Origin of the sequence: Rossellomorea vietnamensis NBRC 101237, assembly GCF_001591825.1 — a bacterium.
GTDB lineage: Bacteria > Bacillota > Bacilli > Bacillales > Bacillaceae_B > Rossellomorea > Rossellomorea vietnamensis.
In genome coordinates, this window is sequence record NZ_BCVQ01000011.1 from 1 (window position 1) to 57671 (window position 57671).

Annotated in this window: 60 protein-coding genes and 1 other RNA gene (1 of these 61 running past the window's edge); 12 read left to right on the plus strand and 49 right to left on the minus strand. The window is 43.8% G+C overall.

Going from position 1 to position 57671, the window contains the following annotated elements; translation table 11 throughout:
- Positions 1-81: 81 nt before the first annotated feature.
- From BVI01S_RS08020 to BVI01S_RS08055, 8 genes are all read right to left on the minus strand, one after another.
- The gene (locus tag BVI01S_RS08020) at positions 82-516 is read right to left on the minus strand and encodes a BrxA/BrxB family bacilliredoxin (RefSeq protein WP_034758566.1); all 435 of its coding nucleotides are present in this window, start codon (positions 514-516) and stop codon (positions 82-84) included.
- 21 nt (positions 517-537) lie between these two features.
- Positions 538-1665 (minus strand): conserved virulence factor C family protein, encoded by a 1128-nt coding sequence (locus tag BVI01S_RS08025; protein WP_061809874.1) that lies wholly within the window; start codon positions 1663-1665, stop codon positions 538-540.
- A gap of 73 nt (positions 1666-1738) precedes the next feature.
- Entirely contained in the window at positions 1739-3625 is a 1887-nt protein-coding gene (locus BVI01S_RS08030; RefSeq protein WP_061809844.1) for an ABC-F family ATP-binding cassette domain-containing protein, read from the minus strand.
- Positions 3622-4266, minus strand: a complete 645-nt coding sequence (locus BVI01S_RS08035) for an HD domain-containing protein (RefSeq protein ID WP_061809845.1) — start codon at positions 4264-4266, stop codon at positions 3622-3624. The genes BVI01S_RS08030 and BVI01S_RS08035 overlap by 4 nt, the downstream gene beginning before the upstream one ends.
- Before the next feature lie 98 nt (positions 4267-4364).
- Positions 4365-5222 (minus strand): DegV family protein, encoded by an 858-nt coding sequence (locus BVI01S_RS08040; protein ID WP_034758557.1) that lies wholly within the window; start codon positions 5220-5222, stop codon positions 4365-4367.
- A gap of 43 nt (positions 5223-5265) precedes the next feature.
- Positions 5266-5763: a hypothetical protein gene (locus BVI01S_RS08045; protein WP_061809846.1), complete on the minus strand. Its 498-nt coding sequence runs from the start codon at positions 5761-5763 to the stop codon at positions 5266-5268.
- Positions 5764-5790: 27 nt separating this feature from the next.
- On the minus strand, positions 5791-7482 hold the full coding sequence (locus tag BVI01S_RS08050; protein WP_061809847.1) for a formate--tetrahydrofolate ligase: 1692 nt from the start codon (positions 7480-7482) through the stop codon (positions 5791-5793).
- A 172-nt stretch (positions 7483-7654) separates the two neighbouring features.
- Entirely contained in the window at positions 7655-8329 is a 675-nt protein-coding gene (locus BVI01S_RS08055) for a class I SAM-dependent methyltransferase (RefSeq protein WP_061809848.1), read from the minus strand.
- Positions 8330-8525: 196 nt separating this feature from the next.
- Between BVI01S_RS08055 and BVI01S_RS08060 the strand changes: the two genes are divergently transcribed.
- The gene (locus BVI01S_RS08060) at positions 8526-8744 is read left to right on the plus strand and encodes a DUF3892 domain-containing protein (protein WP_051758240.1); all 219 of its coding nucleotides are present in this window, start codon (positions 8526-8528) and stop codon (positions 8742-8744) included.
- 93 nt (positions 8745-8837) lie between these two features.
- On the opposite strand, the gene mntR is transcribed toward BVI01S_RS08060, so the two are convergent.
- A complete protein-coding gene (gene mntR, locus BVI01S_RS08065) occupies positions 8838-9254 on the minus strand; it encodes a transcriptional regulator MntR (protein WP_034758545.1) in 417 nt (138 codons plus the stop codon).
- Positions 9255-9552: 298 nt separating this feature from the next.
- Between mntR and cspD the strand changes: the two genes are divergently transcribed.
- Positions 9553-9753: a cold-shock protein CspD gene (gene cspD / locus BVI01S_RS08070; protein ID WP_034758543.1), complete on the plus strand. Its 201-nt coding sequence runs from the start codon at positions 9553-9555 to the stop codon at positions 9751-9753.
- Positions 9754-9808: 55 nt separating this feature from the next.
- Here cspD and BVI01S_RS08075 read toward each other — a convergent pair whose 3' ends face one another.
- Positions 9809-10006 (minus strand): zinc-finger domain-containing protein, encoded by a 198-nt coding sequence (locus BVI01S_RS08075; RefSeq protein ID WP_034758540.1) that lies wholly within the window; start codon positions 10004-10006, stop codon positions 9809-9811.
- Positions 10007-10076: 70 nt separating this feature from the next.
- A complete protein-coding gene (locus tag BVI01S_RS08080; RefSeq protein WP_061809849.1) occupies positions 10077-10733 on the minus strand; it encodes a reverse transcriptase-like protein in 657 nt (218 codons plus the stop codon).
- A gap of 103 nt (positions 10734-10836) precedes the next feature.
- On the opposite strand from BVI01S_RS08080, the gene BVI01S_RS08085 reads away from it, so the two are divergent.
- The gene (locus BVI01S_RS08085; RefSeq protein ID WP_034758535.1) at positions 10837-11517 is read left to right on the plus strand and encodes a queuosine precursor transporter; all 681 of its coding nucleotides are present in this window, start codon (positions 10837-10839) and stop codon (positions 11515-11517) included.
- Between the two features lie 141 nt (positions 11518-11658).
- Positions 11659-12045: a reverse transcriptase-like protein gene (locus BVI01S_RS08090; protein WP_034758532.1), complete on the plus strand. Its 387-nt coding sequence runs from the start codon at positions 11659-11661 to the stop codon at positions 12043-12045.
- Positions 12046-12155: 110 nt separating this feature from the next.
- On the opposite strand, the gene BVI01S_RS08095 is transcribed toward BVI01S_RS08090, so the two are convergent.
- The gene (locus tag BVI01S_RS08095) at positions 12156-12422 is read right to left on the minus strand and encodes a DUF6123 family protein (protein WP_034758529.1); all 267 of its coding nucleotides are present in this window, start codon (positions 12420-12422) and stop codon (positions 12156-12158) included.
- 34 nt (positions 12423-12456) lie between these two features.
- Positions 12457-12945: a divergent PAP2 family protein gene (locus BVI01S_RS08100; protein WP_034758527.1), complete on the minus strand. Its 489-nt coding sequence runs from the start codon at positions 12943-12945 to the stop codon at positions 12457-12459.
- A 107-nt stretch (positions 12946-13052) separates the two neighbouring features.
- Between BVI01S_RS08100 and BVI01S_RS08105 the strand changes: the two genes are divergently transcribed.
- Positions 13053-13190, plus strand: coding sequence for a hypothetical protein (locus BVI01S_RS08105; protein WP_034758524.1), 138 nt, complete (start codon positions 13053-13055; stop codon positions 13188-13190).
- A 48-nt stretch (positions 13191-13238) separates the two neighbouring features.
- On the opposite strand, the gene BVI01S_RS08110 is transcribed toward BVI01S_RS08105, so the two are convergent.
- The 6 genes from BVI01S_RS08110 to BVI01S_RS08140 form a co-directional block, all read right to left on the minus strand.
- Entirely contained in the window at positions 13239-14171 is a 933-nt protein-coding gene (locus BVI01S_RS08110) for a 5'-3' exonuclease (RefSeq protein ID WP_051758239.1), read from the minus strand.
- A gap of 77 nt (positions 14172-14248) precedes the next feature.
- Positions 14249-15079, minus strand: a complete 831-nt coding sequence (locus tag BVI01S_RS08115; RefSeq protein WP_321177493.1) for a sulfurtransferase — start codon at positions 15077-15079, stop codon at positions 14249-14251.
- Positions 15076-15255: a hypothetical protein gene (locus BVI01S_RS08120; RefSeq protein WP_034758519.1), complete on the minus strand. Its 180-nt coding sequence runs from the start codon at positions 15253-15255 to the stop codon at positions 15076-15078. Before BVI01S_RS08120 ends, BVI01S_RS08115 begins: the two co-directional genes overlap by 4 nt.
- Before the next feature lie 23 nt (positions 15256-15278).
- Positions 15279-18890, minus strand: a complete 3612-nt coding sequence (locus tag BVI01S_RS08125) for a dynamin family protein (RefSeq protein ID WP_061809850.1) — start codon at positions 18888-18890, stop codon at positions 15279-15281.
- Between the two features lie 1121 nt (positions 18891-20011).
- Positions 20012-20575 (minus strand): isoprenylcysteine carboxyl methyltransferase family protein, encoded by a 564-nt coding sequence (locus tag BVI01S_RS08135; RefSeq protein WP_034760608.1) that lies wholly within the window; start codon positions 20573-20575, stop codon positions 20012-20014.
- A gap of 2 nt (positions 20576-20577) precedes the next feature.
- Positions 20578-21648, minus strand: a complete 1071-nt coding sequence (locus BVI01S_RS08140; RefSeq protein ID WP_034758512.1) for a type III polyketide synthase — start codon at positions 21646-21648, stop codon at positions 20578-20580.
- Positions 21649-21840: 192 nt separating this feature from the next.
- Here BVI01S_RS08140 and BVI01S_RS08145 point away from each other — a divergent pair, with 192 nt between their 5' ends.
- Entirely contained in the window at positions 21841-22290 is a 450-nt protein-coding gene (locus tag BVI01S_RS08145) for a chemotaxis protein CheX (RefSeq protein WP_034758509.1), read from the plus strand.
- A gap of 52 nt (positions 22291-22342) precedes the next feature.
- Here BVI01S_RS08145 and BVI01S_RS08150 read toward each other — a convergent pair whose 3' ends face one another.
- Both BVI01S_RS08150 and BVI01S_RS23120 read right to left on the minus strand, forming a co-directional pair.
- Positions 22343-23113 (minus strand): SDR family NAD(P)-dependent oxidoreductase, encoded by a 771-nt coding sequence (locus tag BVI01S_RS08150; protein WP_034758496.1) that lies wholly within the window; start codon positions 23111-23113, stop codon positions 22343-22345.
- Positions 23114-23168: 55 nt separating this feature from the next.
- Positions 23169-23303: a hypothetical protein gene (locus tag BVI01S_RS23120; RefSeq protein ID WP_269146688.1), complete on the minus strand. Its 135-nt coding sequence runs from the start codon at positions 23301-23303 to the stop codon at positions 23169-23171.
- 371 nt (positions 23304-23674) lie between these two features.
- Between BVI01S_RS23120 and BVI01S_RS08165 the strand changes: the two genes are divergently transcribed.
- Positions 23675-24151 carry a cytochrome c oxidase subunit II gene (locus BVI01S_RS08165; RefSeq protein WP_034758488.1) on the plus strand — a complete coding sequence of 159 codons (477 nt, stop codon included), beginning with the start codon at positions 23675-23677 and terminating at the stop codon, positions 24149-24151.
- The gene (locus BVI01S_RS08170) at positions 24152-25798 is read left to right on the plus strand and encodes a b(o/a)3-type cytochrome-c oxidase subunit 1 (RefSeq protein ID WP_061809851.1); all 1647 of its coding nucleotides are present in this window, start codon (positions 24152-24154) and stop codon (positions 25796-25798) included. It abuts the gene before it with no gap.
- A 292-nt stretch (positions 25799-26090) separates the two neighbouring features.
- Here BVI01S_RS08170 and BVI01S_RS08175 read toward each other — a convergent pair whose 3' ends face one another.
- The 11 genes from BVI01S_RS08175 to BVI01S_RS08215 form a co-directional block, all read right to left on the minus strand.
- The gene (locus BVI01S_RS08175) at positions 26091-26558 is read right to left on the minus strand and encodes a GyrI-like domain-containing protein (protein WP_034758483.1); all 468 of its coding nucleotides are present in this window, start codon (positions 26556-26558) and stop codon (positions 26091-26093) included.
- Between the two features lie 18 nt (positions 26559-26576).
- Positions 26577-28091 (minus strand): carboxypeptidase M32, encoded by a 1515-nt coding sequence (locus tag BVI01S_RS08180; protein WP_034758480.1) that lies wholly within the window; start codon positions 28089-28091, stop codon positions 26577-26579.
- 111 nt (positions 28092-28202) lie between these two features.
- Entirely contained in the window at positions 28203-30128 is a 1926-nt protein-coding gene (locus BVI01S_RS08185; protein WP_034758477.1) for an ATP-dependent DNA helicase, read from the minus strand.
- A gap of 191 nt (positions 30129-30319) precedes the next feature.
- Positions 30320-30490, minus strand: coding sequence for a hypothetical protein (locus BVI01S_RS22515; RefSeq protein ID WP_156029993.1), 171 nt, complete (start codon positions 30488-30490; stop codon positions 30320-30322).
- A 97-nt stretch (positions 30491-30587) separates the two neighbouring features.
- On the minus strand, positions 30588-31724 hold the full coding sequence (locus tag BVI01S_RS08190; protein ID WP_061809875.1) for a THUMP domain-containing class I SAM-dependent RNA methyltransferase: 1137 nt from the start codon (positions 31722-31724) through the stop codon (positions 30588-30590).
- A 152-nt stretch (positions 31725-31876) separates the two neighbouring features.
- An RNA gene (gene rnpB / locus BVI01S_RS08195) (RNase P RNA component class B) lies at positions 31877-32261 on the minus strand.
- Positions 32262-32321: 60 nt separating this feature from the next.
- Positions 32322-32633 (minus strand): cell division regulator GpsB, encoded by a 312-nt coding sequence (gpsB, locus tag BVI01S_RS08200; protein WP_034758475.1) that lies wholly within the window; start codon positions 32631-32633, stop codon positions 32322-32324.
- A 117-nt stretch (positions 32634-32750) separates the two neighbouring features.
- On the minus strand, positions 32751-33308 hold the full coding sequence (locus tag BVI01S_RS08205; RefSeq protein WP_034758472.1) for an SLOG family protein: 558 nt from the start codon (positions 33306-33308) through the stop codon (positions 32751-32753).
- 251 nt (positions 33309-33559) lie between these two features.
- A complete protein-coding gene (locus tag BVI01S_RS22155; protein ID WP_079534565.1) occupies positions 33560-33871 on the minus strand; it encodes a CotD family spore coat protein in 312 nt (103 codons plus the stop codon).
- Between the two features lie 309 nt (positions 33872-34180).
- A complete protein-coding gene (locus tag BVI01S_RS08210; RefSeq protein WP_082804697.1) occupies positions 34181-35473 on the minus strand; it encodes a ribonuclease H-like domain-containing protein in 1293 nt (430 codons plus the stop codon).
- A gap of 22 nt (positions 35474-35495) precedes the next feature.
- Positions 35496-37760, minus strand: coding sequence for a DEAD/DEAH box helicase (locus BVI01S_RS08215; RefSeq protein ID WP_061809852.1), 2265 nt, complete (start codon positions 37758-37760; stop codon positions 35496-35498).
- Positions 37761-37971: 211 nt separating this feature from the next.
- Between BVI01S_RS08215 and BVI01S_RS08220 the strand changes: the two genes are divergently transcribed.
- Positions 37972-38421: an Hsp20/alpha crystallin family protein gene (locus BVI01S_RS08220; protein WP_061809853.1), complete on the plus strand. Its 450-nt coding sequence runs from the start codon at positions 37972-37974 to the stop codon at positions 38419-38421.
- 37 nt (positions 38422-38458) lie between these two features.
- Here the strand turns inward: BVI01S_RS08220 and BVI01S_RS08225 are convergent, their stop codons facing one another.
- A complete protein-coding gene (locus BVI01S_RS08225) occupies positions 38459-38956 on the minus strand; it encodes a YppG family protein (RefSeq protein WP_051758238.1) in 498 nt (165 codons plus the stop codon).
- 209 nt (positions 38957-39165) lie between these two features.
- Between BVI01S_RS08225 and yppF the strand changes: the two genes are divergently transcribed.
- On the plus strand, positions 39166-39348 hold the full coding sequence (gene yppF, locus BVI01S_RS08230) for a YppF family protein (RefSeq protein WP_034758464.1): 183 nt from the start codon (positions 39166-39168) through the stop codon (positions 39346-39348).
- Between the two features lie 27 nt (positions 39349-39375).
- Here the strand turns inward: yppF and BVI01S_RS08235 are convergent, their stop codons facing one another.
- The 3 genes from BVI01S_RS08235 to BVI01S_RS08245 form a co-directional block, all read right to left on the minus strand.
- Positions 39376-39732: a YppE family protein gene (locus BVI01S_RS08235; protein WP_034758461.1), complete on the minus strand. Its 357-nt coding sequence runs from the start codon at positions 39730-39732 to the stop codon at positions 39376-39378.
- Between the two features lie 70 nt (positions 39733-39802).
- Complete coding sequence (locus BVI01S_RS08240) at positions 39803-40057, minus strand: hypothetical protein (protein ID WP_034758458.1); 255 nt, start codon at positions 40055-40057, stop codon at positions 39803-39805.
- A gap of 327 nt (positions 40058-40384) precedes the next feature.
- Positions 40385-41422: a DUF2515 family protein gene (locus BVI01S_RS08245; protein ID WP_079534573.1), complete on the minus strand. Its 1038-nt coding sequence runs from the start codon at positions 41420-41422 to the stop codon at positions 40385-40387.
- 115 nt (positions 41423-41537) lie between these two features.
- Here BVI01S_RS08245 and recU point away from each other — a divergent pair, with 115 nt between their 5' ends.
- Both recU and BVI01S_RS08255 read left to right on the plus strand, forming a co-directional pair.
- Entirely contained in the window at positions 41538-42146 is a 609-nt protein-coding gene (recU, locus tag BVI01S_RS08250) for a Holliday junction resolvase RecU (RefSeq protein ID WP_061809854.1), read from the plus strand.
- A gap of 104 nt (positions 42147-42250) precedes the next feature.
- Positions 42251-44989: a transglycosylase domain-containing protein gene (locus BVI01S_RS08255; RefSeq protein ID WP_061809855.1), complete on the plus strand. Its 2739-nt coding sequence runs from the start codon at positions 42251-42253 to the stop codon at positions 44987-44989.
- A gap of 33 nt (positions 44990-45022) precedes the next feature.
- Here BVI01S_RS08255 and BVI01S_RS08260 read toward each other — a convergent pair whose 3' ends face one another.
- The 13 genes from BVI01S_RS08260 to BVI01S_RS08315 all read right to left on the minus strand — a co-directional run.
- Positions 45023-45538: a YpoC family protein gene (locus BVI01S_RS08260; protein WP_061809856.1), complete on the minus strand. Its 516-nt coding sequence runs from the start codon at positions 45536-45538 to the stop codon at positions 45023-45025.
- Positions 45535-46191 (minus strand): endonuclease III, encoded by a 657-nt coding sequence (gene nth / locus BVI01S_RS08265; protein ID WP_034758449.1) that lies wholly within the window; start codon positions 46189-46191, stop codon positions 45535-45537. The genes BVI01S_RS08260 and nth overlap by 4 nt, the downstream gene beginning before the upstream one ends.
- A gap of 88 nt (positions 46192-46279) precedes the next feature.
- Positions 46280-46990 carry a DnaD domain-containing protein gene (locus tag BVI01S_RS08270; RefSeq protein ID WP_034758446.1) on the minus strand — a complete coding sequence of 237 codons (711 nt, stop codon included), beginning with the start codon at positions 46988-46990 and terminating at the stop codon, positions 46280-46282.
- Positions 46991-47128: 138 nt separating this feature from the next.
- Complete coding sequence (gene asnS / locus BVI01S_RS08275; RefSeq protein ID WP_142396221.1) at positions 47129-48421, minus strand: asparagine--tRNA ligase; 1293 nt, start codon at positions 48419-48421, stop codon at positions 47129-47131.
- A 142-nt stretch (positions 48422-48563) separates the two neighbouring features.
- Positions 48564-49754, minus strand: a complete 1191-nt coding sequence (locus tag BVI01S_RS08280; protein ID WP_061809857.1) for a pyridoxal phosphate-dependent aminotransferase — start codon at positions 49752-49754, stop codon at positions 48564-48566.
- A gap of 18 nt (positions 49755-49772) precedes the next feature.
- The gene (locus BVI01S_RS08285; RefSeq protein ID WP_034758435.1) at positions 49773-50249 is read right to left on the minus strand and encodes a cell wall elongation regulator TseB-like domain-containing protein; all 477 of its coding nucleotides are present in this window, start codon (positions 50247-50249) and stop codon (positions 49773-49775) included.
- 12 nt (positions 50250-50261) lie between these two features.
- On the minus strand, positions 50262-50432 hold the full coding sequence (locus BVI01S_RS22160) for a YpmA family protein (RefSeq protein WP_079533122.1): 171 nt from the start codon (positions 50430-50432) through the stop codon (positions 50262-50264).
- Between the two features lie 133 nt (positions 50433-50565).
- On the minus strand, positions 50566-51402 hold the full coding sequence (locus BVI01S_RS08290; protein ID WP_061809858.1) for a hypothetical protein: 837 nt from the start codon (positions 51400-51402) through the stop codon (positions 50566-50568).
- A 77-nt stretch (positions 51403-51479) separates the two neighbouring features.
- Positions 51480-54269 carry an ATP-dependent DNA helicase DinG gene (dinG, locus tag BVI01S_RS08295; protein WP_061809859.1) on the minus strand — a complete coding sequence of 930 codons (2790 nt, stop codon included), beginning with the start codon at positions 54267-54269 and terminating at the stop codon, positions 51480-51482.
- A gap of 108 nt (positions 54270-54377) precedes the next feature.
- A complete protein-coding gene (panD, locus tag BVI01S_RS08300; RefSeq protein ID WP_034758425.1) occupies positions 54378-54761 on the minus strand; it encodes an aspartate 1-decarboxylase in 384 nt (127 codons plus the stop codon).
- Positions 54754-55623: a pantoate--beta-alanine ligase gene (gene panC / locus BVI01S_RS08305; RefSeq protein ID WP_034758422.1), complete on the minus strand. Its 870-nt coding sequence runs from the start codon at positions 55621-55623 to the stop codon at positions 54754-54756. The genes panD and panC overlap by 8 nt, the downstream gene beginning before the upstream one ends.
- Entirely contained in the window at positions 55620-56459 is an 840-nt protein-coding gene (panB, locus tag BVI01S_RS08310; RefSeq protein WP_034758419.1) for a 3-methyl-2-oxobutanoate hydroxymethyltransferase, read from the minus strand. The genes panC and panB overlap by 4 nt, the downstream gene beginning before the upstream one ends.
- A gap of 275 nt (positions 56460-56734) precedes the next feature.
- A protein-coding gene (locus BVI01S_RS08315) for a biotin--[acetyl-CoA-carboxylase] ligase (protein ID WP_034758416.1) crosses the window boundary here: on the minus strand, positions 56735-57671 show its 3' portion. Its footprint extends 47 nt past the window's final position; the window shows 937 of its 984 coding nt (coding positions 48-984); its start codon lies off the right edge, out of view; it ends in the stop codon at positions 56735-56737.

Here is a 57671-nt window from a genome sequence, read left to right on the forward strand (position 1 = left end):
CGGTGTAACAAGTGATCCTACTTTGTTCGTCTTTTGAGAAAATGGACCTAGTTATGTCCCAACCTCTTTTTTGATGGTCTGTTAACAGTTTTCGTTAAATGCAGTCACCAGATTTGAAATAATGGAAGAAATGTCGTGATCTTCAATTTCTTCCCTGGGGATAAAGTGCACGACCTTTTTTCCTTTTAGTAGAGCCATGGACGGAGAAGAAGGTTCGTAACCGTCGAAGTATTCTCTCATCTTGGCAGTCGCTTCTTTGTCCTGTCCTGCAAATACCGTGACAAGTTGGTCAGGGGTCTTTTCGTTATTCATGACGGATTGAGTGGCAGCGGGACGTGCAAGTCCAGCTGCACATCCGCAAACAGAGTTAACGACGACAAGGGTCGTTCCTTCTGTGTTTTCCATGTAATTCTCGACTTCTTCTTCTGTACCAAGCTCTTTAAAGCCTGCTTGTGTCAATTCCTGCCTCATCGGCGTAACCAACTGTCTCATATATTCTTCATATGCCATAGACATGCATAATCAACCCTTTCCTGTTTATTGGTGACGTGCTTCTGTCATCTGTTTCCAAACCGATCCTTTTGCCTCTTCGCCGCCTTCGATTCGTTCAATGGCCATTTTCACCTGAAGTTTCACTTCAAATTCAGGGTCGTTTTCCGCCTCTTTTAAACCAGGGAGGGCAGATTCATCACCGACTTCATAAAGGAACATGGCCGCGCGCCATCTAACCAGTTTACTCTTATCCTTCAAAGCTGCAACCATTTCAGGAATGGCCGCTTGAAAGCCCAAATCAGAAAGACAGTCACCCGCCGTCCTTCTCACTGTTACGGACCTATCATGCAATCCTTTGTACAGCAATGGAAGGACTCTTTCATCTTCAATCATTCCAAGGTACACAACGGCTAATCTGCGGATCGATACTTTCTCGTCCTCGAGGGCTTTTTGAAGGAGAGGTAAGTCCCCCAATGTAGGATCCTCCATCGCATCCAGTTTCTGATACCTGGTTTCCCATTCCGGAGCTTCAAAATCTTCGACGGTCACCTTTTGCTTTTTCTTATAAATGAGTGGTCCCTTGGCATCTGTTGTTTCCTCTGCTTCCGCGATAAGACCGGAAAGTCTTTCAGAAGGATAGGCTGCCACTAATTCTTCACTCACGTCGCTGCCGATCTCATCCAGATCACCGTACCGGATGCCGTAATCTTTCCACTTTCTAAGAAGGACGACATTATCCCCCTCTTTTTGGGCCTGACCGATCGCTTCAATGAATGAAGAAGGCAGGGAAAAACGCTTTTCTTGTTCCCCATCTGTCACCTTTACTTGCATCGGAATTCCTTTGAACATCTGCACACTGACATTCACTTCACCGAAATGTTCCTCCATGGGGGATTCCGTTTTCTCATCGGCTGCATCTTCACCGAAAGCCTTTCTCACCTGTGGCAAAAGCTCTTGCCAATCGAATTTAGCATTCCGTTCGACGGCCAGGAAATCGGCAACATGGTATACCCCTTTCACACCTTCGATGGCCAGGATCTCTTTGATGACGGGAGGAGCCCCCTCCGCTTCATCTTTTTTATAGTTGTTGCTCTTCCCGGCCTTCATTTCCTGATTGAGAAGAACTTTCATCGTATTCGGACTTGGAGTAGGTTCAATTGATAAAATCCTCAAGACTGTTACCCCTTTCTTTAAACTGTTCGTTTCCATCTTAACACAGTATCCTTGTTGCCTTAAAGAAAGAGACTTACTCGGCAAATTCAGAGAGATAGGTCCACCTCTCAATGAGTCTTTCCAGTTCTTCGTTGAGCTGTTCGCTTTCCTTCATCAACTCTTGTGCCCGCTCGAAGTTGCTGCCGACTTTTTGGAGCTCGGCATCCGCTTCTTCTATTTTTGCTTCAATGCCTGCCATCTTATCTTCAATTTCATCCCACTCTCTTTTTTCCATATAAGAGAGCCTTTTTTTCTCTTTCTCCCTCACTTCTTTAACAGGGACGGATTCTTTCGTTGAATCTGTCGGCTGCTTCTTATTTACAGCTTCACTCTTCTCCAGATACTCAGTATATTCCCCGTAATAGAAATCGATCTGTCCATCACCATTGAATATTAACAACTGATCTGCTGTCTTATCCAGGAAGTAGCGGTCATGGGAAACCGTGATTACGACACCGGAAAATTCATTGATATAATCTTCAAGCACTGTCAGGGTTTCTGTGTCTAAATCGTTGGTAGGCTCATCCAGTAGCAGGACGTTGGGTTTTGACATTAATAGTTTTAACAGGAAGAGCCTTCGTTTTTCACCGCCAGACAGCTTGCGGATCAACGTTCCATGGGTGCTCATTGGAAAAAGGAATCTCTCGAGCATGGATGTAACGGAAACTTGTTCCCCCTTATCTGTCGTTATATACTCTCCCGCTTCTCTTATATATTCAATCATTCTCATATTTTCATCCAGTTCTTCATGACCCTGGGTATAGTAGGCGATCTTAACGGTCTGTCCTTTGATCAATTCTCCTTTTGTCAGCTCATCGGTTCCTGCAAGGAGATTGAGGAAGGTTGATTTTCCGCTTCCGTTTTTTCCTACTATCCCGATCCGGTCTTTAGGCTTGATCAGAAAAGAGAATTCATTTAAAATCCGCTTGTCTTCAAATTGTTTTGAAGCGCCTTTGAACTCATACACCTGCTTGCCTAAACGATTTCCTCCAATCGCCATATCGACTTGTCCATTGGACGGACCGGATGACATGGTATCTTCGAGGTGTTCAAATCGCTGGATACGGGCCTTTTGTTTCGTGGTCCGGGCTTTTGCTCCCCTTCTCATCCATGCAAGCTCTCTCCGGTAAAGATTTTGCTGTTTTTCGGATAATTGGCGTTCCACTTCTTCACGTGAAGCTTTGGCTTCAATAAAGGAAGCATAATTCCCTTTATAGGCATAGAGGCTGCCTCCATCCAATTCAAAGATTCGATTTGTCACTTTATCAAGGAAGTACCGGTCATGTGTAACGAGTAAAACCGATCCATTATATTTCCCCAAATAGTCCTCCAGCCACTTGATGGACTGGTAATCCAAATGGTTGGTCGGTTCATCCAATATAAGCAGGTCCGGAGTTTCAATGAGGACCCCTGCCAGGGCAACCCGCTTCTTTTGGCCACCGGATAATTCATTCATTTTCTTCCCGAAATCATGGATGCCGAGTTTCGTTAAGATGGCTTTTGCATTGGCACTTGCATCCCAGGCATTGAGAAGATCCATTTGTTTTTGTGCTTCAAATAATTGATCTTGGACACTTGGACTTTCCGGGTTCTTCTCCATCACCATGAGCACCGTTTCATAGTTTCTCATAGCCTGGATGATCTTCGCTTCTCCGCTGAATACTTGTTGAAGCACGGTTAATTCCCCATCAAATGCGGGTTCCTGTTGAAGGTAGGCAATATGATAGTCGTTTGGCTTTGAAATCTCACCGGTATCATAATCCTCCATTCCGGCTATCAGTTTCAACAGACTTGATTTCCCTGTACCGTTCACTCCGATCAGTCCGACTCTTTCCTTCTCCGTAATGGAAAAGGATATTTCTTTAAACAGAGTCTTCTCCCCATATGTTTTGGAAAGATTCTCAGCTGTTAACATTCTCATTCTTGACCAGTCCATTCTTTATTGAATTGCTCTAGAAACCTAAGCATGAATTCATGGCGTTCTTCTGCCAAAATCCTGCCGGTTTCTGTACACATTAAATCTTTCAACTTCAGTAATTTCTCGTGAAAATGATGGATGCTGGAGCTATCCCCATTTCTATATTCCTCTACGGTCATATGTTCCCTCACTTGAAAACCCGGATTATACATCTCTCTGCCTTTCCTGCCCCCATAAGCAAATGTCCTGGCGATGCCGATCGCCCCGATGGCATCAAGGCGATCGGCGTCCCTGACGATTTTCGCTTCGATCGCAGTCAATTCCGCTTCATGACCACCTTTATATGAGATGGAATAAATGATCGATTTCAGTAACGTCATGTCTTCTTCATTGAGTGTGAGATTCATTAGGATATCATCCAGCTTCTTTTTTCCTTCTTCTTCACCTACGAATTTCTCGTCCGGCACATCATGAAGCAGTGCCGCAAGCTCAATGATATATGTATGGGAAACCTGCTCTTCCCTCGCGATTCTAAGAGCCTGTTTTCTCACACGATCTAAATGATACCAATCATGTCCGGTTGATTCACCTATGTACTCTTGTTTTAAATAGTCTATTACTCTGTCCAGCTCTTTACGCTCCACATTTCCACCTTCTCTTCCATTGTACCAAATGATGTTCTACTTTCAGAATAAAAAGGAGTGGATGCCCGACTCTACACATCACTCCTTCTTTGATTTTTTCATTTACTTTCTGAAAACCAGCTTATACCAATTGTGTTTTCACCAGCATGTACACCGATCACTGCCCCGAGGGGATAGGCCCCGAATTCTATTTCCGGATAAGCTTGCCTCAGCTGTTCCATCCATTCCAAAGCATCTTCCCGATTTAAACCGTGTAATACAGATACTTTCCCTATTCTCCTATTTGCAAGAGCTAGATCCAACTGGTGGCTCATGCTGCTTAAGCCTTTTTTTATGCTTCTTACCTTGTCTTCCACTTTAAGCTTACCATCTTCAATGGAAAGCATGGGCTTTATCTTCAGGACGCTCCCCAGGAAGAATGATAGGCCGCCCATCCTTCCGCTTTTATGCAGCTGCTCGAGGCTCCCTACCATCACATACGTCTCACAAGAGTTGATTCTTTCTTCAATCGCCTCTTTTATCCCAAGGGGATCTTTACCTTCCTCCGATAAACGTTTACCGTACTGAATCAATTCTGTCAACGGGTTGGAAAGAATTTTCGAATCAATGCAGCTAATATTTGGAGTGGTGTCCTTCAGTAGTTCCGCTGCCTGATAAGCAGACGAAAAGGTACCGCTGAAATGAGACGAAACATGGATGGAGAAGATATAGTCATAGTCCCTTGACAGTTGTTCAAATAATTCCTTAAACCTGCCGATTGAAGGCTGAGAGGTTTTCACTTCCACCTTTTCGTTCCTTAATTTAGAGAACAATTCTTCAGGGGACAGGTCAATGCCGTCCATATACTCCTTCTCCCCGAACAGGATGCTCATCGGAACTACATAGATGTCGTTTTCCCCACTCTCCGATTGATTTGGAACAAATGCAGTACTATCCGTTACCCATGCTATTCTCATGAAAAATTCCCCTTTTTTCTATTTATATGAGCTCAACTTAGGACTAGAAGTCCTTTCCCTTCAGTTGTTTCAGTGTATCTACAGAGAACGATATCATCTGTAACACATCATCGACCATTTCCTCCGTAATCACCCGGTTGAAGGTTAAAATCCCTTTATATGAGATCGGTTTAATGGAGGACTTCACTTCTTGCCACTCCCAATGTTTATCCTTCCCCCAGGCTTCTTCCAGAATCTCCATATGACGATGAAGTTTTTCATCACCTTTATAGACGATGAGAATGTCCGCTCCAGCCGTATTCTTTTCGGTCATCATCTTTCTTTCTGCCAGGAAATGCCCCATATCCGCCTTCAAATGAAACTCGATTGAAAGCGATTTTTCGTATGGGAGTGAATACTGGATTTGATAACACCGCTCATAATGAGCAAAATCAAACAAATCCTTCCGATCAAGTATCTGAATATCCCCTGTCAAGTCAAGATCGTAGACTGCTCCTTCAAAGATCACCTTTAAGTTATCAAATGCTGTAGGGTCAAACATCTTCGCCCTCCTTTCCATTCTTCATTGTTAAAACAATCCGATCGCCCTGCCGTCTTCATCTACATCCATCCCGAACGCAGCAGGTTTTTTCGGAAGTCCCGGCATCGTCATGACTTCTCCCGTCAAAGCAACGATGAAGCCTGCACCGATCTTTGGTTTCAATTCGCGTATCGTGATGGTGAAATTCTCCGGACGGCCGAGTTTTGCCGGGTCATCTGAGAGGGAGTACTGCGTCTTGGCCATACAGATCGGAAGAATGCCCCAGCCTCGTGATTCGAACTCTTCCAACTGTTTTCTCGCTTTGACTGTGTACTCGACTCCACTTGCCCCGTATACTTTTTTGGCTATAGTATCGATTTTCACCTGCAGGGAATCTGACAGTTCATATAGGGGGGAGAATTCCTTCTTATTCCCTTCGATCTCCTCTAAGACTTTCTGTGCTAAATCGATACCACCTTCTCCGCCTTTAGCCCATACATCCGTTAATGAAACCTTTTTATTCTGGTTTTCACACCACTTGATCAAGGCATCGATTTCATTGTCACTGTCTGCTCTGAACTTGTTGATGGCAATGACAAATGGCACATTGAAATGCTCCAGTGTCTCCATATGCTTCTTCAGATTGGTCAATCCTTTTTCCAGGGCCGGTAGGTTTTCTGTTTGAAGGTCCTCTTTCGACTGGCCACCATGCATTTTCAACGCACGGATGGTGGCAACCAGTACAACGGCATCTGGAGATTTACCTGCAGCACGGGACTTGATATTCAGGAATTTTTCCGCCCCTAAATCTGCACCGAACCCGGATTCTGTCACCACATAATCAGCAAGCTTCAAAGCTGTTTTCGTTGCCATGACACTATTACAGCCGTGTGCTATATTGGCAAACGGTCCTCCGTGGATAAGAGCCGGGGAATGCTCGATCGTCTGGACGAGGTTAGGCTTTAGTGCATCCTTCAACAATAACGTCAGAGCCCCTTCTACACCAATATCCTCAACGGTCACCGGTTGTTTTAACCAGTTATAGGCGACAACCATCTGACCGAGTCTTTTTCTTAATTCTCCGATACTCTGAGATAGACAGAGAACGGCCATGATTTCAGACGCAACAGAGATATCAAAGCCGTCTTCCCGTGGAACCCCCTGTACGGGTCCGCCCAGACCGACGATGATCTGGCGAAGGGAACGGTCATTCATATCGATCGATCGTTTCCATACCACTCTTCTTTGATCGATATTCAATTCATTACCTTGATGAATATGATTATCCACTAAGGCAGCCAGGGCATTATTCGCTGTGGAAATGGCATGGATATCCCCTGTGAAGTGGAGGTTGATGTCCTCCATGGGAAGCACTTGTGAATAGCCGCCACCTGTCGCTCCCCCTTTGATCCCCATCGTTGGCCCGAGGGAAGGCTCCCTCATGGCAATGATGGTCTCTTTATTCAATCGATTCAAAGCATCCCCTAGTCCCACAGTCACTGTAGACTTCCCTTCACCTGCAGGCGTTGGATTGATCGATGTTACGAGGATTAATTTCCCCTGTGAATGGTCTTTCAGTTTATGTATCGATTCAAAGGATATCTTTCCTTTGTACTTGCCGTAAAGCTCCACGTCATCTTCTGTCAGGCCGATCTTCTTAGCAATGTCCACAATCGGCAGTAAAGTGGATTGTTGAGCTATCTCGATATCCGATAATACTTTTTTCTTTATAGTAGTCATGGAAGTTCACCCTCTTAGCTTCATTTTTAAAGTAACCGTGGCTTGTCTATTCCTATTGTATCTTTATTTTACACTATAAATGAACACTTTTGCTCTTCAAGCTTCTCTCCTGACGGGAATGATGGCGGATAGTAAAACATGATCGACTCCCGGGACGAGAATCGATCATGTTTTATTTTTGAAACATAAATAATGTCGTGAACGTCAAAGCCTGCTTTAATTCATTGGAGAGATCGTCTATGTGCGTCGGTTTCACGCCTTTTTTATAGATATAGTCTTCACCGACCTTTTTCCATCCTTTATCTTGGGCAAGCTTTTCCAATTCCCACGGCATCATGGTATTACAGATGACCTCTTTACCTTGGAGACGGGGATAGGCATTTTCCCTTGGATGAGCAGTCGGTCCCAATAAGCCGATGCAAATAAATCCAGCCTCACCCACGATCCGTTCGATCTCATTCAATGTGTGCAAAGGATCTTCCGTCCATTCTACCGAATTGATCGCCATTACAGCATCAAATTGCCCATCCTTGAACGGAAGGGAATTCAGATCACCTTGTATGAAAGACAGATTTTCCCTTTCCTGCTCCATGGCAAGTTCCATCATATTCCTTGAGAAATCCATCCCTGTGACCCAGTATCCTTTTTCATACAACAGATAAGATCCGTATCCGTCGCCACACCCTAAATCCGCAACGTTTCTTGCTTTCCCTGCGTGATCATGAAAGAAAGGGATGACGGCTTTTCTGCTTCCAGTTGTCCACATTTCAACGCTTTTTGAATGCCAATGGTCGGCATTATCTTCCCAACGGGTTTTGGCGCTTGTATGCCATTCTGAACTTTTCATATGTACACCTCAATATTTTTTCTATATTGTTCTATATTCTCAGTTCATCGTCTTAATTCCTGCATGAAGGCATAATGAATCCAAACGTCAACATAATATTATTATGTAAACTTAAAATTATCCTGCCGTTCACATTATGATTTCTTTCTCATTTGTTCATACTAATGGTAAAGTCTGAACAGAAAAGGTGATAGATATGGAAGAAATCTCCAAGGTGCAACGGAATTATCATGGAGATATTATAAGCTTCCAAACCTCTTCCGGCCGCATCATTTCCTACCGGAAAGCCGTATTGGAAGCATCCGAAGGTTTACTTCAAGGTGTCACACTCAATGAGAATGAATGGGGAGAATCTGAGTTAACCAGTCTGTCAGTCGAAGATGGAACTTTTAACGACTACCCTTCTATATTTTGATTCCCGCATCCTCCATCCAAAAAGGACTTTCATTTAAATGAAAGTCCTTTACCCTTTTCTTATGTTTTTGCGGCTTTTAAATGGATATATTCATTATTCACTGCGATTTTGAATCGTTCGCAGTCCTTCTACCCGGCTCTTTTCTTCCTCGAAGAATTGTACGAGATCCCCGATGCGATCGATGGAATCCCAGCTTAAATGATGTTCGATTCCTTCCACATCTTCATAAATATGTTCTTCCTTCACTCCAATGACACGAAGGAATTGTTCCAACAGCTCGTGTCTGTAAACTAAACGCTTTCCTACCTTATTTCCCTTTGGAGTAAGAACAAGACCTCGGTATTTCTCATAAATGAGATAATCATCCTTATCAAGTTTCTGAACCATTTTGGTAACTGAGGAGGGGTGGACAGATAAAGCTTCTGCTATATCCGAAACTCTGGCGTAACCTTTGTTCTCAATTAACATGTAAATCTGTTCTATATAATCTTCCATACTTGGTGTAGGCATTTTTTTACCCTCCAAATTCCCATAAATATCATTAAAAGTTTACTATAACTACAGGATGAATACAACCCGGACCCCGGAAGCCAAATAATTCACTACTTCACCGTTATCTCTGCACAGTCAACTGTTTCCTTTCTAAATCGGACGAATGTTGACTCGAAAAACGTCATATTGTATAGTTAAGACATCATTGAAGTGACCGATGTTTATGCTTATCATATAAGCCATAAACATCATTCATTTCGTGAAAACTATTTTCCAGAGGCACAACCGTGCTTGAACGATTTAGGAGGATTCTAACATGCAAAATGGTAAAGTAAAATGGTTCAACAATGAAAAAGGTTTTGGATTCATCGAAGTTGAAGGTGGAGACGACGTATTCGTTCACTTCTCAGCGATTCAAGGTGAAGGATTCAAATCATTAGAAGAAGGTCAAGAAGTTTCTTTCGATGTTGTTGAAGGAAATCGCGGACCACAAGCTGCAAACGTAGTCAAATTATAATCGTACAAAACAATAGATCAACATGATGAAGGGCAGCCCCTAAATTGGCTGCCCTTTATTTTTGATAGGCGTCGTTTTTATTCAAATATTCTCCGTATTGACGAATTTGTTCCCCGATGGTGCATTGCTCTATACAAAAGCGGTGAGCATACGTTTTGCCATACTCTTTGCGAAAGTGTGCTTTCAGTAAGCAGTCGTTACAGTAGGTGTCTATAAGCTCATCCACTTTATCCACCACTTCTTTTCGATTCATGAGATCACTCCTAGATTTTTTCACCCACAGCAAATCATTGTATTAATAGAGTATATAATACACAGCAGAATTATTCTAATCGTTTATTACTGTGTACCTTAATGCCTTGAAGTGCCTGGTTGGCAAGCTTATCGGCTTCTTTGTTGTCTTTCCTGTTCAGGACAATCAGATTGGGTTTCAGCCCAAGCTTTTGGATCGATCCTTCAATTCGATCAAGCCATCTGCTCAACCCCTCTTCATAACAAGGCCACTCTCCCCCCAGCTGCTTCAATGCCACCTGAGAATCTCCTCTAATCGTACAAGGCACATTTTTAACCCCGATTTCTTCAAGCAGCCCGATAGCTATATGCAATGCCGCGTATTCAGCTTCATTATTGTTTTCAATTTCCTCGAGAAGTGCATTTTTTCTGATCCGAAAAGATTCCCCGCCTTTTTCATAATAGATGACGATACCGGCACCCGCATAGTTCGTTTCCTTATCAAACCCGCCATCAAAGAACACAACGATGTTTTCGGGTTCCTTCTCTAACTCCTGATTCAATTTGATGTATTCTTTCCTTGTCCAAGAGTTTCCCATTTCATCAATGATTTCAAGATCAATGACCCTTCCCGTTTTCATCAGATCATCTACATGGATCAATGTTTCTTTCCGCTGGAAAAACCCGGATTCAAACCATATATCTGATGCAGTTTTGCTTTTATATTTAAATTTAATTTTCATTTTCATTCTTCTTTCACTCCCTTTTCTTCATTTTATTGTTCAAAATCATTTTTCTTTGTATAATGAGGACTATTGTTTCATTCACTTATGAACGATAGGAGGACTTATTATGTTTAATATATGGTTTGGCCTGGTTTTCGTACTCATCACATTCTCATGTTTACTTGTCATGTATCGAATGTTCGGACGAACCGGACTCTTTGTTTGGATAGGGATTTCGACCATACTTGCAAACCTTCAGGTCGTCAAGACGATTGAAATCTTCGGTCTGACGGCGACACTCGGGAATGCCATGTATGGTACCGCCTTTCTGGTGACGGATATCCTGAACGAAAAGTATGGTAAAAAAGATGCACAGAAAGCGGTTTGGCTTGGATTCTTCACGTTGATCGTCATGACTATTATTATGCAACTGGCGCTCTTATTTCAACCACATCCTGACGATTTCGCCCAGGAATCCCTTGCGACGATCTTTGGCATCATCCCGCGGATTGCACTTGGCAGCCTTGCCGCATATCTAGTAAGCCAATTTACGGACGTGTATATCTTTACGTATCTCAAGAAGAAGTTCCCGACAGATGGCCAATTTTGGATCCGCAATAACGGGAGTACGATGGTGAGTCAACTATTGGATACCCTTGTCTTCACAAGCATTGCCTTCCTTGGTGAATATCCGATGCACGTTTGGTTCGAGATTTTCGTTACTACCTACCTTCTCAAATGGATGATTTCCCTTATGGATACCCCGTTTGGCTATATTGCAAAACGATTCCCAAAGAATATGGGATGACCGAAGCCGGGTGTAGGCATTTTCACCCGGCTTTTGCTATGTATATAGAGGATATGGAGTGAAATGCCATGAAGCATTCTCCCTCCTCCCTCTTAATATGCTACTATATTTATATTCTGAATGTGTATGAGGTGAATACGATTGTTAGAAGTATATATTGATGGTGCAAGTGCCGGGAACCCCGGACCAAGTGGAGCCGGTATATTTATCAAATACAACGGTGAAGTAGAAAAACATTCGATTCCTTTAGGGATCATGGACAATCATGAAGCTGAATTCCTCGCCTGCAAAAAAGCACTAGAAATCTGCTTGGAGAAGAAGACAGATACCGTATGGTTGAAAAGTGATTCTCAAGCTGTCGTCCATGCGATTGAGAAAGAGTTTGTACGTAATGCGCAATATAAATTATTGCTCGGAGACATATTGAGCTTGACGAAGCAAATGAACCTTTTCTTTGTCAAATGGATCCCAAGCAAAGAAAATAAAGCAGCGGATGAGCTGGCCCGTAAAGCCATCCACCTGAACTAAAGGGATCCAGTCCATGTGATTTTGCCCTTATAAAATGACACAAGCGCTATACAATCACTTACTAAAAAGACCATCAGAAAGGTTACAATCCCATTCTGATGGTCCCTGGCTTATGCCAATCCCTGTTTCTCCATCCACCTTAAAGCTTCCTTTCTGGAAGGGATTTTCTGGGAATGGAGTCTTTCTAATATGGACATATAGAAGCTGCTGTCAAATTGTTTCTGTGCTTTTAACGTAATTTCAATGGCACTATTGACCAGTTCATCCGGGGCGTCTGTGTATTTTTTGCCGAAATAGATGAAGCCTATCGCATCTTCCTGAAATTTAAAGCCTTTGTTTTCCAGATCTATGAGAAATTCTTCTGTTGTCTTTTTCACGTTTCTCCTCACCTTATCGCCACTTTGTCATCTCTTATCTTACAGAAAATCTTTTCTTTTGCCTATCCTTTTTGGAAAACAAGAAGGCAACGAAGCCAAGAAGGGAACCAAGTAATGCACCGCCCACCACTTCCTGTGGCTGGTGCCCAAGCATTTCCTTCAGTCTCTTAGGTTTCTTCTCTTCGAATTCAACGGTTTCCTTTTCATGAGCCTTCCTGACAAGCTCATCGAGACTATTTACTTTAAGAGTCAATTCACCGGTTTGGCGGCGAATTCCCTGGGCATCGTACATGACGATCAGACCAAAGATGAAGGAAAGAGCGAAATCAATCGTTCTTACCCCTCTTTTTAACGCAATGAATGTCGTCAAAGATGCGACTCCGGCACTATGGGAGCTCGGCATTCCCCCTGTCTGAAAAAACAGTTCAGGCTTCCACTCCTTCTTTTTCAAAAAGTGCAGTGGAATCTTCAATCCTTGGGCAAACGCAATACTGATCAGTGCGGTAATGATTCCTTTATTCACCCTAACACCTCCCTTATTCGTAGTGTGTCCTAAAATTCTCTGTACATGGGATATTTGTAGGCAACCAAGACAAAATAGTAAAGATCACACAAAAGGAGGGTCTTTTAATGACTAAAGGAAACAATAAAAATAAAGGGAAAAGCGCTAAAAGTGTTAACCCCCAAGGCATTTCACAGGATGCTGAATTTGCGATCGAACCGAAAAGCGCATTAGAGAATGCAGCTAAAAAAACGAATAAAAAATAAACCTCAATAAAAAAGTGTCAGGCTTATGTCCTGACACTCTTATCATATTTAGCTTGAAGCCGAAAGCACATTCGAACCTACTAAAAACCTTCTAAGAACTTTAAGCTCTAATTCGTCCACAAGCGTTAGTGTATCATGTGATACATGCTCCCACCTGGCTTCTTCAACCGACACTGAAAGAGGTACTTCACAATGAATTTCAGCCAGTTTCCTTGAAACATGCAGCATATCAAGGTCTTCCTCAATCTTCTTTCGTTGTGAAGGAGTCAGTTCTTGCAGATTGGCAAGGATACCGGAAATATCCTGATACTGTTGAATCAGTTTCATGGCTGTTTTCTCCCCGATCCCTTTTACTCCTGGATATCCGTCACTAGTATCTCCCATGAGTGCTTTCACATCAATGAACTGTTCCGGGGTGATGCCCCTTTCTTCCACAAAGAGGTCTTTCGTATAGGTCTGATAATTCCCAAAGCCTTTTTTCAGGAGCATGATGTCAATGTTGTCATCAAGAAGCTGCAGGAGATCCTGGTCTCCACTTAGAACGGAGACTTTACGCTCGGATCGATGGAGCTTTGCCAGTGTCCCGATACAATCGTCTGCTTCATAACCCACTACGCCCACATTGGAAAGATTGAATCCTTCAGCCACTTCTTTTGCAAGGTCGAACTGAGGGATCAGTTCAACAGGGGGTGCATTCCGATTCGATTTATAGTCATTGAACACTTCGTTACGGAAAGTCTGGCTTCCCATATCCCAGCATACAATGATGTGTGTAGGCTTCACATGATCCGCAGCCATCAGCAGGTGTTTCATGAACCCCTGGACCCCATTGGTCGGGAGGCCTTTTGAGTTCATCATGAATTGGCCCGTTACAGCCGTTGCAAAGAAAGATCGAAATAATAAAGCCATTCCATCTATTAATAATAAATGCTCATTTTTATTTTCCAAGTCATCCACTCCTAACCCCGTCGTTTCGTACATACCTTTTAAAGTATAACATATCAGCACAAATAGCTAATTGGAAAAGTGATGTATCTCTTCCAATTAGCTACTCGGCATTATTCTTTCTCCACCCTGTGTTCTTCGTACGAAACCCAATCGCTATAGCTTCCTACATATAGCTTCACATCAGTAAATCCGGCTTCTTTAAGAGCAATGAAATTTGGGGTTGCCGTTACACCAGATCCACAATAGACAATGACGGGCTCATCTTTTTTAAGCTTCGAGAAACGTTCATTCTGCTCATCGGATCCAAGGAAATACCCTTCATTCATCCCTTCCGTCCATGGAAGGTTGATCGCGCCTGGAATATGGCCCGGAATACGGTCGATCGGCTCTTCCCGACCAGAAAACCGTTCCCTGCTCCTGGAATCGATCAACTGGATCATCCTATCTCCATCTGCAATGCCCCGTATTTCATTCAAAGTGGCCAAGATGCCATCATTAACGTTCGGATGATAATTTGTTGCAGGATAATGGGGAACGGAGGATTCCGTCTTTTTAGAACCTTCCTTCCACGCGGCAAATCCACCATTGAGGATAAAGACATTTTCATGACCGATATAATGGAATAACCACCAGCATCTGCCCGCAAAGGCCCCTTCCTTCTCATCATAGACCACGATGGTTGTTTGATTATCGATCCCTGCATCCTCCACTTTCCTCAGGAAATTCTTCATATTCGGTAGGGGGTGTCGTCCCCCGTGCTTCTTCGCATAACCGGATAAATCCTTTTCAAGATCAAAAAAGACGGCACCGGGAATATGGCTTTCATTGTATCTTTCCCGGCCTTCTGCTGGATTCCCTAATGAAAAACGACAATCGATGATTCTTACATCCCCATCGTCCATATGTTCTTTAAGCCACTCAGCATCTACCAGCACTCTCATGGTTTCATCCCCCTCTTCTTCATCAATCTCCGCACTTCTTCCTTCGGTTCCCAACAAGAAAACTGATAGGTCGTTTTGGTCTCATAGCCTAGTCTTGAACAATAATAGGAGGTCTTCTGCTCTTTCTTCACCCCTTCTATGTGAATACAGGTAGCACAGCAATGATAAGGATTCACTATGGATGTCCTCCTTCTTTTCGTTAAGCCTGCTCGAGACGTATTAAATCCCGTTTCAGCTGATCCAGGTCCTGGACGGTCTCGAGTGCTTCAAGATAGGATGTAATTTGATCGGTCACCTGACTTAGAAGCTCTTCTTTGAGCAACTTGAATTCCTCTTCCAAATAGGATTGTCCCCAGGTGTCCAGCCTTGACCGTTCCTTTGTCAAGTAACGGTCTGCAGGTTCTTGAAGCAAGGCTTCCAATTTTTCCTGCACCACTTTCTTTCCGCCTTTTTCAAAGAATTGCTTTGGATTCTTGAATGTGGAGAAAGCGTCTTCGAATGGTCGCAGTTCCTTTTGGTTAAAAGCACTCTCAAATTCGATGCTCGTTTCATTTTTATAATCCATTGGGGACAGGACCAGATCTTGTTCCACCCGCTGGATCTTCTCTTCCAGGGCAACCCATTGATCTCGGAGCTGCTTCTGAATGAACTGCTGAATCCGCAGGGAGGTTGCCCGCATTTCCTGAGCCAGATCAAACCCGATACTTGATAAAAATTCCTTTAACCCTTCACGGATGGCCTGGGAGTGAGATGGATATTGAAGAAATAACCCGGAATGAAATGCTTCCTTATAGAAGTCCGGCACCCTGAAAAATACTCTTTGTTTTACATAGTGCACGAGCTCCTTGGACTCCTGCAGCATCTCCACTGTTAGGGGCTCCCTGGATATGCCATCAATGATGGATTCAACCTCGGACTTCCGCTCCAGAAGCTCCCTCTTCCTTGATTGTTTATACGTCTTTTCACTTGAAGCGGAGTGGAGATATTGTTGAAAACGCTTCAGCCCTCTCTCCCACTCGCCAAGTGCTGATTCGATACTCATGCTCACTAATTCATTCTGGATGAAGGTTTGGAATTCCTTCTTGAAAGCATCCATCCCGGATTGAAGTGATGCGGATTCTTTAAGTGCCTGAAGAGATGATACTCCGAAAATCCTTGGAAAACGGATTCCATATTGAATCAATTGGTCTTCCACATAATCAATGACTTCATTTTTTTCTTTTTCATCACTTGCGAGGTCGATGGCATTGACGACAAAGAACATTTTATCCAATTCGAAAGTGTCTTTCACTCGGCCCAATTGAATGAGGAATTCTCTGTCTGCCTTTGCAAATGCATGATTATAATAGGTCACAAAAAGAATCGCATCGGCATTCTTGATATATTCGAAAGCAACACCGGTATGGCGGGCATTGATGGAGTCAGCACCCGGTGTATCGACGAGGGTGATCCCCTGTCTTGTTATCTCACAATCGAAATAGAGATCGATGGACTCCACAAAGCAAGCTTTCGTCTCATCGGCTACATATCCTTTATATTCTTCTAGATCGACCTTCCTCCTGCTGCCGAGGGTTTCCTTAAATGAAGGATACCCTGTCAGAAAGGCTTGAAGGAAAGAAAGATGTACATTTTCTTTCCCGCTTCCTTCAGTCGATAAATCTGGTATCATTTCCGCGGCTTCGTCCAGGGAAGATGCATTGCGATTGAAAAACGAAAGGGAATGATTGATGTCTGCCATGAGCTGTTCCCCGGTTTTGATGTGTACATGGGCCGTTTCATGCTCACACTCTTCCGATACAGGATTGATCCTGTTGATGGAGGCGGTGGTAGGGTTCGGGCTCACCGGTAGTACTTTTCTTCCTAACAGGGCATTGGCAAAAGATGATTTCCCTGCACTGAATGCACCGAATAATGCGATGGTAAAGGATTGATTCGAGAGGCGCTCTCTCTTTCCGTCCAATAGATGTGCCATCTTGGTAAACCCATTGTAATTCCTGAACACATTCGCCATCGTTTCTAACCGTTGAATCGCTTCGTCTTTTGACGAGAGCTGCTCCTTGATGTCCGGGGATTGATTTATGTCGCGTTCTTGTCCCGAGTCCTCTTTACGATCCAGAACCACATCGGAAGCAAGTGTATAGGTTTCTTCTCTCTCTTTCCATTTCACGGTCCATTCTGACATAATCGTCTCCGCACGTGTTGGATCAACTTCCGCTTTCCTCAATCTTCTGATTTGAGCGTCCTTCTCTTCATTGAGTGAATTCCATTGATAAATGATGCCTGTTTTTTTCTGAAGCTCTGCCAGTTCTTCTTCCATGCCAGCTTTCTCTTCGGGCGATGAGTTTTCAATTTCGGTTATCAGTCCTTCGATCAACCCGTTCGTTTCATTTCTTGCTTTTCTTTTCAAAGCCTCAGAAAGATCATCACAGTATTGGAGAATATAATCACTCGAGACTCCTGCCCCTTGTTTAATTAAATCGACAAGGAAATGATCGTCCACTTCAAGGTTCAATCGGTCCCATTCCACCCGCTGATCAGATGAAGGGATATATTCTTTCACGATGTTTTTACCAAGCGTCTTTAAGTGCCATTCGAGTTGAGATTCGATCCGTGAGTTGATATCCTCTTTGAACCTTTGAAGTCTCAATGCTTTTTCTTCTTCTGTCTTTTGCTTGGAGAACAAGAAGCCGACTTTGAAGTCCTGTTGCCTGCTTTCCAGGAAATCCTTTGCTAATTCCCTTGTTTCGAATGGCATTAAATAGGCATTCTTGAGGATTTCCCTTCGCTCTACTTCGAATTGATCTTTTATAGATGCGACATTATTTTTTGCCAGTGTATCGACGAGCTTTCTTTCTTTTAGAAGGATGGAGTCTTTCTTCTCCCATTCTTCGTCTGTCAGGAAATCCAGGGCTCTATCCCCGAGTTTTTCAAGTTCTTCCTCATACCATTTCTCATGTTCAGTTCGCAATTGGGAAATAGCCGAGACTGCCGAGTCTTCAATCAGTTCATCCTTCTGTTTGACCTGGCCATCAATCAGTGCCTTCAATTTTTCAAGGTCATTGTAAGGATGGGCGGGATTTCTTAAACTTGTAAAAAACGTGCCATCGGGTACTACCCCCCAAGAGGCGAATGAATTCTTGACGCTTTCCTGGAACTCACTGAAAGATAATTCTTCCTCCTGATGCTTATCGATCTGGTTCACAATCAGATACAATTTGACACCATGACGCACCATTTCCTTGGTGAACTCAAAATTCACCTGTGATTGGACATGGTTATAATCCATTACATAGAAAACTGCGTCGGCAAGGTGAATCGCCGATTCCGTAGACAGCCTGTGGGCATCGTCCGTACTGTCAACTCCCGGAGTATCCAAAACGGAAACCCCTTCAGGCACGTCACTTCTCTTCCGTCCGATTTCTACAGAGTATACGTCTTCCCCGTTTTTACAAAAATCCTTAATGGTCTCAAAATCATACGGTGCCTTAAAATAGAGGGGCTGGGACTGATGATAATGAATCTTTGCAAAGTCGGTTTGGGCATGATGCACCTTCACCAGATTCGCACTGGTTGGAATCGGACTGGATGGCAGGATGTCTTCACCCATCAACCGGTTGATCATCGTGGACTTCCCGGCGGAAAAATGGCCGCAAAAAGCAAGGATCAATTCATGGTTGTTCAACTTTTCTGCAAGCCGTTCAACCTTGGAAGCCCTCTCCCCATCCCCGTTCTGGAGGAAGATGTCGTAGTAAGCCGTAAGCTGATTTAACGTATTATGTAAATGTGTACTCTTATGTTCAATCTGACTCATAGTCTAATCTAATTCCTTTCTGCACTTAAGAAGAATGATAACGTTTTTATTTTATCGTATTTGAATCAAATTCTCTATGAAATCCTACCGGAAAGAGTGATCTGAGATTGATAACAGTATATGCGAAGGATTGGATGAGGGGAAAAGACAATATGGAATCATGTTTCTAAAAGGCTTTATTCGTAAACTTTGTTGCTTGGTAAGGTAGCGAGTAATGGTTGATTTCCGCTTCAGGTGCTCGCTTTCCGCGGGGCTGGCGGTGAGCCTCCTCGGCTTCAAGTGGTGTCCTACCCTTGTCCAGCTCCGGCGGCTAGCCCCTCGAGGTCATAAGCTAAATGATCCAAGAAGGCAAAAAACACCTTCCCGGCCCATTCAGCTTATGCTTGTCGGGGCTGAGCAAGCCGCCTCCGCTTTTCGTAGTTTCCCGCAGGAGTCGTGCACCTTCCGCTACAATCAACTTTATTGTAATTGGAGGATTAATCTACCTCTGTACACCTCTAGAAAACATCATTTTCTATGTGTGGAGCGGTCAATTTCAGTTTGAATAGTAAATTGAAATGCTGTTTTATTCGTTTTTTCACTGGTAAGCTCTGTCACGCTATCTCATTTAGGTGGGGAGTGGAACGGCGTGACTCCTGTATAGAAGCACAGAGTGGATTGAAGCGGAAGGCACTTGACTCCTTCGGGAAATAGAGGAAAAGTCAAGACCCCGCAGGGCAAAGCCCGAGGAGGCTTGACTTCCTCCCCGAGGAAAGCAAGTGCCTGAAGCGGAAAGGAACGGTCCAAGTATAATAGCTGTCACTTTTACAAACAAGGACAAAAAAAGCCTCTTCCGAAGAAGAAGGCCCAGTTTATCGTGTTGTTTCGGTTGCGATTAAGTTTGAGTGAACAAAAGATTTCGAGTTCGACTGGTATGAAGATATGTTCTTCCGCTGTGACGGATTCTTCATTACATTAGATAATACATACTTCATCGTGAAGCCATACGCTACTACAGTAAACAATATCAAAAACCATACCATTCTTGTCCCCACCCTTTTGTAAAAATACTTGTACTTGAGAATAATTTTCATCTTCAATTAGAATCTTATCAAAGTTGATAATCATTTTCAATAAGAAAATCATTTTTCTTTTTTGAATAGGGGAATCCATCCCTTCGTGTTGAGATGGACCTTCTCATACTCCGTCTCCTCCTTCAGGGCATGTTCCTCGAGAGGGATTCGGATAGAAAGAATGAATTGATTTAATAATGCAAAGATGAAAAGTGTCCAATAGGCTTGAAAAAGCAATGGAACAATCAGGAACTCAAGGGTTACAATCAAATAGTTCGGATGCTTCAAATGTTTATAGGGACCTTTGGCTATGACCTTAGCCTCGGGGAGGACAATGATCTTAGTGTTCCAATACCTCCCAAGCGAAGCGATCGACCAGATCCTCCCGAGCTGAGTCAGGATAAAACCGCCAAGCAAAAACGGCCAATAGTGATTGACACCTGAGTGATAGAACCCCCCCTCTATGACGAGGGAAATGAAAAATGCAACATGGATGCCGACCATCAGCTTATAATGAGCCTGTCCGTATTCTTTGGCGCCCCGCTCCTTCATCCACTTTTCATTCGATCTTGCAATATACAGTTCCACCAGCCTTTGAATCATCAGTACCGAGAAAAACAATACAAAATACAGCATCATTCCCACCTCATCAACAAAAGCTCCGAACTGAACCCAGGTCCCAAAGCAGTGCCAAGACCAATATCTCCCCGTTCACAGCCTTTTTCCATAAATTCTTTGAGGACATAAAGAATCGTGACAGAGGACATGTTGCCATATTCCTTCAATACCCTCATTGATTCAGTTGTCATCCTTTCATCCATTCCTAAAGCATCCATGTAAGCCTCAATCACTTTCTTTCCACCTGGGTGGGCCACAAAATGCTTAATATCCCGGAGTCCGATCCCGTTCGCTTCAATGAATCCCTCTACATTCGGACGCAGCCAATTTTTCACCAATGTGGGAATGTCCTTGGAAAATACAACATATAATCCATTTTCCTTCACTTCCCATCCCATGACATCCAATGAATCCTGGAGCAGCGTCGACTGAGTGGCAAAGATCCTTGGCAAAGGATGCCGGACGCCTTCTATTGCCGGGCTGTCATCCCCGCAGACAAGGGCACATGCCACACCATCAGCGAAAAGGGAAGTCCCGATCAAATTGCTCTTTGATCGATCTCCGTGTTGAAAGGTCAATGAGCAAAGTTCGATCGAAAGAACAAGAACATTTGCCTTTGGAAAGGCCAAGCAATACTCATACGCCCTTGATAACCCCGACGCCCCCCCTGCACATCCCAAACCCCATATCGGAATTCGTTTGATATGGGGAGAAAATGGGAGCCTGTTCATGATCCGGGCTTCCAGACTCGGGGTTGATAGACCTGATGTTGATATGGTGATGATGGCATCGATATCTCCCATTGAGAGCCTATGTCGGGAAAGGCTCTTATGGACCACTTTACTCCCCAATTCTACGGCATGGTGGATGAATTCATCGTTCTTTTCCTGAAAGGTATGCTCCCTGGAAAACCACTCCAGGTCCTTTACGAAATAACGGCTTTCTATTTCACCGTTTTGAAATACATTTATGAGGCGTCCTATATCTTTAAAACTTGTAGAAAACAGTTGCTTTGCAAATTCAGCGGCTTCATTTTGTGTGATTTTAACTGGCGGAACCTCAGTTTCCACTGAGAGTATTTTCGGCATGCACGACCACTCCTTACACTTCCATATAAGGATAGCTTTTCCACCAAGATAAAAATCATGTATGGAGCGTTATTTTTGTTTAAAACATCTCTCTACAAATAGTTCTTTAGTATGAAAAGAGGACGAAAATATCATCCTTTAATCCCAGTCCGTATGGTATGATTATAGTGACAAAATACTGGAGGATACGACATGATTTTAACTAAAAGTGTCACCGATATACTTAATAGTTCAGTAGAAGCGATTAAAGGAGTCATCCCTTTGAGTGTTACTGTTTTAAAACCCTCATTGCTGACAGAGCCCTTCAGTCAGCATAAGATCGGTGTGCTCATCGGGTTCACGGGTGACGTAAGAGGAAGAATGATCATTGATGGAGAAGAAGAGAGCTTTCAAGGTTTGGGAGCATCCGTGTTCGGAATGCCCCTTGAAGGTGAAATGCTTGAGTCATTCGCGGGTGAGCTCGGGAATATGATTGCAGGGAATCTAGCTACTCTCCTTGCACAGGCCGGTCATTCACTCGACATCACGCCACCGACCGTGATTGTGGGGCAATCGAAGATGTATGGCTTCGACAAAGCCTTAAAACTACCGATTTCCATTGAAAATGTTGGTGATTTTTTAGTGATACTGATGATTGAATAGGAAATAGATAAAAGGCTGACCTTCAGCGAAAGGTCAGCCTTTTATCCTGGAATCAAAAACCGTTGATCGTCATTCCTCCGTCTACAAAGAGGGTTTGTCCGGTAATATAGTTTGAGGCATCCGATGAAAGGAATACCGCCGGGCCCACCAATTCCTCGAGCTCACCGATCCTTTTCAAAGGAGTCACTGCCAGTATATCGTTTACATACTCTTCATTTTGCAGAAGTTCCTTTGTTAAAGGTGTCTTGAAATACCATGGACCGATACTGTTAACGTTGATATTGTGTTTTCCCCATTCCATGGCTAATACCTTCGTCATTTGAATCATGGCTGCTTTCGTGGAAGCATATACGACCCCGGTTCTGAGGGCAACGTGGCCGGCGACGGAGGCAATGTTTATGATTTTCCCCCGCCCCCTCTCTTTCATATGCCTTCCCACTTCCTGGCTCATCATAAAGGCTGATTTCAAGTTCGTATCCATGATTTTCTGCCATTCATCATCCGTTACCGAAAGCGCTTCCGAACGTATATTCATCCCTGCATTATTGATCAGGATATCGATGGACAAGCCATGGTCTTCTATGTAGGTGATCACCTTGTTTATTTCATCACGTGATGTCACATCTGTCGGGAGGATATGAGCCTTCCTCCCAAGCTTCTCGATTACACCAGCCGTTTCTTCCAAATCATCCCTGGTTCTGGACAACAGGACTACATCGGATCCTGATTCCGCTAATCCAATACTTAGGGCACGTCCAATTCCCCGGCCAGCACCTGTGACAACGGCCAATTTACCTTTCAATGAAAATGAAGGAACAAACAAATTCCCCACCGCCTTATCTGTTATTTGAATCTTCTTTATTTTAGCACAGTAAGCCTCATTGGTGATCTTTTTTCACTTGCTGATGATGGACCTCGATGTGTATCTTCGCTTCTACCGGCATCCGGCATTGAGGGCACATCATCTTATCAGAGAAGATTTGACAGCATTGTTTACAATAATATTTTTCCATTTGATCTTCACCTTCCTCTTCATTCCTACACCTTATGCAAGATTTCATAAGAATGAACACACCAGAGTGCCTATTTTTAATCATTTCACACTTTTTTCACAAACCACCCCTTTAGGTGTGACATTTATCACAGATTCAAAGAGGTGTACCCGCTTATGATTGAACTATCAATTCAGTGAATAATGAATGGAAGGAATGAGTGGAATGGGAAAACCGGAATTACATCAAAAAACGGAAGTCAAAGTCAAGGAACCCACCTCATTAAAAGGTACATTTACTTCAGTATTATTTTTGGGAGGGTTTCTAATCCTCACATGGCTTGGGGTATTCTTACTGTTTCTGAATCGTTTTTAATTTAAGGAGTGATTTATATGCATATGCATCGATATGAGAAATGGTGGTTAACACTGGGAACAGGGTCTCTTATCTTATTTTTAATCATATTGGGTATCAGTGCTTTTCATCAGGGGCATCAGCCTCCAAGCGCAAAGGCATACGTCAATCCGGAGCAGGTGGACAAAATCGCTCCGTTTAACGAACCCGGACTTAAAAAAGTGGACGGAAAGGCTTGGGATTATGAATTGGTATTTGTGGCCTCCGCTTTTCTCTATACCCCCGGGGAAATTGAAATCCCTAAAGGATCGACACTGAAAATCACGGCTACAACCAAGGATGTTGTGCATGGGTTTGAAGTGGCAGGAACCAATATCAATATGATGCTTGAACCGGGATTTGTCAGTGAATACACTACAACACTCGACAAGGCTGGAGAATTTCTCATTGTTTGTAATGAATACTGTGGTGTCGGTCATCACACGATGAAATCTATGTTAAGGGTGGTGGACTAGATGAAACCATTTGTAAGAATTGATAAAAAGGATGCTACACTGGCCATGGCTCACATTTACGTAGGGTTTGCTGCTCTGGCATTAGGTGGACTCGCCGGCCTGTTACAGGTTTTGGTCCGTTCAGGCAGATTCACTTTGCCTGCAAGTATCGGGTATTATCAAGTATTGACTGTTCACGGGGTATTACTCGGATTGGTACTGACGACATTCTTTATTCTCGGATTCCAGCATGCTGCCATTTCCCGCACGTCAGGAACTTATTCTGGAAAATCCCGCTTCATGGGGTGGCTGGGATTCTGGGTCATGCTTCTTGGAACGATCATGGCAGCAGTCATGATTTTATTAAATGAAGCTACGGTCCTTTATACATTTTATGCTCCCCTCAAGGCCCATTGGATCTTTTATTTAGGATTGACCTTCGTTGTGGTGGGGAGCTGGCTTGGCGGCGCAGGGATGATCATGAAATATATAAGCTGGAGAAAAGAACATCCTGGACAACCGAGTCCTTTGCTAACTTTCATGAGCATCATCAACACCGTCTTATGGATTGTTGCCACCATCGGGGTTGCGGGGACTGTATTATTTCAGCTCCTTCCATGGTCCCTTGGCCTGGTGGACAGGGTCGATGTCCTTGTCAGCCGTACCTTGTTCTGGTATTTCGGTCACCCACTCGTCTATTTCTGGCTGCTGCCCGCTTATATGGCATGGTATGTGATCATTCCGAAAATCATCGGAGGAAAAATCTTTTCAGATTCATTGGCACGACTTTCCTTTATCCTTTTTCTTCTATTCTCGATACCGGTCGGATTTCACCATCAACTAGTGGAGCCTGGCATTGATGCTTATTGGAAGTTTCTGCAGGTGACCCTGACGTTCATGGTCGTCATCCCTTCCCTGATGACAGCATTTTCTTTGTTCGCAACATTTGAAATGTACGGGAGAAGCAAAGGAGCTACGGGATTATTCGGATGGTTCAAGAAGCTTCCATGGGGTGACGCCCGTTTTACAGTGCCGTTCATCGGAATGGTTGCTTTCATCCCTGCAGGAGCAGGCGGATTAATCAATGCATCCAATCAAATGAATCAGGTGGTCCATAATACGATTTGGGTCACTGGTCACTTTCATTTAACACTGGCCACATCTGTCGTCTTGACCTTCTTTGGAATTGCTTATTGGCTAGTCCCTCATCTGACGGGACGCGTCCTAACGAAAGCAATGAACAAATTGGCCATCGTGCAGGCGATTGTATGGGCCGTCGGAATGAGCATCATGTCTGGCGCCATGCATGCAGTTGGATTACTGGGTGCACCAAGAAGGTCTTCATATTCCACTTATGGGGATGCACCTCAGGCAATGGATTGGATCCCCTACCAAATCGCACAGGCGATCGGGGGCACGATCCTTTTCATGGGTATCATTCTCGTTCTATACATCTTTATCAATCTGGCATTCTTCGCTCCCAAGGGAGAGGAGGAATTCCCTGTCGGTGAAACGGCTGATACAGCCGAAAGGACACCGATGGCACTCGAGAACTGGCGGATCTGGTTAACCATCCTGGCCGCTCTCATACTCGTCGCCTACACCGTCCCATTCATCGACATGATCCAAAACGCTCCACCTGCATCTAAAGGTTATAGAATGTGGTGACAAGAAAAGCGGAGGCGGCTTGCTCAGGCCCGACAAGCATAAGACGAACCAACCGGAAAGGCGCCCTTTGCCTTTTTGGTTGGTTTGACTTATGACCTCGAGGGCCTAGCCGCCGGAGCTGGATCAAGAAAAGCGGAAGGGGCTCGCACTGGGGCGACATGCATAAGAAGAGTCACCCGGAAAGGCGTTCTTTAACTTTTTGGGTGACTTGGCTTATGACCTCCAGCCCCAAGCCCCTGGAGCTGGACAATCAGCATAAGAAAAGGCTGCTTCAAATGAAGCAGCCTCCTTTCTATTTCTGTTTAATTGGGACAAACAGCTCTAATTTCCTTTTATCTTCCGTTTCGTTGATTTCACGGTCCTGGGATAGGTACTTCTCGACACTCAGTCTGGAGTAGTCTTTTTCATACCCATTCTCTTTAATCCAATTAAAGATGGCGAAATAGGCTTGTTCCACTTCCGTCGACAGCCCTTCATAAAGGGCATGTGCATATTCACCTGCAGGAAGTGACAGTTCCACCAACCCCGGTGGCAGCTTCTCCACACGATCAACTTCAACGGTACAATAATACGTAAAATCAGTCGCCCTATCATGGAATGGTGCGTATATGCATTCATCTCCATTTATATGGTGAATGGATGGGATCATCTGTTGAAACTTCGTGAATAGTCTCGGGATCTCGGACCCTCTTCCATATGGACCTGTCCAGCCTATTCCAACAAGCAATTTATCCTCTAGTGATGCTACATTAATTTCCATGATTCTTGCCTCCAATAGTTAATTTAAGGAATATACCTTTGAATACTTCTCCGTTAAATAATCGGCCAAGTATTGGGCATTGAGCCCTTCTCCAGTCACTTCCCTGATGATTTCAAGCGGTTTTTTCATCTTGCCCCATTGATGAACATGCTCGGTCAACCATTCTCTCACGGGAGCAAGATCCCCTTTTTCCAGGAGCTCTTCATAATGGGGAATATCTTCTACCATTGCACGCTTTAACTGAGCAGCATACATATACCCAAGCGCGTATGACGGAAAGTAACCAAAGCTTCCACCTGCCCAATGAACATCCTGGAGGACACCTTCACCATTATGGGAAGGACGGATACCTAAGTACTCTTCATACTTCTGATTCCAGATTTCAGGAAGATCCTTCACTTCAATCTCATCATTAAACAATCCTTTTTCAATTTCATAGCGGATGATGATATGGAGGGCATATGTTAATTCATCTGCTTCGATCCGGATCAACGAAGGCTTCGATTCATTGATCGCTCTGTAGAAATCGTCCAATTCAACAGAATCAAACTGTCCAGTCGAATGATCCTTCAATAAGGCATAATTTTGCTTCCAGAAAGAATGGTCCCTTCCAACAAAATTTTCATAAAACAGGGATTGAGACTCATGGATACCCATGGATGTTCCTGTACAAAGGGGTGTGCCCATTAAATCCTTTGAAATGTTCTGTTCATACAGGGCATGTCCACCCTCGTGGATCGTTCCGAAGACGGCTGTCCTCCAATCCTTTTCGTCATATTTAGTTGTTACCCTTACATCACCAGGGTTCAAACCAATCGCGAACGGATGGACCGTTTCATCCAGTCTTCCTGAATTGAAATCATACCCCATTTGTTCAAGGATTTTTAAACTGAAATCCTTTTGACGTTCCTTTGGAAAGTGTTCAAAAAGAAAATCGGTTTTAGGCTTATGTTCCGATTTTGAAATCTTATGTACGAGTGGGACAATCTGATCACGGAGATCTCCAAACACCTTATCCAATACCTCTACCGTCACACCCGGCTCATACATATCCAGTAATGTATTGTATTTATTACCTTCGTATCCCCAATAATCAATGAAGCGTTTTGTGAAAGCCACAAGCTTTTCTAAATAAGGCTTGAACATATCAAAATCCGCTTTTTCCTTCGCTTCTTCCCATTTCCCTTCCGCTTTCGACTGCAATACCACGTATTCCCTGTATTCAGAGGCAGGAATCTTTTTATTTCGATCGTACTCTTTTTGACACTCTTCTATCAGTTTTTGTGTCATGGGATCCAGTTGATCCATCACTGGTGATAATTTCGCTAAGTAAGCGGCCATTTCATTGGAAGTGGACATCTCGAACAACTCCGATGAAAGCATTCCAATCACTTCTGACCGTTGTTCCGCCCCATTTTTCGGTGCGCCTGTACGCAAATCCCAGAACATCAACCCAAGTGCTTCGTTGTAGGCCGACATTTTTTTTGCATATTCGTGAAATTGATCTTTTGTCTCTAATATAGATTCTTTCATTCAAAAAGCCCCCTTTTTTTAACATTCAATCTATTTTATCATATTTTTCTGGCAACTTGGGTCCAGAACAATTTAAAAAACCGCCTATTCAGGCGGTTTCGGTTCACTCTATTATACGTTCAACACTTCGATTCCAACGGGAAGGACGGACTCTGCCAATTCTCTATACGGGGTTTCATCATCATTCAGCAGAACGTGCACACTCCCCTTGTCATCACTTGTCCGGATCAGACGTCCGATTCCCTGTCTCAGACGAAGCATCATGTAAGGAAGATCCACCTCTTCCACGGAATGGGTGGCATGCTTTCTTTTCGCATCAAAGACGGGATCTTTTGGCGGGAAAGGAAGTGAGTAAATGATCACTTGTGAAAGGGAATCCCCCGGCACGTCCAATCCTTCCCATAGGTGATAGGAACATAGGACCGTAGACGTTTCCTGCTGGAACTGTTCCACCGTATCACTGATCTCACGGTCGCCTTCATAGATGACACTCCAGTTTTGATCTGCCTGCTGAATCTGATAGGCCCTAAAGGCGTTCATCTCATCCTTGGATGTAAAAAGAATCAATGATTTCCCTTGATTACTCTGTAATTTTTCCCAAACATATTGATTTTTCGAATCGACACCGGAATCCAATGAAGGAATATGTGCTCTCATCATCTCCTCATATTCATAAGGGGATTCCACTGAAAATTTTTCATATGTCTCAATCCCCAATGATCGGGACACATAAGAAAAGTCCCCATTATAGGAAAGGGTGGCTGAAGAAAAGATGAATGGGATGTTTTGACTGAAAACCTGTTCTTTTAGAATTTCCTCGACTAATCTAGGCATCACCACAAAGGTGTGTTCTTCCTCTGATGTTTCCAGCCAGTAGATTCCTTTTTCATCATCTAAGAACAGTTTCAAAGAATACTGAATCTGTTCCAGATATTCTTCCACTACTTTTAATAGGTAATCATCCATCACATACATTTCGCTTTCAAAAACAAGCTCATTCAAGAGGTTCTCGATCTTTTCCGTGAGAGATCTTGCCTGCTGCAAAATCGCCTCTGAACGCGTGATATACTGCCTGTCGGATCCAGATTCCCCTTTAGATTCTTTCTCCAGAAGCTCGAACCACTTTTCATTGTCGAGCATGATATCTTCAATGATATAAAGAGTCTCCTCCCTCATATCAGATGAAGACAGCTTTTCTAACAATCCTTCAAGAGTCTCCATCCTCATCCGGTAGGTCATCGCTTTCTGTGAAGCAAATTCCAACAAATGCCCTTCGTCAAAGACGACTGAGCTTGCTTCCGGAAGGAGCGGCAGCTGACCTTCCCTCTTTCTGCTGTCTTTCGTCCAGATATGTTCCATATAAAAATCATGGGAACAAATGATCAAATCAGACGCATTCCGGTAATGCTCACGATGAAGCGTAAGCCCGCAGCGATGACGATAGGCACAGGACATGCAGTCCTGAAGGGAATCCCAGCCTACAGAATTCCACTCTTCATCTGACAAGCCGGCATATTCTTTACGATCCCCGTAATGAGTGAAGCTTCTCATAGAGGAATTGTCATGGACGAAGCCCGGCAATTCTTCCCACATATCCTGATAGACATCCTTTTGAGAAGCATTCTCTTCTAACTTCTTGATACAAAGATATTGCTCCCTTGATTTGGCCAGACGGACATCTATATCAAGATCCAGTGCATTCTCAAGCTTCTCTATATCCCCTTCTTTTTTGACGATCTGCTCGATGAGGGTTTCATCCGCACAAGCAATGATGGCAGGCTTTCCCGTATACCTTGCATAGGAAAGGGCATATAACAGATACACAAGGGTTTTCCCTGTTCCAACACCTGCTTCTGCAAACATGACCTGCTTATTCTTGTATGCCTGATTCAGTTGAAAGGCCATAAAAACCTGTTCATCCCGCAAATCAAATCCTTTCTCTGGCAATATATCATAAAAAACATCCCCGACCCAATCGGATAATGCTTCATAAAAGGATTGCTCCTTGGTTAATTCGAATGGTAATTTTCTTCTCATATGAACCTCCTGCATGACACAATATTTCTAATTTACTAGAATTCTTTCTTATTGAAAAGGTGTAACCGATATTTTATCTAAGGACTTTCTATAATAAGAAGTACATTCTAACCCAAAAAGAAAAGAGACTCTCCATACAAAGGGTGAGTCTACCAGTTGTATGGATGTCTCTAGCTTCGGAGAGAGTGCACTCAGTCGTATATTCTCTTTTTTAATAATTCATACTGAAATGCCTGATCCAGGTTTTTGGATGCTTCATGAAGGTCAAGATGTACGGCCTCCGCTTCTTCACCTGAAATGGAAGAAATAGAGCTTTGTAAGGCTTGATAGATTTTGTGGAAATCGATGAAAGAATGGTCCATCCTCTTTCACTCCTCTAAAAATGATAGAACTATTATACGCAGGAAATGAAAGGGTTATTCTCAACTTCATCATCTTTTTCCAACAATACGAATCAGATCACTTTCTTGGGGGGCGCGGCCCGAAAAATTGATAATAGTCTGTCCTTATGAATCCATTGAACAATTTCCGTTTTTTTGTAGCTTGTTTCCCGTAGCATTGTTCAAAATTTTCATGGGACGTCAGCATGTAAACAGACCATGTATCCAATTTTTCAAAGGCCCTGCCCATCTCTTGATACATTTTCTCTACTTCTTTCCGTTCACCCAGACGTTCACCGTATGGAGGGTTTCCGACGATGATGCCGTATTCTAATTCCGAAGTGAAATCACGCACTTGCATTTGCTTGAATTTCACCAGGTCCCCAAGCCCTGCTTCCAGGGCATTCTCTTTGGAAACGTCAATCATTCGATGATCGATGTCGGTACCCAGTATTTCAAGGGGCTGATCATAGTTTGCCAAATCCTCGGCTTCCAGACGCGTTTTCTCCCACACATCGGCAGGCATCAATGGCCACTCTTCTGACAGAAATTCACGATTGAAGCCGGGAGCGATATTTTGTCCGATCAGCGCAGCTTCGATGGCAATGGTCCCTGAACCGCAGAATGGATCCACGAAGGGACGGTCAGCGTTCCAGGTCGTTAATTGGATCAGGGCAGCTGCCAGTGTTTCCTTTAATGGGGCTTCGCCTTGTCCGATTCTATATCCCCGTTTATGGAGACCTTGACCACTTGTATCCAGGGTGATGCTTGCCACATCTTTGTGGATGGCCACTTCAATCTTGAATAGAGGGCCGGTTTCGTCCAGCCATGACGTTCGCTTGTAGGCCGTTCGCAGCCGTTCCACTATCGCTTTTTTCACGATGGCCTGACAATCCGGAACACTGTAAAGTTTTGATTTAACGGATTTCCCCTGCACCGGGAACTCTGCATCTACAGGGAGAAAGTCCTCCCACGGAAGCTTCTTTGTATTTTCAAATAGTTCGTCAAAGGAATAAGCCTTGAACTCACCGACAAGGATTTTGATTCTATCAGCGGTTCTCAACCACATATTGGCCCGTGCAATGGCTGTTTCATCTCCCTTGAAGATGACCTTTCCATTTTCGACCTGACATTCATATCCCAATTCCTTCACTTCTTTGGCAACAATGGATTCTAAGCCCATCGCTGCCGTTGCGATCAACGTATATGTACTCATCTTTGTCACCCCGTTCATTAATATGCCACTACCAATAGTATGGTCCGGTTTCCTGTAAAATAAAAAGGACTGATACAAAAGAGCAGTGTATTACCTGCATGTATCAGTCACTTGCATTATTTAATCCATATTGCTCTTATCCCGTAATAGTGTTCTGTAAGCCATGTTTTGTTCCGTTGTACTGCAGGCGACTGTTCGTCTCGTACTCGGGTGGTAATCATCTATCTACAAAGGAAATTCCTTTGTCCCTCTCTTCGTTCAATTCCTTTGAGAGGATTCCCCTACCAAATTTGGGTTTCTCGCTCGTGGGGTTTACCTCGTTCCACTCCTGCCATTTCTAACAGGACTTCGTCACTGTGGCACTTTCAAAGTAGTCACACCATATCCGTAAAGGACGTAGGTGTTTTCCCTGCCGTCAGCCCGGGTTGGACTGCCCTAGCTTATGAATTGGCTAGGCACGAACACTACGTGCATCTCAGCACCGTGCGAGCATGGACTTTCCTCTACAACGAATCGTTGCAGCGATTACCCAAACACCATTAAGGATCAGCAATACCTAATTATACGGTAAATCCCCCATTAATTCAACTGGAAATATCAGTCGTATAATTTGTTACCAAAAACGTGTTTCTCTAAATTAGACAAACGTTTTAAAATATCGAAATTCGTGGTTCCGGTCTGTTGAGGCGGAGCCGCTGAACGCTGTTGTTTCAAAGCACCCTCAGCCTGCTTTTTCAGTCGCAGGTTTTCCTGCTGTAAGTCTTCTATCTCCTGATGAAAGGTTTCATAGTCTTTAATAATCAAATCTAAAAATTTATCCACATCTTCCGGCTTATATCCCCGCATTCCACTTTTGAACTCTTTTTCGAGAATATCCTTTGCCGTTAACTTCACTTTATCTGAGATCATTCTATTCACCTCTATATTTATCAGTATCATTTTTTCAAATAACCGTCAATTTGTCAATTGTATTTCGTATTTCCGTGATTCCAACCCCTCTAAAAAAAATCGTTAAAGCATGATTCATCAGTCTCTCTTCCACTGTTCCTCTTCAACGATCCACTGTAAATCATGGAAGCTGATTGCCCTGAGGTCAAAAGATGGGTCGGATTGTTTCTTTTTTTTCGCTTCTTCATAGAAATATTTAGGAGAGCCTTCTTTTTCCTCATCGTATAGAATCACACACGAATGGCTTTTGTGTAAAAATAATTGATTCTTGTTACGGAACTGCTGAGGATTCTTATAAGGATCCTTCGAGATGGTTTCGACAAAATCGGCTTGAGAAAGAATCAGTTCATAGTATTCCTTATTCTGTTCGTTCCAGTTTTCCTCCTGAGAAATAAAAGGGGTCAGCACGGCAAGTTTAAGATCAGCGTAGTCTTCCTGAAGCTCAAATACAACTTCCGCTCCCCAGAGCTCTACACCAAGCTGCCCGCTGATGAGGACCCATTCCAATCCTTCATCCAGGAGGGATACCAGTTCTTTCTTCAATGCTTGCTTTATGTAATGAACCGCTTTGTCATCCTGCTTGAAAATTCCTAATTCAAAGGATTTATATCCAGTAATGCATGCAACATTCCCCACATGGAAAACCCCTTTAATAAACTTTGGGCACCTTCGATTCTCTTTACTAGCGTACCCCAAACCTTCTCACTCTATTGTATCATATTTCACGGATTTCTGAGACGGGGAAATATCCATCTCGGGATCTCCCGCCATAAAAAAGAAGAGATGCCTCCATAAATACTGCATCCTCCTTAGGAAAGTGATACAGTGCCGGGCACTGTACCACTGAATGCAGTCTTTAGAGTCATCCCTCTGATATCATGATGATATTATCTTCCCATACCGTATGGTCCGAATGGCGGTCTTGGACGAGGTCCGAATCCCGGGCCTCCCGGTCCTACTGGGCCTCCTGGGCCTCCTGGTCCCCCACCACAATTAAACTGTTGGTGAGACACACTGTCTACTTGAGATTGAGTGTGAGGGAAATAATGTTTATGTTGATACATGACATTATTCACATTGGTTGTGTGTGTCGGGTGAATATGAGGCACCTCATAGGTAGTCATGTTGTGATTCACACAACATTTCGTCGGGTGCATAACTGCAGGAAGCACTTGATTAGGTCTTGGTCTACAATACATCGTAACGCTCTCCTTTCATCTCTTAGTGATTACACTTATAGCCTATGAAACGAAGAGGGTACATGTACTAATGCAAATACCTATTTTTAGGAGTTATTTGCGAATACTTACATCAAGCTATATAAACTTTGTGAATAATTGGTAAAAACAAAGGCTGTTAAACCAATGACGACAAAGAACAAAATTAAGATGGCACGGTTCACTTTCATCATTCCTTTTTTCATAAAAAATTTTCAACACAATTAATTATTTTACATCTACTTTAGAAAATTCTCAATATAAAAATAAGAAGATGGAACCACTTTCACTCTATAAATTTTCCTCTTCGCCCCTTCGGGTAACAAAACCTATATTTTTATCTATTTTATTCTCGATTCTCGCCTTGCGGTGATTCAGATTTCCTACTATTTTGAGGTGCTTCCCCTTTGCTTCCCTTGTATGTTCCGTCAGGGTCAGAAGGCGGTTGCACATCTCCAGAGCACGCTGCAGGTCCTTTGTTTTGTGCTCATATAATTTGGCCAATTCCAACAGGACCACTTTCCGTATGGGAACAGGTGCATTTTCATGGATGCCCTCCCACAACTCAATCGCCTTTTGTTCCTGTTTTTCTTTTTTATATTGAAGGGCAAGCTGGTGTACTGCCTTAAAGTTCGGCTCTCCGTTCTCTTTAATGATTTCCTCGTAGCGTTCCTTGGCTATTTTCCTGTTACCCGTATACTCAAGCCATCTGCCGACTTCGAACCGTTCATGCCCTGTCGCATTGTCATGGACGTTCAAGAGCTGGAACGTCAGATGTGAATAAAGCGTGATGAGGGATAAGATATCCAGCTCGTTGTGGGTCAAGACCTTGAAGATCCCTTCAGGATCTCTACGCTCGATATAGTCGAAATAAATCATGGGCGCAAGGTATCCGGGCACATCATCAATCCTGTTAAACCCAAGGATGTTCCGTTCAACGTTCATGAGCTTGACGGAGTCCAATTTATGCTTAAAGAGTCTTCTGGAACCGTGATAAAGGTCAAAATGCCCAAATCCAGGCAGTTTCGGTACATGATCCTTAATGAGGGTATGCCTTGTCTTGACCTGGGGCCAATCAAAGGCTTTCCCATTGTACGTCACCAGGGTATTGTAATCCACATTGCTCAAGAAGCTGTGGTATAAAGGGATTTCGCTTCCCGGCTGCGGAAGGAAGTGCTGCGTGACGATCACTTCTTTATCCGTTACCCTTCCATGTCCCAAAAGGAAGATGGTATTTCCCACCCCTCCGCCAAGTCCTGTCGTTTCCGTATCGAAAAAAAACATATCTTCATGACTAAGACCTTTGGAAGACAGGGGATGGTCCCCCGTAAACCCCTGCCATGCATCAACGGCTTTTATAAAATCCTTAAAGGTGTAATCCCCATGTTGGTGATGAATGGGATAACGCTTTTCCTTTACCAGGCAGTAATCATCATCAATATAATACGCAGTCGTTCCATTTTCTTTCCATAGATCCCAAAAGGGGAGATCTGCTGAATGGTCTGCAGGTCGACCTGCAGGCTCCCCTTCTTCTTCCCGGATAATATGCTTTTTCATTCTGGTTAATTTATTTTTCAATGACATATCGGTTTCCTCCTTCCATTTTTCATTGAAGGAATTGACGAAGAAGTTTCAAAGAGTCAAGTTTCGCCGAATCCATAGAATGCTCCATCCCGATACAGGACGGACAGCCGCTTTGGCATGGGCATCGCTCAATCATGGAAGTCGCCTCATCAAGAATCCTCTCTATCTGTTCATATACCTTTTCACTGAGCCCGATGCCGCCAGGATACCGGTCGTAAATAAAGATGGTCGGCAGCTCATTATGGGCAGCCTTGATTTGTGGAACCACAAAAATATCGCTCGGGTCGCACATGACAAATAATGGGATGATCGATTTCAAGCTTTGGGAAGCCCCGATAAGCCCCTCTTCAAGTCTTTCCTGGCTGAAAGATTCTGCGTCTTTTAATGAAATCCAGCTGGAACTTGTATGGAGCTCCTCTTCAGGTAGATGAATCGGACCTGATCCGATATTTTCATGGGTATCAAATTTAATTTTCTTGAAAATCGTGGCCATCGCTTGAACGGTCACATCCCCGAATGCAACTTCGAACATGTCTGACTCTCTCATTTTGTCTGTTTCGAGTACCCTTAATTGGACGGCCAGATTGGCGTCCGTAAAATAATCCACGTCCACTTCCCTTACGAATGCCTTCTTTTCTTCCCAGTCCAGCTTCTCAACTTGAAACTGTACACCTTGATGTAAATAGATCGCTTCATCATGAAGTAAAGTCATGGCTGAGAAACGGTCCATTTCCCCGATGACCTTCACGGCTGAAATATCGGTTTGATCGATGATGATGACATTTTCCTGTGACGCCGAACGAAGACTGATGTTATGCGCAGGGAAAACATCGTTCATCCAATACCACTTGTCACCATTTTTATGAACGACCCGCTCTTCTACGAGAAATTCCAGTATATCTTCCATTTCATGACTGCCAAATTGCTCCCCTTCCCTGAAGGGCAACTCATAAGCAGCACACTTGATATGATCGATGAGAATGATTAAATTATCAGGATTGATCCGCGCGGTTTCAGGAGTCTGCTCAAAGAAATAATCCGGGTGTTCGATGATGAATTGATCCAGCGGACTTGAGCTCGCCACCATGATGACCAGGGACTCACCATGTCTTCTCCCCGCCCTTCCTGCCTGCTGCCAGGCACTTGCGATCGTGCCGGGATATCCCGTCATGATACATACTTGCAATTGGCCGATATCGACACCCAGTTCAAGGGCATTTGTACTGACAACCCCATATATGTCACCCTGCCTCAAGCCTCTTTCAATTTCTCTTCGCTGGGTGGGGAGATACCCTCCCCGGTAGCCCCTGATCGATTTCGCACCTAATTGACTTTTCACCAACTCTTGTAAATAGGTTAGAATGATCTCCACCCGTACTCTACTTCTCGCGAATATGATGGTTTGCACTTTATTTTTCAATAGCTCGCCAGCGATTCTCCTCACCTCGAGGGTTGCACTGCGACGGATATTGAGGGGTTTATTGACGATGGGGGGATTGTAGAAAACGAAATGTTTTTTTGCACTTGGCGCCCCGTTATTGTCGATTAAATTCATTTCCGTTCCTGTCAATTGCTCCGCCAGTTCTTTTGGATTGGCGATCGTTGCCGATGTACAGATGAATACAGGTGAAGCTCCGTAGAATTCACAAATGCGTTTCAGTCTTCTGATCACATTGCTGACATGGGATCCAAACACCCCTCTATATATATGAAGTTCATCAATAATGACGTATTTCAGGTTCTCAAAGAGGGACACCCATTTCGTATGGTGAGGAAGGATCGCCGAATGCAGCATATCAGGATTTGTAATGACGATATGTCCGGCCTTCCTCACCTTTTGACGGATATTTGCAGCTGTGTCCCCGTCGTATGTATAGCTGTTGATGGAAACCTCGGCCTCTGAGATGATTTCGTTCAGCTCACTCTTCTGGTCCTGGGCAAGTGCCTTCGTAGGGAAGATATACAATGCCCGGGAATCCGGCTGATCCAGAATGGTTTGAAGCACAGGAAGATTGTAGCAAAGGGTTTTACCAGAAGCGGTTGGTGTGACGGCTGTGAAACTTTTCCCTTCCATGGCAAGCTGGAAAGCGGAACTTTGATGGGTATAAAGCCGTTCCACCCCTCTCATGTGCAACGCTTTTTTAATTCTTTCATCTATTTCAAATGGCAAGTCTACCAATTGAGCAGGCTTTTCATCAATGGTATGCCATTGAACAATCTGTTTATTGAAATCAGGATCTTTCTTAAAATATTCGATCAACTGCTGAAGGTTGTTCCTCTTAAACATCTCTATCACCTCTCCTACTCATTTTACCGAATCTATGTTCGAAACTAAAGTAAAAAAACCACCTTTCCATATTCATCCTTTTCCAAAAGGGAATGAGACGAGCGAAAAGACACTCTATCTTTTTTCTTATTGGTTGTATAGGACAAATGCACATTTATGTGGGTGTGGCATAGGCTAGTATGAATACGTTTCCCGTGAAAGGAGCATACCCATGTCCAAGGATTCAAACAAAGGCGGTTTTGGTGACCTGATGCATTCCATGAATGAATTCTTCCATGAAAGACCGATGAAAGGCATGTTACAAAGTATCGATGAATTCTTCACATCTTCTGCCAACCCATTTGGCTCATTCCCCGTTGAATTGAGTGAGGCCGACGATCATTATCTCGTCACTGCGGAACTTCCCGGTGTAAACCGAGAGCAAATACAACTCGATGTGTTTCCTCAGTACATCACGATTTCTGTGACCCATAAGGAAATATATTCAGAAGAAAATGAAAAACACCAGACAATCAGAAGAAAGCAATCCATGAGAAAAAGCAGCAGGACCGTATCCTTTCCAAGAACCGTTAACGAAAAGAATGTGAAAGCTTCCTATAAAGATGGTTTATTATCAGTAAAAGTGAACAAGGAATCAGGAAAGCGGATACAAATTGAATAAAAGAGAAAGGAGCTGCGTGAATGCAGCTCCTTTCTCTTTAGAATTTAAATATCCCGCCTAAGCCTTTTACAAGAGATGAAACTTGATTGATGGCGCCCATCATCTGTCCAGTCGTATTCATCATTTTGTTGAAATCCAACGATCCGTCCTGGGATTTAAAGGAGTTCATGATGCCGCTTACCCCTCCTGAAGAAGGTTTCGCCATAAAAGACGCTTTCGGGTAGGGATTCGCGTAGGACTGCTGTTCCATCGCTTTCATTTGATATGGATTATATTCTTTGTGCTGAAGAGGATTTTCAAAATATGGATTCATTTGCTGAGGCTGATTCATCTGCTGATATTGATTCATCTGACTCGAGGGTCCTGAATAAGGTCCATCCGGCTGTGGTAAATAATTGGGTTGATAAGGTCCATAATTCGGCGGTCTCATCCCCTGCGTCGGATAGTTCACCATCGGACCCATATTCTGAGGCTGTAAATGGTGATATGGGTATGGCTGAAATCGCATCTGTCTCGAATAAGGTGAAGAATTCATACTTAGCCCCCCTACATTTAGTGGTTACTATATTTTATGTATGAATGGAAAAATGGTGAAAGAACCCATAAAGATTTTTCGACAACCCTGAGAAGAATGTCGGAAGTTACACTATTCTTACAACTTAAAGAAAGGGTTTTCTATGATAGGATGAAGATAGAAAGAGCTATGATCATTCATAAGAAATATGTGTATTGGGAGGAATCAAGATGGACCTTAACGAATTGCTGAAAAGATATGAAAGCAGTAAACAGTATCAAGCAACCGACCAACAAGAACTTCTTACACTGGCAAAAAAACTTTATATTTCGAATGAAATCTCCTTTCATCACTACAAAGGATTAGCGAAGCAGATCAATACAATAGAAGAAAATGCGATTTTAACTCCATAAGAAAGAGGCTGCCAATACGGCAGCCTCTTATTTTCCTTTCAGTTCATCGAGTTCGGTACCGAGAACGTACGAAACAGATTGGAAGTGACTGATGAACCGGTTGTAACTGGACTCAGGAAAAAAACAGTGGACCGATAACATTTCTATATTATCGAACGTATTGAGAATCTGAGGTAAATGGATGTGCTTCGGCTTCGTATCTTTGATCCAACCCAGGGACAGGTCTTTCCATCGGTCATTCTTTTCTTTCACTTCGTCCGCAAACGGCTTCACTTCAGTATAAAAGTCCCCTTTTTCACCTGACTCGCGCCTGCTTTTATATTCACTAATCATCTTCTCGGACAGGACGAGAAGTTCTTCCGTCACTTGTATCAATTCTTTCAAAAAAAGCCCTCCATGAAAAATCTAGAAAAAAAATAAAAGTAGCACCATGCTACTTTCTTATAAAATCAGTTTAAGACGTCTTAAAGGATAATTCAAGTTTTTGTAAGACATAGGACTTTTCTCTATTCTTCATAAGAACCGTTTTAGATCCGGTCTTTCTTTCCAATGAACTTAATTGACTGTCCATTTTCTGTATTTGATCGGATAGGGTGCCAAGTCCTTCTTCCTCTTCGACTGAGATTCGGTCATGCAGGCTCTGTTCCAACTGATTGAGGCTTTCTTCGATTTCAGCTAACTTTAACATAATATCTTGTTTTGGAAGCATGTGAATCCTCCCACCTTTTTTTTGGATTAATACAGTAATTCTCCGTCCTTTTTCCTTTCCCTCCCTCCCTGACAAAACTAGAAGCGTTTCGCCAAAGAAAGTGCAAATAGGACATTCCTACAGGATGTTTCGACACCTCCTGAATAAAAGGAACCAAAACTCAAAATACTATGGGTGGAGGTGTTACTCAATGAAAAATCCAAAAAACAAACAAAACAAAGCAAACCAAGCCGAAACCAAAGCATCCAAAGGCAACCCTAAACTAGAGGGCGAAAACAGACCTTCGACCTAAGAAGTTATACTATTAAAAAGAAGATGCGGACACTTTCAAAATGTTCGCATCTTCTTTTTCTTTCGACCGAGCCATATCCACTTGAAAAACTTCTTGGTGACTGCCATTTTCTGCAGTTGCCGCTGCTTATGGAAAAACCACTTTGTCATGATGACGTCTTCAGGAAGTTCCTGCTTTTCATACCAGTTCCCCTCAATGATTTTGTCGACGGACCAGTCCGAGTGATGAGCCCAATTATGGGTTATTGGACCGTATGCCTTTTCAAGATCAGGTGTATTCGTATCAGGTACTCCACGGCAGTATTTCTCGTAATCCGTCCTGGTACCTGTATGCTCGACCTTTAAAGCAAACTCAAGAAAGAGACTATGGTAATCAGGGTGAAATAATAGTTCAAATAAGAGGTTACCCAACTTGATTCTATTTTCAACTTTTCTGAAACCATGTACACTCGCACCATAAAGGTCTCCATGTAAAGTCGGGAAAAGGACGGAACTGAAATGCAGGTGATCTTCTATAAAGAAGAGCGACGTGCCAAACACCTTTTTCTTGTACAGCCCATGCTCGATGACCGGTCCCTGGATAAGATGCTGTTCATTTATGATGAGTGACTGGACCAATCGCCTTTCATCCCTCTCCTCCCAGAACCGGTTCCATTCCTCTTCCATAAAATGCGAAATGTGAAAGTTTTGAAAGAGATGAAACATTTTCTTCTTATATAACGTCGAATAATGATAGAGAAGGAGTTGAGGGAATGCATCCTGAAAGATGCTCCAATTCGCCCTTTCATATGTCATAAACAGAAGATCGCATGTCTTATGACTCAAGAGGTCGGGAAAGATATCCCCCTTTAAATCGGTCATATTCCATCCTGCATTCCTTGATACCATAGAGGCCAGGAAAGACCATTTGATCTCAGGATGAAGGAGAAAAAATGTTTGATAAGCTTTTGTGCGTGATATATTATCCTGATTGTATTCATACACCAGATGATTTACATCGTGTATCCATTCTTTTGTACGTTTAGGTTCAGGTAAATAGGGTAAAAAGCGATAAGTATTGCTGAATTTATCCATCCTTCCTATCCCACCTCCCCATCTAATCCTAGAATGAGGAGATTTGTAAACAATTATTCACACAAAATGGAGTGGTTTCTGTTATGATATAGATTAGTCTGCGAGGTGAATTACCATGAAATTCCATTATCCCAATGGAAAGAAATATGTGGAAGCGACATTACCCTCAAAAAAACCAAAGGCAAAACCGAAACAAGTATCGTACAGCAATAGAGGGATGACACTGGAAGAAGATATCAACGAAACCAATCAATATTATTTGACGTTTCAAAAAGCGGTGATTCACAAAAAACCCACCCCGGTTCAAATTGTGGATGTTCACTATCCTTCAAGGAGTGCCGCAGTCATAAAGGAAGCGTACTTTAAACAGCCGTCAACGACAGACTATAACGGGGTCTTCAAAGGAAGATACATTGACTTTGAAGCGAAGGAAACGAAAAATAAGACGTCCTTCCCCCTTCAAAATTTTCATGAACACCAGATTCTTCACATGGAGTCGGTCCATAAGCAGGAAGGCATCACTTTCGTACTAATAAGGTTCTCCCTCTCAGAAGAGGTATTCCTACTCCCCTACGAGGCACTGCGTGTTTACTGGGACCGCATGGCAGATGGCGGGAGAAAATCAATCAAGCGGGAGGAAATGGAAGAGAAAGGGTTCTCCATTCCACTGGGACTCCATCCCAGGGTCGATTATTTAAAAATAGTCCATCAGTTATATTTTTAGTTTATGAAAAATGAGTTAATCTATATTTTATCTCATTATGAGTAGTATATTTTTAATCTTAGACAATACTAAAAACAGAGAAGACCTGAAAGTGAGGAAACAATATGGCTGGTCAATATAAGTCAAGGGAAGAAAAACGCCTGGCCCAACAGAAGTCTAAATCCCCTAAGGGCAAGAAAAAAGGCTCTATGGTTAAGCGCGTCATTATATCATTATTTATTATCGGGATCATCGGGATGCTCGCGGGTGCAGGGTTATTTGCCTATTACGCATCAAGCGCACCAAAGCTTGACGAAAAATTGCTGAAGGATCCGATCGCATCCGAGATTTATGATATGAACGGAGACCTGATCACGACTGTAGGAAAAGAAAAACGGGAGTACGCAAACTTCGACGACATCCCTCAGGTCATGCAGGACGCCGTCATTGCAACGGAGGATAACCGCTTCTACAAGCATAACGGTATCGATCTCATCCGTTTAGGTGGTGCAGTCATTGCCAATGTGACAGGAGGATTCGGTTCAGAAGGTGCTTCGACGATCACCCAGCAAGTCATCAAGGGCTCCTTTTTAAGCCCTGAGAAAACCTTGAAGAGAAAAGCTCAGGAAGCGTGGCTTGCGCTGAAACTTGAGCAGGAATATACAAAAGAAGAAATCTTTGAAATGTACTTCAATAAGGTCTATATGTCCGACGGAATCAATGGGATGGCGACAGCTGCTGATCATTATTACGGTAAGGACATCAAGGATATCAAACTGCACGAAGCAGCTATGATTGCGGGGCTTCCTCAAAGCCCGAACAATTATAACCCTCTTAAGCACCCTGAAAGTGCAGAGAAAAGACGTAATATCGTTCTGTCATTAATGGCTCAGCACGGTAAAATTACGGAAAAAGAAAAGAAAGCCGCACAAGCTGTCCCGATTACAAAAGGACTGGTATCGGCTGAAGATGTGGAAAAGAAAAACGGAGATAAGTATCCTGCATTTGTCGATGCGGTGATAGATGAAGTTCAAAAGATGGGAGATTACAACCTATTTTCCGATGGCTTAAAAGTCTATACAACCGTCGACCCGGATGCCCAAACACGATTGGAAGAAATCCTGGCAGGTGAAAACACGAGTTTCAACTATCCTGAAAATGCCGAAGAGCCGATGCAGGCCGGTGTGACCCTCATGGATACGAAAACAGGGGAAATCAGGGCCATTGGTGGCGGAAGGGAACAAGATCCCGAGGTCAAGCGTGGTTTCAACTACGCCATTGACTCCAAACGTCAGCCGGGATCGACTATCAAGCCATTGCTTGACTACGCTCCTGCCATCGAACATTTAAAATGGTCAACCTACCATATTTTAAAAGATGAGCCTTATGAATATTCAAACGGTACGGAAATCAACAACTACGACGGTCAATTCAAAGGGCCGATCACCATCCGTGAAGGACTGTGGGATTCCCGGAATATCACAGCTTTAAAAGCCTTCCAGGCAGTAGGAGCTGAGAAGGCGGCCGATTTCGTCAATGGCCTGGGACTGAAGTTCGACCATTACTATGAATCAGCTTCCATTGGAGGGGTTTCACCTGGTGTAAACTCCGTACAAATGGCCGGTGCGTATGGTGCATTCGGTAATGAAGGTGTTTATAATAAGCCTCACACCGTAACGAAAATCGTCCTGCGCGATGGAGAAACAGAAATTAAGAATGAGAACAAACCAGAACCGGCGATGAAGGAATACACGGCTTATATGGTTTCCGATATGCTGAAAAGCGTCATCGATCACCCGCAAGGGACGGGTAAATTCGCTAAAGTGCCCGGGTTACCGATGGCAGGTAAATCAGGTACGACCAACTATTCCCAAGAAGAGCGGGATAAATATGGCATCGCAAAATCAGGTGCACCTGATTCATGGTTTGTAGGATACACGACCAATTACACGGCAGCCGTTTGGACTGGATACAAGACTCAATCCATTCCACTGTCCCCTACTGATCGCCATGTCGCTCAATATATCGTAAGTGACTTGATGAGCTATGTTCATGATGGAGTCGATACAGCTGACTTCAAAAAGCCTGACAGCGTAGTGGAATCGAAAGTGGAAATGGGAAGCGATCCTGCGAGACTGCCAAGCGAATATACACCTGATGACAGAATCATCACAGAACTATTCGTGAAGGGAACGGAACCTTCCAAAGTTTCCAAGGAATTCGATAAAATCGATGCCCCTTCCAAACTGAAAGGGAAATTTAATAAGAAGGATAAAACCATCACCCTTGCATGGGATTACGGTAAAGAAAAAGACGTACAGTTCGAAGTTTCCGTATCCATCAATGGTGAAGCGAAACAAGTCTTGACGACTACAGATAAAAAAGGATTAAATGTCGAAAACATTCAGTCCGAAGGTACCTTCACCTTTGAAGTTGTAGCCATTTCAGGTGATCAACGAAGTAACCCTGCATCCGTAAACGTAGAAGTTAAAGGGGATAAAAAGGATGAAGGAAAGCCCGAAGATGACAATGAAGGCAACAACGACAATGGTCAAGGAAACGGAAATGACCAAGGCAATGGCAATGGTAACGGTCAAGGAAACGGAAATGATGATAACTCCGGCAATGACGGCGGTACTCCAGGTAACGAGGATGGTACCACTCCCCCACCTGAAGGAGACGGGACCGGAGACGGAGGAACAGGCGGTGCGGGTGACACTGGAACCGGTGATGGCGGAACGACCGGTGACGGCACAGGCGGAACTGGAACCGGAGATGATACAGGGGCCGGAACCGGAAACGGAACCGGTGATGGCACTGGTACACCTGCTACTCAATCAGAACCTAGAAGAAATCAAGAATAAAAATAAGGCAACGAGAGATTTTCTCTCGTTGCCTTATTTATTTGCCCATTGATTCAAAGCCTGATACTTGGCATATTGCTTATGCTGTTCTTCAAAAAGCTGGGACAGCTGAATAAACGAGTGATAGAGTGCCGGATTATTTCTGATGAAGGTTAAACGTTCAATGATATTAACAGGCTTTAAGGAAAAGTATTCAATTGATGACTGCCAATTCTCCAACCTGACCGGATGCTTATTGCTCCAATACAAAAGCACATAAAACCTGGAGATACTTTTTCTCATTGACTCCGATATGCCTTTTGAGCGGCCTTTGAATAGCACGTTAAGATACTCCTCTTCTTTTTTCCACTCCATGAGGATGTCTTTTACCCATGACCCTTGAACCAGCCAAGGCGGGGAATCAGCACCCCTCCCATTGTAATAAAGGAGTTCATATGCGAAAAATGGTTCACAAGGTTTAACGTGATTCTCATCGATCTTTACTAAATCCCCCGAAAAGAAAAAAGGATCTCGCAATTCTTTCGGAATAGGGAATACGGTATCACTCATATGCGGCCCTTTTTCTTTAATCTTTTCTGACCTTCCCTGCACAGGTCTACCAGGGGACAAACCTCACATTGAGGAGATTGCGCCTTACAATGATACCTACCGAAAAAAATCAACCGGTGATGGGTGTCGGACCACTCTTCTCTCGGAATTTTTTTCATTAATGTTTTTTCCACTTCCAATACGCTGTCTTTCCACCTGCAGATTCCCAACCTTTTACTGACGCGTTCCACATGGGTGTCGACTGCTAAGGCTGGTTCTCCAAAGGCAACGGAAACGACGACGTTTGCCGTCTTCCTGCCCACGCCGGGAAGCTTCACTAATTCCTCATGTCTTTTCGGCACTTCTCCCCCATACTCAGTAAGGAGGATTTCACATAGTTTGCGGATATTTTTAGCTTTATTACGATATAGACCGATAGAGCGTATATCCTGTTGGACTTCCTCCAATGAGGCCTCCAGATAGTCCTCAGGTTTTTTATATTTCTCAAATAAACCTTTTGTCACTTTATTCACCAGGACATCCGTACACTGCGCTGATAGAAGGACTGCTATGACGAGTTCAAAGGGATTGTCATGACGGAGTTCACAATGTGCATCGGGGAACATCTTTCTCATTTCATCGAGACAAATATGTATTTGTTTTTTATTTAACATGTTTCCTGCTACCTCCAACCCAAGGAATGAATTGTATCAAAAAAAGAGACCAACCCAAAAATGTGAGAGTCAGTCCCCTTTCATTGTTTTATTGCTCAAGCCAATTATAGAATGGTACTGATTTTCGCTTTGGAGAAGAAGCTGGTTCATTCGAAGCAGCCGGTTTTTGGTGGGACCTGAAGCGCTGGCTTTGACTTCGTGCATCTTCAATGGTCTTCACACCATTTTTCTTCCATTCAAAAAGGATTCGATCGATGTATCTGAAGTTCAGCTTCCCTGAAATGACCGCTTCCCTCAATGCCGCTTTAATGATAATGGCATTGTGATCATCCTGATCCAGCCACATGGCCAGGGTCTCACATTCTAATGGAGAAAGAGGGCGCCCGAATTCTTGTTCGAATGTCGTATAGATATCCGCTTCTTCTTCCATCGATTGCTGCATTTGTTTCATTTTCGAATCCTGGATGACGAATTCCGCCATCTTTTCCCATAGTGGATTAAGAGAATACTTCTCAAATAGGATCCCATCTGCTGATGAACCTTCTTCAATCGATAAAAATCGTTGTTGAATGAGCTTTCGTAATAGGGATGAACAAAATTCACTGGAAATGCTCATGGGACTGGAAAGCTCTTCCGGTGTGGGAAAATAGTTTCCCTTTTCCAAGTGCCCGTAAATATGCAAAAGCAGGACAAATTCTGATTCATTTAAACCCAGTGTATGGTAATTTGATAATAATAATTGCGGGATGTTCAGTGTCCCCTCTTCGATCCAGGACACCATTAATTGTTTATAATCCATATTCAGTACACCTCACTCATTAGTATATCATGATTCAATATATGTGGACATGGTTATGGATTAGAAGAAAGTTGGAAAAACAAAAGAACCGGCAGGGATTGCGTGTAAGCAATCCAGCCAGCTCTAAGGTCAGTGTAATTAAGGATACAGACGGTTGAGTAGACGTGGGAATGGGATGGTTTCCCTTACGTGTTCTACTCCGCTGATCCAGGCTACTGTTCGTTCAAGTCCAAGTCCGAAGCCGGAGTGAGGGACTGATCCATATTCCCTTAATTCCAGATACCACTTGTATGCGTCTGTAGCGAGTTCATGCTCTTCGATACGCGCTTTCATCAGCTCTGCATCGTGGATACGCTCTGAACCACCGATAATTTCCCCATACCCTTCAGGAGCAATCAGGTCAGCACATAATACCACATCATCACGATCCGGATCCGGCTGCATATAGAATGGTTTTAGTGAAGTCGGATAATGGGTGATGAACACAGGCTTATCGTAACTTTCAGCAATGGCCGTCTCGTGCGGAGCACCAAAGTCATCTCCCCACTCGATATCATCAAAGCCTTTTTCATGCAATAATTTCAGGGCATCATCATATGTGATACGCGGGAACGGAGCTTTGATCTGCTCAAGTTTAGACACGTCTCTTCCAAGGCGGTCCAATTCAAGCTTGCAGTTATCCAGTACGGATTGAACGATATAAGAAACGTACTGCTCCTGAACTTCAAGGTTGTCCTTGAAATCATAGAAAGCCATTTCTGGCTCGATCATCCAGAATTCGATCAGATGACGACGTGTTTTAGACTTCTCCGCCCTGAATGTAGGGCCGAATGAGAATACTTTCCCTAATGCCATGGCTGCCGCTTCCATATAAAGCTGACCGCTTTGGGAAAGGTATGCGTCTTCTTCAAAATATTTAGTGGCAAATAATTCAGTCGTTCCTTCCGGTGCACTTCCAGTGAGGATCGGTGGATCCACCTTGACGAATCCTTCTTGATTGAAGAATTCGTATGTAGCACGGATGATCTCGTTCCGCACTTTCATCACGGCATGCTGCTTGCGGGAACGAAGCCAAAGGTGACGATGGTCCATCAGGAATTCAGTTCCATGCTCCTTCGGTGTGATGGGATAATCCACGGCTTCGTGGATCACTTCCACGCTCTTCACCTGCAGCTCATATCCAAATGGTGAACGGGAATCTTCTGAAACCGTTCCTGTTACATATAGAGACGTTTCTTGAGTCAATGATTTTGCTTTTTGAAAGATTTCTTCTTCCACTTCACTTTTGACGACAACACCTTGAATGAAGCCAGTACCGTCACGAAGCTGAAGAAAGGCAATTTTTCCACTTGAACGTTTGTTGGCAAGCCATGCTCCGATGGTTACTTCTTCACCAACGAACTTACTTACTTGAGATATAGTAGTTTTCACGATTTTTTCCCTCCAAAAAAACTAAGACGCTTATGTATCGTTATTTATTATACATTTACCATTATCCCGTCGCAATAGATAGAGCGAAACGGGATGAGTTTAAGGAAAAAGCAGACCGGTATACGGTCTGCGAATCCCTTCATTATCTGCTTTTATCCTCAACAAATTTCTGCATGCGCCCGATCGCTTCTTCAAGGGCATCGAGGCTTGTGGCATATGAAAGGCGGATATTGTTTTCCGACCCGAATCCTGAACCTGGGATGACGGCCACCTTCGCCTCTTCAAGGAGGGCCTTCGTGAATTCATCAACAGTGTGATAGCCTGTTTTCTTTGCGGCTTCCAACACATTCGGGAATAGATAGAAAGCACCTTGAGGTTTCAAACAATGGAACCCTGGAATACGGTTCAATTTATCAAACACAATGTTTAAGCGCTCTTCGAATGCCTCCCTCATATCCTCTACAGGCTTCTGGTCCCCCATGTAAGCTGCAACCGTCCCGTATTGTGAGGTCGTAGTGGGGTTGGAAGTTGAGTGGCTGGCAAGATTGGTCATCGCTTTGATGACGGATTCGTTTCCTGCCGCATACCCGATTCTCCATCCCGTCATGGAGTGTGATTTAGAGACTCCATTGATCACAATGGTTTGTTCTTTCAATTCCGGGGACAATTCTGCGATGGACGTATGGGTGTTCCCACCATAAACCAGCTTCTCATATATTTCATCAGACACGATCATGATGCCCTTTTCCAAGCACACTTCGCCGATGGCCTGAAGCTCTTCACGGGAATACAGCATACCTGTAGGGTTGCTTGGTGTGTTGAGTATGACTGCCTTCGTTTTCGAAGTGACTGACTCTTCCAGCTGTTTGGGGGTGATTTTATACTCATTCTCTTCTTTTCCTTCGACAATGACAGGAGTCCCACCGGCCAGCTTCACCTGTTCAGGATAGCTTACCCAGTATGGTGTAGGGATGATGACTTCATCCCCTTCATTTAATAAAACTTGAAATAATGTATATAGGGCGTGCTTTGCCCCGCTTGTCACTATGAGCTCGGATGGTTTGTAGGTCAGGTGCTGATCGGTTTCAAACTTATGGATGATCGCTTCTTTCAGTTTGGCCATCCCACCAGACGGGGTATATTTCGTATGACCTTCCTTCATGGACTCATAGGCGGCCTTGATGATATGTTCCGGTGTATTGAAGTCGGGTTCTCCGGCACCCAAACCGATGACATCGATACCCTGTGACTTCATTTCCTTCGCTTTAGCCGTGATTGCTAATGTCGTGGATGGTGTTAATGCACTGACTCTATCAGCTAACGTGAATTTCATTTGTCCTCTTCCCCCTGATCATAAATTTTCAATTTTTCTCCACCATTCCCCGGTAGAAAACAGCAGATAATAATAATTTAAATTGTCTTGTTGATCTAAGTAGGTCATTTCCCACACCGGACCGACGGATTCATACCCCAAACGGACCGATAGTAATTCTTTTGGTTTCTTTTCATCATTTAGTTTATTGATTGCCTGATCTTTTGTAATGCCATTGGCCCATTTTTTCTCAATAATTTTCCCCTTCTTATCCGGGACCCAGGCAACCAGCTTTTCCCTCTTTTCATTTTGCCCGGTTACCACTACATAGGACTTCGAGCCATTATAAAAGCTCGTGTCCTCCACTTTCACGATGGCAGTTTCTTCTTCCACCCGCTTCAAGGCCAGGTCCCTCTGATGATCAAGTGGATTCCTGGAAAGCTGGTACACAAGTACAGAGGCTGAGATTCCAATGACGAGGAACAATAGTACGATGATGGTTATCCATTTTTTCATTACAATCACTCTTTATGTACGATAAATTGTTAATACTGCTTGATTCTGATCTTCCGGATCTAATGCTAAACCAAACATATAATCATCTTTTTTTAATGTTCTATTCAATGTATCAACCACTTTATATAAGTTATCCGTATACTCGATACGAACAGTGGAAAGAACTTCAATTCGGCTTTCCATGTTGGTCCTCCTTTTAACTATTACCCTCATTCGAGTAAAAAAACTCTACACACATTATAACAACATAAGGGGCCACCTTGGTAGGGGAATATCATAAAAACAGTGATGAATTCATACACGGAAGGCTTAACTGTCAGCCTCCCTCCTTGAATACTCCATCTTCCTGATCAAACGTGAGCACCTCGTAGTTTCTTCTGTTAAATTTTACTGCTATCAGCCCGTGTTGACCCGTTAAGTAAAGATCGATCCATGCTTCGTTGATGGCTTCAAGCATTTCACCATTCAGCAGCCTTTCTTTAGAACGGTAAAGAATGGCTGTTTGTGGGTCAACATGCTTAAGAAGCCTGTGAGACATACCTTCTGATTTGGCATGGACCGGCAGTTTCACGATGTTAACGTTTATCAGGGGTTTACTGAGCAGCACCCCTTCAGCATGTGATGATTGGGAACTCAGCCATAGAAAGCGATGCTGAAAAAACGTGAAGGAAAAGTCCAACCCTTCTCTCTTTTCGTTTCCTTCGTGTAGAGCCCTCATGGTTAATTCATCTGAAAATGTACAGGTCTGGTCCTCTTGTATCGTATGAAGGAATCGGGAGACCCTTTTCGGCATAAGTGTTTCAAGGGATTTCCCTACGATGATTTCTTCAATGCCGAACTTTTTCACCAGTTCAACGATCATTCTCACGTCGACTTCATTCTTCTCCGTAATGATCAAACCCTTGATGCTGCGTATATGAATTTGATTGAAATAATAATAAAGTTGCCTGCGGTCCTTAAATGATCCTGTATTGATCAAATAATGATTGCCAGATGCCAGGTGAAGGACAGCGACCTCCCCTTTTTCGACAGGGAGGAAACTAATCGCATACTCTTCTTGGGAGATATGTAAATTCACCTTGGGTACTTTCATTCCATAAGCATTTGACGTCATCAGGAGAAAAGACAGCACGGCCAGTAAAATCACTCTCATTTACAATCCTCCAGTTTCACATCTACCCTTTAGATTGTGTCAAAGGAGAGATTTTATCACTGAAGTTCAAACGGATTTCAGAGCCAATCTTCAATCCAGGAAACAAGATCAAATAGATCGCCCTCTTTGACTTCCATTGAAGGGATCGACTGCAGGAATGCTTTACCGTACCTTGTTGTCTTGATTCTACGGTCATACACAATCACGATCCCCCGATCACTGCTTCTTCTGATCAGCCTTCCTACCCCTTGCTTGAAGCGGATGATGGCTTCAGGTAAAGAGTGGGAAGAAAACGGGTTCTTCCCCTGGGCTTTCAGGATATCGGATTTCGCCTGATTGACCGGCTCATCCGGTGGGGAAAACGGCAGTCTCACCATGGCAAGGCAGGACAGGTCCTCTCCCGGAATGTCCACCCCTTCCCAGAAACTGCTCGTCCCAAATAATATCGCCTTGTCGAACCGTTGGAAGTTCTTGGTCAACCGGGTCCGGCTGCCTGATGTGATCCCCTGTGCCATCAACACATATTCTTCCAATAAGCCACTTTCCTTCATGAGCTCGTATGTTTTCCTCAGCATATCGTAGGACGTGAATAATATGAGCATCCGACCCTTCGTGGCCTGGGCGACCCCTATTAAATGGGAACTGATGGCCTCAATATATTCCTCGCTTTGAACCTGTTGAATTTCAGGTACATCCGTCGGAACGAAAAGCCTTGAGACCTCATGATAGTCGAAGGGGGAAGTCAGCTGCACCTTTTTCACATTGTCTGCAAGTCCGATTTCATTCAGGAAGTATTGAAATGATCCGCTGACGGTCAACGTGGCAGATGTCAACACCACGCTTTTCTTCTTGGCAAAAATCTCACTCTGAAGATTCCCGTCGACCATGATCGGCTGAGCCTGGATGGTCAGGCTGTTCGGCAGCGACCTTGTATCTCCATCAAGCCAGAGAACATGATTGTTCATATCTTTTAGAAACACGGTTTGAAAGTTCGTTCTCAATTCCGTCAAATCCACCAAAAAGCTATAGAATTCTTCAATTAGTGCCTTTTCTTTATCAAGGAGTTTGATTTTCTTCTCCTTGATGGTATCCAGCACCTGCTGAAATTCCCTTTCCATATGCTTCATCCCTGAAATCACACGTTCCATCGACATGAGGACAGGTTGCCAATAACGGCTGTTTTTCATTTCATCGGTAATGCGCAGCTGGATCTTCTGTATCCCGGTTCTCTTTTTAGCCTTTTTGTAGAATACACTTGTCAAGACAGAAAACGCTTCTTCCAGATCCAGATAGAACTGCCCGATGATTTTATCCAATACAAAGGTATGGGTCTTCAAATCGACAGAGTGACTGGAAAGAAGCTGATCCAACCGGTAGAACAGTTGTTTATGATCCAACGTCCCCAGCTGTGAAGTGCTGAACTTAATGGAGAGATAATCCATGATTACCCCTAGATGCTGCCGCGCTGATTTTTCCAAATGATGGGCCTCATCGATCACTAAATAATCATAGGGAGGGAGCATGCTGCTCTCCCTTACCATATCGGTTAATAGCATTGAATGGTTGGTGATGATGATATCTGCCTCCTGGGCATTCTTTCTTGCCGCAAGATAGAAATCCTTCCCGATCCAGGGATCTTTTGTATGGGTGAGGTGCCAGCCGTCGTGTTTTAATCGATTCCAAAACAACTGCCCCCCGGAAGTGAGGTTCAATTCATCCATATCCCCGGTCTCGGTCCGTGTCAGCCATACAAGAATCTGCATCTTTGTCAGGACCACATCGTACTGGGACTCATCTTCCCTGAGGGACTGCTCGAATTTAAACAGATTTATGTAATGATTCTTCCCCTTCAAAAGAACGGTCCTGAAAGGGGTGGGACTGATTTTCTCCAGTAATTTAATTTCTTTATGAAGCAGTTGCTCTTGCAATTGAATGGTATATGTACTGATGACCACTTTTTCGTGTGTGCGTTTGGCAAACAGAACGGCTGGCCATAAGTAACCCAGTGACTTTCCAACACCGGTACCCGCTTCGATGACCACATGCTGTGATTCATCAAAGGCATGCCCTATTTCTTTCATCATGACCATTTGCTGCTCTCTTTTTTCATAGAAAGGAACATGCTGCGCCAGGTGTCCTTCTATATCGGATAGGTCAAAATCGACCTCTGCATCGCTTGTCACCGGGAGATTCTTCTTCCGAAGGGCAAGGCCCCGGTATACCTCCAAGTCTTCTGAGAGATCCTCTACATGCTTTTGTTTATTTGTCACGATGCTGTCAAACAACAAGTCAAGATCACTCTTTAAGTGATTCGAGAGTTTATGAAGTTTTTCAAGGGTGACCAGGGGAAGCTTTGAAAGTTCTTCAATAAAATAAAGAAGGATTTCAGCAGTCACATAAGCATCGCTGTCCGCCTGATGCGGCCTGACATGGCTCAAATTCAATGAATTGGATAGCTCCGTCAGTTTAAAGCTGTCCGCCGATGGCAAAGCCACCTTTGCGAGCTCCACTGTATCAAAGGCAGGTCCCTTAAATGGGTTATACCCTGCTTCTTCCAGCTCTGCCTGAAGGAAAGAAAGATCAAATTGGACGTTGTGGGCGACAAAGATACCATGATCCAATAATTCCAGGATTTTCGATGCAATTTCATGAAAGGACGGCGCGTCCTTCACCATGTCATCATTGATCCCGGTTAACTCCTCTATAAATGCAGGAATGGGTTTTCCCGGAGATACGAAGGACGTAAATTGATCGATGATTTTCCCACCTTCTATAATAACCGCTGATAGTTGAATGATTTTTTCACCCTTTTTAGGGGAATTTCCTGTTGTTTCCAAGTCGATGACAACCAGTTTAAATGGGTACATGTTATTCACTGCCTTTATATAGATCCTACTCTTATGATTTTCTAAATAAGTGTACCATAAACAAAAAAGCAAGTCTTCTATTCCCACATTAGAAGACTTGCCCATCTTTTATAGTATTGTCGCTTCGGGTTCTGTTCCGATCATATCGATCACCCGGTTATTTTCTCCCATGATCGCCACTTTCGGCATATGGTCATGAACCATTTCCTCAGCAACCAGTTTATACGAAATGATGATGACGATATCCCCTTTTTGCACGAGCCTTGCAGCCGCACCGTTCAGACAGATGACGCCGCTTCCTCTTTCCCCCGGTATGATATAGGTCTCCAGGCGGGCCCCGTTATTGTTGTTGACGATCTGAACCTTTTCATTTGCCATCATTCCGACGGCATCGAGAATATCCTGATCGATGGTAATGCTCCCGACGTACTCAAGGTTTGCCTCGGTTACAGTCGCTCTATGAATTTTTCCACTCATCATCGTTCTAAACATCTGAATCCTCCTCCGGTTGTACACTGATGATTATATTATCTATTAACCTGGCCTGTTGAAATTGAACGGCTACAGCTATGATAATGTCGCCTTCCAGCCGCTTCAGTTCCTCGAGCTCCGGGTATGAATACACTTCTACATAATCGATGGTACCAGAAGTGTTTTCTTGTATGATTTTAGAAATCATCCCCGTAAGGACTGAAGGGATCCTCTCTCCGTCTTCAATCCTTTTACGAGCTTCTTTCAAACTTGCATAAAGGAAAGGGGCAACTTGTCTTTCCTCTTGTGACAGATAGACATTTCTTGAACTCTTGGCCAGTCCATCCTTTTCCCTGACTGTAGGGACCCGGATGATTTCAAGCGGAAAGAAATAATCCCTCACCAAGCCTTCCACCACAGCAACTTGTTGCGCATCCTTCTGCCCGAAGTAGGCCCTCGTAGGCTGCACAAGATGAAACAATTTTGTCAGGACGGTCACAACCCCGTCAAAATGACCTTCCCGCTTCCTGCCGCACAGTACATCCACACGCTCGTTCACGTTCATAGTGATAGACTGCTTCCCCCGGTACATGTCAGCCACATCAGGAATGAAAAGAATATCCACCCCTGACATCCTTGCTAACTCCGTATCCCTCTCCACATCCCGGGGATAGCGGTCAAAATCTTCATTCGGCCCGAATTGCAGGGGGTTCACAAAAATACTCATCACAACGACTTCATTGTTAGCCCTTGCTTCCTTCGCCAAGGTCAGATGCCCCTCATGAAGGAACCCCATCGTAGGGACAAATCCTATCGTTTTCCCCGTATTTTTCAAATGATCTATCGTTACTCTCAAGTCGTTTAGTTTGGTTATGACCTTCATTTTTTCAACCCGCCATAGAGAGAATGAAGTTCTTCATCCCGCATAGTGAAGGAATGCTCATCTGTCGGAAAGCTACTGTCCTTTACTTCATGAATATAGCTCTCAAGGCTGTCATGCATGACGTCAGATGCATTCCCGAATTGCTTGACAAACTTAGGCACGCGGTTCACACCATAGGTCACAAGGTCATGGAATACCAGTACCTGACCGTCAGTATCAACCCCGGCCCCGATGCCGATTGTCGGAATCGTCAAGGCTTCTGATATCTCCCTTGCGATTTGTTTCGGTACGCATTCCAGGACCAGTGCAAAGGCACCGGCTTCTTCACATTTCATACTATCTTCGATCAACTTCTTCGCTGTGTCTGCCGTCTTCCCCTGAACTTTATAACCTCCAAGGACCCCAACAGATTGAGGAGTCAATCCTAAATGGGCCACCACGGGAATTCCCGCACTGGTAAGGTCCCTTATTCGATCGATGACGTGGGCGCCTCCTTCGACCTTGACGGCATGGGCTCCTCCCTGTTGAAGGATGTCCGCAGCTGTTTTAAGGGTTTCTTCCCTCGATAGGTGGTATGACATAAACGGCATATCCGTCACGATAAACGTATTCGATGCCCCTCTTTTTACGGCTTTCGTATGATGAATCATATCGAATACCGTTACAGGTACCGTAGAGTCATATCCTAAAACGACCATCCCAAGGCTGTCTCCCACCAGAATGACATCGATTCCCGCTTCCTCGGCTACTTTTGCACTTGGATAATCATACGCTGTAACCATGGCAATCTTTTCTTTTTCATTCTTCATCTTAAGAAAATCGGTTGTTTGTTTCATGTGATCCTCCTTCTTTTCAGTCAGAGGTGACGAAACGGAATGAAAGCACTTTCATGATGAATATAAAAAAACCTCCTGTAAAAAATGACAGAAGGATCATAAGTGGTTGATATCATTGTTTCGACCCTCTGTCCCAGTCCACAATGGATCAAGGCAGAAATAGTATTGAATAGTAAATGTACGTTCTTTAAAGGTGCAGTTCCGAGGATACTGCCCAATAGGATTATACCATAAAAAAACGGGATGGCTACACAGATTTCCATCCCGCTGCATGTTCAAACATTCACTTCAATATCAGCGGAGTAGATCTGGTGGATCGTCCCACCTGAGTCTTCGATCTTCAGCACACCTTCGTCCGTAATCCCGAGTGCTCTTCCTTCAATGGTACCATTAATGGTTCTTGCCCGGATCTTCTTCCCGATACTGATGGCATAGCTTTCCCATAAAAGCTTGATTGGTGTGAATCCTTCTTTCATATAAAGGGAATACAACGCCTCTATCCGTTCCAGCAACCTCTGAACAATGACAGACCTTGATAAAGTACGTCCTTCCTCAATGGAAAGCGAGGTTGCAATTTTTTGAATCTCATCGGGGAAATGGTCTTTCGTCTGGTTGACATTCATCCCGATCCCGATAATGATGGAATTGATTTTATCCGATTCAGCCTGAAGTTCCGTCAGGATGCCCGTCACCTTTTTCCCATCGATTAGTATGTCGTTTGGCCATTTGATCTGGGGATGGAGACCGGTAACTTCCTCGATTGCCTGGACCACGGCCACGGCAGCAATGAGTGTGAATTGGGGGGCCTTTTGAGGCGGAAGGTGGGGCTTTAAGATTAAGCTCATCCAAATCCCAGTACCTTTCGAGGAGTGCCACTCCCTCATCAATCTGCCCCGTCCGGCGGTCTGTTCGTCTGCGATGACCAATGTACCTTCTTCCGCTCCATCACTTGCAAGGGTGTGAGCGATCCGCTGGGTGCTCGGAACAGACTCTTCATAATGGATCACGGTTCCCAGCGTCCGGGTTTGTAAGCCTAAACGTATTTTACTTTCTGTGACACTATCAGGCGTCTCGATGATCCGGTATCCCTTTTTCCTTACAGCTTCTAATACAAACCCTTCTTTACGAAGCTCTTCGATATGCTTCCAGATCGCAGTCCGTGAACAACCCACAATATCAGCAAGTGCTTGTCCCGATAAAAATTCCCGGTCC

Coding starts and splice junctions, on each gene's coding strand:
- BVI01S_RS08020 (WP_034758566.1), bottom strand. CDS start 516: ATGTCTATGGCATATGAAGAATATATGAGACAGTTGGTTACGCCGATG.
- BVI01S_RS08030 (WP_061809844.1), bottom strand. CDS start 3,625: ATGAGAATGTTAACAGCTGAGAATCTTTCCAAAACATATGGGGAGAAG.
- BVI01S_RS08040 (WP_034758557.1), bottom strand. CDS start 5,222: ATGAGAATAGCATGGGTAACGGATAGTACTGCATTTGTTCCAAATCAA.
- BVI01S_RS08045 (WP_061809846.1), bottom strand. CDS start 5,763: ATGTTTGACCCTACAGCATTTGATAACTTAAAGGTGATCTTTGAAGGA.
- BVI01S_RS08050 (WP_061809847.1), bottom strand. CDS start 7,482: ATGACTACTATAAAGAAAAAAGTATTATCGGATATCGAGATAGCTCAA.
- BVI01S_RS08055 (WP_061809848.1), bottom strand. CDS start 8,329: ATGAAAAGTTCAGAATGGCATACAAGCGCCAAAACCCGTTGGGAAGAT.
- BVI01S_RS08060 (WP_051758240.1), top strand. CDS start 8,526: ATGGAAGAAATCTCCAAGGTGCAACGGAATTATCATGGAGATATTATA.
- mntR (WP_034758545.1), bottom strand. CDS start 9,254: ATGCCTACACCAAGTATGGAAGATTATATAGAACAGATTTACATGTTA.
- cspD (WP_034758543.1), top strand. CDS start 9,553: ATGCAAAATGGTAAAGTAAAATGGTTCAACAATGAAAAAGGTTTTGGA.
- BVI01S_RS08075 (WP_034758540.1), bottom strand. CDS start 10,006: ATGAATCGAAAAGAAGTGGTGGATAAAGTGGATGAGCTTATAGACACC.
- BVI01S_RS08080 (WP_061809849.1), bottom strand. CDS start 10,733: ATGAAAATGAAAATTAAATTTAAATATAAAAGCAAAACTGCATCAGAT.
- BVI01S_RS08085 (WP_034758535.1), top strand. CDS start 10,837: ATGTTTAATATATGGTTTGGCCTGGTTTTCGTACTCATCACATTCTCA.
- BVI01S_RS08105 (WP_034758524.1), top strand. CDS start 13,053: ATGACTAAAGGAAACAATAAAAATAAAGGGAAAAGCGCTAAAAGTGTT.
- BVI01S_RS08110 (WP_051758239.1), bottom strand. CDS start 14,171: ATGTACGAAACGACGGGGTTAGGAGTGGATGACTTGGAAAATAAAAAT.
- BVI01S_RS08115 (WP_321177493.1), bottom strand. CDS start 15,079: ATGAGAGTGCTGGTAGATGCTGAGTGGCTTAAAGAACATATGGACGAT.
- BVI01S_RS08125 (WP_061809850.1), bottom strand. CDS start 18,890: ATGAGTCAGATTGAACATAAGAGTACACATTTACATAATACGTTAAAT.
- BVI01S_RS08140 (WP_034758512.1), bottom strand. CDS start 21,648: ATGCCGAAAATACTCTCAGTGGAAACTGAGGTTCCGCCAGTTAAAATC.
- BVI01S_RS08145 (WP_034758509.1), top strand. CDS start 21,841: ATGATTTTAACTAAAAGTGTCACCGATATACTTAATAGTTCAGTAGAA.
- BVI01S_RS23120 (WP_269146688.1), bottom strand. CDS start 23,303: ATGGAAAAATATTATTGTAAACAATGCTGTCAAATCTTCTCTGATAAG.
- BVI01S_RS08165 (WP_034758488.1), top strand. CDS start 23,675: ATGCATATGCATCGATATGAGAAATGGTGGTTAACACTGGGAACAGGG.
- BVI01S_RS08170 (WP_061809851.1), top strand. CDS start 24,152: ATGAAACCATTTGTAAGAATTGATAAAAAGGATGCTACACTGGCCATG.
- BVI01S_RS08175 (WP_034758483.1), bottom strand. CDS start 26,558: ATGGAAATTAATGTAGCATCACTAGAGGATAAATTGCTTGTTGGAATA.
- BVI01S_RS08180 (WP_034758480.1), bottom strand. CDS start 28,091: ATGAAAGAATCTATATTAGAGACAAAAGATCAATTTCACGAATATGCA.
- BVI01S_RS08185 (WP_034758477.1), bottom strand. CDS start 30,128: ATGAGAAGAAAATTACCATTCGAATTAACCAAGGAGCAATCCTTTTAT.
- BVI01S_RS22515 (WP_156029993.1), bottom strand. CDS start 30,490: ATGGACCATTCTTTCATCGATTTCCACAAAATCTATCAAGCCTTACAA.
- BVI01S_RS08190 (WP_061809875.1), bottom strand. CDS start 31,724: ATGAGTACATATACGTTGATCGCAACGGCAGCGATGGGCTTAGAATCC.
- gpsB (WP_034758475.1), bottom strand. CDS start 32,633: ATGATCTCAGATAAAGTGAAGTTAACGGCAAAGGATATTCTCGAAAAA.
- BVI01S_RS22155 (WP_079534565.1), bottom strand. CDS start 33,871: ATGTATTGTAGACCAAGACCTAATCAAGTGCTTCCTGCAGTTATGCAC.
- BVI01S_RS08210 (WP_082804697.1), bottom strand. CDS start 35,473: ATGTCATTGAAAAATAAATTAACCAGAATGAAAAAGCATATTATCCGG.
- BVI01S_RS08215 (WP_061809852.1), bottom strand. CDS start 37,760: ATGTTTAAGAGGAACAACCTTCAGCAGTTGATCGAATATTTTAAGAAA.
- BVI01S_RS08220 (WP_061809853.1), top strand. CDS start 37,972: ATGTCCAAGGATTCAAACAAAGGCGGTTTTGGTGACCTGATGCATTCC.
- BVI01S_RS08225 (WP_051758238.1), bottom strand. CDS start 38,956: ATGAATTCTTCACCTTATTCGAGACAGATGCGATTTCAGCCATACCCA.
- yppF (WP_034758464.1), top strand. CDS start 39,166: ATGGACCTTAACGAATTGCTGAAAAGATATGAAAGCAGTAAACAGTAT.
- BVI01S_RS08240 (WP_034758458.1), bottom strand. CDS start 40,057: ATGCTTCCAAAACAAGATATTATGTTAAAGTTAGCTGAAATCGAAGAA.
- BVI01S_RS08245 (WP_079534573.1), bottom strand. CDS start 41,422: ATGGATAAATTCAGCAATACTTATCGCTTTTTACCCTATTTACCTGAA.
- recU (WP_061809854.1), top strand. CDS start 41,538: ATGAAATTCCATTATCCCAATGGAAAGAAATATGTGGAAGCGACATTA.
- BVI01S_RS08255 (WP_061809855.1), top strand. CDS start 42,251: ATGGCTGGTCAATATAAGTCAAGGGAAGAAAAACGCCTGGCCCAACAG.
- BVI01S_RS08260 (WP_061809856.1), bottom strand. CDS start 45,538: ATGAGTGATACCGTATTCCCTATTCCGAAAGAATTGCGAGATCCTTTT.
- nth (WP_034758449.1), bottom strand. CDS start 46,191: ATGTTAAATAAAAAACAAATACATATTTGTCTCGATGAAATGAGAAAG.
- BVI01S_RS08270 (WP_034758446.1), bottom strand. CDS start 46,990: ATGGATTATAAACAATTAATGGTGTCCTGGATCGAAGAGGGGACACTG.
- BVI01S_RS08280 (WP_061809857.1), bottom strand. CDS start 49,754: ATGAAATTCACGTTAGCTGATAGAGTCAGTGCATTAACACCATCCACG.
- BVI01S_RS08285 (WP_034758435.1), bottom strand. CDS start 50,249: ATGAAAAAATGGATAACCATCATCGTACTATTGTTCCTCGTCATTGGA.
- BVI01S_RS22160 (WP_079533122.1), bottom strand. CDS start 50,432: ATGGAAAGCCGAATTGAAGTTCTTTCCACTGTTCGTATCGAGTATACG.
- BVI01S_RS08290 (WP_061809858.1), bottom strand. CDS start 51,402: ATGAGAGTGATTTTACTGGCCGTGCTGTCTTTTCTCCTGATGACGTCA.
- dinG (WP_061809859.1), bottom strand. CDS start 54,269: ATGTACCCATTTAAACTGGTTGTCATCGACTTGGAAACAACAGGAAAT.
- panD (WP_034758425.1), bottom strand. CDS start 54,761: ATGTTTAGAACGATGATGAGTGGAAAAATTCATAGAGCGACTGTAACC.
- panC (WP_034758422.1), bottom strand. CDS start 55,623: ATGAAGGTCATAACCAAACTAAACGACTTGAGAGTAACGATAGATCAT.
- panB (WP_034758419.1), bottom strand. CDS start 56,459: ATGAAACAAACAACCGATTTTCTTAAGATGAAGAATGAAAAAGAAAAG.